Annotated in this window: 56 protein-coding genes (2 of these 56 cut by a window edge); 35 read left to right on the forward strand and 21 right to left on the reverse strand. The window is 69.6% G+C overall.

The genetic code is table 11. The features are described from left to right. Together AB0B61_RS14675 and AB0B61_RS14680 are read left to right on the forward strand one after the other, a co-directional pair. Positions 1-793, forward strand: the 3' end of a protein-coding gene (locus AB0B61_RS14675) for a hypothetical protein (RefSeq protein ID WP_358431855.1). 1,235 nt of this gene lie to the left of the window's left edge; only the last 793 of its 2,028 coding nucleotides appear in the window; its start codon lies beyond the left edge, outside the window; its stop codon occupies positions 791-793. Between the two features lie 322 nt (positions 794-1,115). Further along, on the forward strand, positions 1,116-1,376 hold the full coding sequence (locus AB0B61_RS14680; protein WP_214633495.1) for a WhiB family transcriptional regulator: 261 nt from the start codon (positions 1,116-1,118) through the stop codon (positions 1,374-1,376). Positions 1,377-1,461: 85 nt separating this feature from the next. On the opposite strand, the gene AB0B61_RS14685 is transcribed toward AB0B61_RS14680, so the two are convergent. The 3 genes from AB0B61_RS14685 to AB0B61_RS14695 form a co-directional block, all read right to left on the reverse strand. Beyond that, positions 1,462-2,682: a methyltransferase domain-containing protein gene (locus AB0B61_RS14685; RefSeq protein ID WP_358431856.1), complete on the reverse strand. Its 1,221-nt coding sequence runs from the start codon at positions 2,680-2,682 to the stop codon at positions 1,462-1,464. Further along, positions 2,682-2,828: a hypothetical protein gene (locus AB0B61_RS14690; protein ID WP_357949029.1), complete on the reverse strand. Its 147-nt coding sequence runs from the start codon at positions 2,826-2,828 to the stop codon at positions 2,682-2,684. The genes AB0B61_RS14685 and AB0B61_RS14690 overlap by 1 nt, the downstream gene beginning before the upstream one ends. Positions 2,829-2,938: 110 nt before the next feature. After that, entirely contained in the window at positions 2,939-3,331 is a 393-nt protein-coding gene (locus AB0B61_RS14695; RefSeq protein ID WP_357647905.1) for a metallopeptidase family protein, read from the reverse strand. 183 nt (positions 3,332-3,514) lie between these two features. On the opposite strand from AB0B61_RS14695, the gene AB0B61_RS14700 reads away from it, so the two are divergent. The 5 genes from AB0B61_RS14700 to AB0B61_RS14720 are packed head-to-tail and all read left to right on the forward strand — an operon-like array spanning position 3,515 to position 7,519. After that, the gene (locus AB0B61_RS14700) at positions 3,515-3,883 is read left to right on the forward strand and encodes a DUF3499 domain-containing protein (protein ID WP_214633499.1); all 369 of its coding nucleotides are present in this window, start codon (positions 3,515-3,517) and stop codon (positions 3,881-3,883) included. Between the two features lie 41 nt (positions 3,884-3,924). After that, on the forward strand, positions 3,925-5,274 hold the full coding sequence (locus AB0B61_RS14705) for a phosphomannomutase/phosphoglucomutase (RefSeq protein ID WP_358431857.1): 1,350 nt from the start codon (positions 3,925-3,927) through the stop codon (positions 5,272-5,274). Further along, the gene (locus tag AB0B61_RS14710) at positions 5,271-5,438 is read left to right on the forward strand and encodes a Trm112 family protein (RefSeq protein ID WP_214633501.1); all 168 of its coding nucleotides are present in this window, start codon (positions 5,271-5,273) and stop codon (positions 5,436-5,438) included. Before AB0B61_RS14705 ends, AB0B61_RS14710 begins: the two co-directional genes overlap by 4 nt. Then, the gene (locus AB0B61_RS14715; protein ID WP_358431858.1) at positions 5,435-6,541 is read left to right on the forward strand and encodes an SIS domain-containing protein; all 1,107 of its coding nucleotides are present in this window, start codon (positions 5,435-5,437) and stop codon (positions 6,539-6,541) included. The genes AB0B61_RS14710 and AB0B61_RS14715 overlap by 4 nt, the downstream gene beginning before the upstream one ends. Before the next feature lie 51 nt (positions 6,542-6,592). Then, positions 6,593-7,519 carry a cation diffusion facilitator family transporter gene (locus AB0B61_RS14720; RefSeq protein ID WP_358431859.1) on the forward strand — a complete coding sequence of 309 codons (927 nt, stop codon included), beginning with the start codon at positions 6,593-6,595 and terminating at the stop codon, positions 7,517-7,519. Positions 7,520-7,622: 103 nt separating this feature from the next. On the opposite strand, the gene AB0B61_RS14725 is transcribed toward AB0B61_RS14720, so the two are convergent. Beyond that, complete coding sequence (locus AB0B61_RS14725) at positions 7,623-9,350, reverse strand: phosphatidylglycerol lysyltransferase domain-containing protein (protein WP_358431860.1); 1,728 nt, start codon at positions 9,348-9,350, stop codon at positions 7,623-7,625. A gap of 193 nt (positions 9,351-9,543) precedes the next feature. On the opposite strand from AB0B61_RS14725, the gene AB0B61_RS14730 reads away from it, so the two are divergent. Beyond that, positions 9,544-10,632, forward strand: coding sequence for an alpha/beta hydrolase-fold protein (locus tag AB0B61_RS14730; protein WP_358431861.1), 1,089 nt, complete (start codon positions 9,544-9,546; stop codon positions 10,630-10,632). Between the two features lie 6 nt (positions 10,633-10,638). Here the strand turns inward: AB0B61_RS14730 and AB0B61_RS14735 are convergent, their stop codons facing one another. After that, positions 10,639-11,109 carry a GerMN domain-containing protein gene (locus AB0B61_RS14735; RefSeq protein ID WP_358431862.1) on the reverse strand — a complete coding sequence of 157 codons (471 nt, stop codon included), beginning with the start codon at positions 11,107-11,109 and terminating at the stop codon, positions 10,639-10,641. Continuing rightward, positions 11,106-11,465, reverse strand: coding sequence for a MerR family DNA-binding transcriptional regulator (locus AB0B61_RS14740; protein WP_358431863.1), 360 nt, complete (start codon positions 11,463-11,465; stop codon positions 11,106-11,108). The genes AB0B61_RS14735 and AB0B61_RS14740 overlap by 4 nt, the downstream gene beginning before the upstream one ends. 101 nt (positions 11,466-11,566) lie before the next feature. Here AB0B61_RS14740 and ahcY point away from each other — a divergent pair, with 101 nt between their 5' ends. Both ahcY and AB0B61_RS14750 read left to right on the forward strand, forming a co-directional pair. Continuing rightward, complete coding sequence (gene ahcY, locus AB0B61_RS14745) at positions 11,567-12,994, forward strand: adenosylhomocysteinase (RefSeq protein ID WP_358431864.1); 1,428 nt, start codon at positions 11,567-11,569, stop codon at positions 12,992-12,994. A 181-nt stretch (positions 12,995-13,175) separates the two neighbouring features. After that, a complete protein-coding gene (locus tag AB0B61_RS14750; protein ID WP_358431865.1) occupies positions 13,176-14,411 on the forward strand; it encodes an adenosylhomocysteinase in 1,236 nt (411 codons plus the stop codon). Positions 14,412-14,484: 73 nt separating this feature from the next. Here AB0B61_RS14750 and AB0B61_RS14755 read toward each other — a convergent pair whose 3' ends face one another. Then, positions 14,485-15,117, reverse strand: coding sequence for a DUF305 domain-containing protein (locus tag AB0B61_RS14755; protein ID WP_358431866.1), 633 nt, complete (start codon positions 15,115-15,117; stop codon positions 14,485-14,487). Positions 15,118-15,292: 175 nt separating this feature from the next. Here AB0B61_RS14755 and AB0B61_RS14760 point away from each other — a divergent pair, with 175 nt between their 5' ends. After that, positions 15,293-16,684, forward strand: coding sequence for a hypothetical protein (locus AB0B61_RS14760; protein ID WP_358431867.1), 1,392 nt, complete (start codon positions 15,293-15,295; stop codon positions 16,682-16,684). A gap of 85 nt (positions 16,685-16,769) precedes the next feature. Here AB0B61_RS14760 and AB0B61_RS14765 read toward each other — a convergent pair whose 3' ends face one another. Then, positions 16,770-17,894 carry an aminotransferase class V-fold PLP-dependent enzyme gene (locus AB0B61_RS14765; protein WP_358431869.1) on the reverse strand — a complete coding sequence of 375 codons (1,125 nt, stop codon included), beginning with the start codon at positions 17,892-17,894 and terminating at the stop codon, positions 16,770-16,772. A gap of 82 nt (positions 17,895-17,976) precedes the next feature. Here AB0B61_RS14765 and AB0B61_RS14770 point away from each other — a divergent pair, with 82 nt between their 5' ends. Both AB0B61_RS14770 and AB0B61_RS14775 read left to right on the forward strand, forming a co-directional pair. Further along, positions 17,977-18,513 carry an XRE family transcriptional regulator gene (locus AB0B61_RS14770; RefSeq protein ID WP_358431870.1) on the forward strand — a complete coding sequence of 179 codons (537 nt, stop codon included), beginning with the start codon at positions 17,977-17,979 and terminating at the stop codon, positions 18,511-18,513. A gap of 53 nt (positions 18,514-18,566) precedes the next feature. Next, entirely contained in the window at positions 18,567-19,928 is a 1,362-nt protein-coding gene (locus AB0B61_RS14775; RefSeq protein ID WP_358431872.1) for a hypothetical protein, read from the forward strand. A 5-nt stretch (positions 19,929-19,933) separates the two neighbouring features. On the opposite strand, the gene AB0B61_RS14780 is transcribed toward AB0B61_RS14775, so the two are convergent. Then, the gene (locus AB0B61_RS14780) at positions 19,934-20,932 is read right to left on the reverse strand and encodes an RDD family protein (RefSeq protein ID WP_358431873.1); all 999 of its coding nucleotides are present in this window, start codon (positions 20,930-20,932) and stop codon (positions 19,934-19,936) included. Between the two features lie 51 nt (positions 20,933-20,983). On the opposite strand from AB0B61_RS14780, the gene AB0B61_RS14785 reads away from it, so the two are divergent. Then, positions 20,984-21,976, forward strand: coding sequence for a stage II sporulation protein M (locus AB0B61_RS14785; RefSeq protein ID WP_358431875.1), 993 nt, complete (start codon positions 20,984-20,986; stop codon positions 21,974-21,976). Between the two features lie 54 nt (positions 21,977-22,030). Here the strand turns inward: AB0B61_RS14785 and AB0B61_RS14790 are convergent, their stop codons facing one another. The 5 genes from AB0B61_RS14790 to AB0B61_RS14810 are packed head-to-tail and all read right to left on the reverse strand — an operon-like array spanning position 22,031 to position 27,401. After that, positions 22,031-23,404, reverse strand: coding sequence for a DUF58 domain-containing protein (locus AB0B61_RS14790; protein WP_358431876.1), 1,374 nt, complete (start codon positions 23,402-23,404; stop codon positions 22,031-22,033). Beyond that, positions 23,404-24,381, reverse strand: a complete 978-nt coding sequence (locus AB0B61_RS14795) for a MoxR family ATPase (RefSeq protein WP_358431877.1) — start codon at positions 24,379-24,381, stop codon at positions 23,404-23,406. Before AB0B61_RS14795 ends, AB0B61_RS14790 begins: the two co-directional genes overlap by 1 nt. Continuing rightward, the gene (locus AB0B61_RS14800; RefSeq protein ID WP_358431878.1) at positions 24,371-25,558 is read right to left on the reverse strand and encodes a DUF4350 domain-containing protein; all 1,188 of its coding nucleotides are present in this window, start codon (positions 25,556-25,558) and stop codon (positions 24,371-24,373) included. Before AB0B61_RS14800 ends, AB0B61_RS14795 begins: the two co-directional genes overlap by 11 nt. Then, a complete protein-coding gene (locus tag AB0B61_RS14805; RefSeq protein ID WP_358431879.1) occupies positions 25,555-26,175 on the reverse strand; it encodes a DUF4129 domain-containing protein in 621 nt (206 codons plus the stop codon). Before AB0B61_RS14805 ends, AB0B61_RS14800 begins: the two co-directional genes overlap by 4 nt. Beyond that, positions 26,172-27,401 (reverse strand): glycerophosphoryl diester phosphodiesterase membrane domain-containing protein, encoded by a 1,230-nt coding sequence (locus AB0B61_RS14810; RefSeq protein WP_358431880.1) that lies wholly within the window; start codon positions 27,399-27,401, stop codon positions 26,172-26,174. The genes AB0B61_RS14805 and AB0B61_RS14810 overlap by 4 nt, the downstream gene beginning before the upstream one ends. 269 nt (positions 27,402-27,670) lie before the next feature. Here AB0B61_RS14810 and mtrA point away from each other — a divergent pair, with 269 nt between their 5' ends. The 6 genes from mtrA (at position 27,671) to AB0B61_RS14840 (ending at position 34,912) form a co-directional block, all read left to right on the forward strand. After that, a complete protein-coding gene (mtrA, locus tag AB0B61_RS14815; RefSeq protein WP_043620615.1) occupies positions 27,671-28,348 on the forward strand; it encodes an MtrAB system response regulator MtrA in 678 nt (225 codons plus the stop codon). An 18-nt stretch (positions 28,349-28,366) separates the two neighbouring features. Next, positions 28,367-30,115, forward strand: coding sequence for an MtrAB system histidine kinase MtrB (mtrB, locus tag AB0B61_RS14820; protein ID WP_358431881.1), 1,749 nt, complete (start codon positions 28,367-28,369; stop codon positions 30,113-30,115). Continuing rightward, complete coding sequence (locus AB0B61_RS14825) at positions 30,102-31,883, forward strand: LpqB family beta-propeller domain-containing protein (RefSeq protein WP_358431883.1); 1,782 nt, start codon at positions 30,102-30,104, stop codon at positions 31,881-31,883. The genes mtrB and AB0B61_RS14825 overlap by 14 nt, the downstream gene beginning before the upstream one ends. Positions 31,884-31,995: 112 nt before the next feature. Then, on the forward strand, positions 31,996-32,775 hold the full coding sequence (locus AB0B61_RS14830) for a ComF family protein (RefSeq protein ID WP_358431885.1): 780 nt from the start codon (positions 31,996-31,998) through the stop codon (positions 32,773-32,775). A 608-nt stretch (positions 32,776-33,383) separates the two neighbouring features. Then, on the forward strand, positions 33,384-34,043 hold the full coding sequence (raiA, locus tag AB0B61_RS14835) for a ribosome-associated translation inhibitor RaiA (RefSeq protein WP_357949102.1): 660 nt from the start codon (positions 33,384-33,386) through the stop codon (positions 34,041-34,043). A gap of 170 nt (positions 34,044-34,213) precedes the next feature. Next, positions 34,214-34,912, forward strand: a complete 699-nt coding sequence (locus tag AB0B61_RS14840; protein ID WP_357647853.1) for a response regulator transcription factor — start codon at positions 34,214-34,216, stop codon at positions 34,910-34,912. A 204-nt stretch (positions 34,913-35,116) separates the two neighbouring features. Here AB0B61_RS14840 and AB0B61_RS14845 read toward each other — a convergent pair whose 3' ends face one another. Together AB0B61_RS14845 and AB0B61_RS14850 are read right to left on the reverse strand one after the other, a co-directional pair. Further along, on the reverse strand, positions 35,117-36,298 hold the full coding sequence (locus tag AB0B61_RS14845) for a crosslink repair DNA glycosylase YcaQ family protein (RefSeq protein ID WP_358431886.1): 1,182 nt from the start codon (positions 36,296-36,298) through the stop codon (positions 35,117-35,119). 411 nt (positions 36,299-36,709) lie between these two features. Beyond that, positions 36,710-36,970, reverse strand: a complete 261-nt coding sequence (locus tag AB0B61_RS14850; RefSeq protein WP_358431887.1) for an HGxxPAAW family protein — start codon at positions 36,968-36,970, stop codon at positions 36,710-36,712. A gap of 223 nt (positions 36,971-37,193) precedes the next feature. Between AB0B61_RS14850 and secA the strand changes: the two genes are divergently transcribed. After that, positions 37,194-39,986: a preprotein translocase subunit SecA gene (gene secA, locus AB0B61_RS14855; protein ID WP_358431888.1), complete on the forward strand. Its 2,793-nt coding sequence runs from the start codon at positions 37,194-37,196 to the stop codon at positions 39,984-39,986. Positions 39,987-40,090: 104 nt separating this feature from the next. On the opposite strand, the gene AB0B61_RS14860 is transcribed toward secA, so the two are convergent. The 3 genes from AB0B61_RS14860 to AB0B61_RS14870 form a co-directional block, all read right to left on the reverse strand. Continuing rightward, positions 40,091-40,456 (reverse strand): Rv3235 family protein, encoded by a 366-nt coding sequence (locus AB0B61_RS14860; protein ID WP_358431889.1) that lies wholly within the window; start codon positions 40,454-40,456, stop codon positions 40,091-40,093. Positions 40,457-40,745: 289 nt separating this feature from the next. Then, positions 40,746-42,065 (reverse strand): PTS transporter subunit EIIC, encoded by a 1,320-nt coding sequence (locus AB0B61_RS14865; protein ID WP_358431890.1) that lies wholly within the window; start codon positions 42,063-42,065, stop codon positions 40,746-40,748. Positions 42,066-42,089: 24 nt separating this feature from the next. Continuing rightward, entirely contained in the window at positions 42,090-42,830 is a 741-nt protein-coding gene (locus tag AB0B61_RS14870; RefSeq protein ID WP_225295901.1) for a GntR family transcriptional regulator, read from the reverse strand. 113 nt (positions 42,831-42,943) lie between these two features. Between AB0B61_RS14870 and AB0B61_RS14875 the strand changes: the two genes are divergently transcribed. From AB0B61_RS14875 to nagZ, 6 genes are all read left to right on the forward strand, one after another. Continuing rightward, positions 42,944-43,981 carry an SIS domain-containing protein gene (locus AB0B61_RS14875; protein WP_358431891.1) on the forward strand — a complete coding sequence of 346 codons (1,038 nt, stop codon included), beginning with the start codon at positions 42,944-42,946 and terminating at the stop codon, positions 43,979-43,981. A gap of 8 nt (positions 43,982-43,989) precedes the next feature. Then, on the forward strand, positions 43,990-44,253 hold the full coding sequence (locus tag AB0B61_RS14880) for a PTS glucose/sucrose transporter subunit IIB (protein ID WP_263655705.1): 264 nt from the start codon (positions 43,990-43,992) through the stop codon (positions 44,251-44,253). Positions 44,254-44,264: 11 nt separating this feature from the next. Continuing rightward, complete coding sequence (locus AB0B61_RS14885; RefSeq protein ID WP_357647838.1) at positions 44,265-44,711, forward strand: PTS glucose transporter subunit IIA; 447 nt, start codon at positions 44,265-44,267, stop codon at positions 44,709-44,711. Between the two features lie 61 nt (positions 44,712-44,772). Continuing rightward, positions 44,773-45,033 (forward strand): HPr family phosphocarrier protein, encoded by a 261-nt coding sequence (locus AB0B61_RS14890; protein WP_358431892.1) that lies wholly within the window; start codon positions 44,773-44,775, stop codon positions 45,031-45,033. Further along, positions 45,030-46,742 (forward strand): phosphoenolpyruvate--protein phosphotransferase, encoded by a 1,713-nt coding sequence (gene ptsP, locus AB0B61_RS14895; protein ID WP_358431893.1) that lies wholly within the window; start codon positions 45,030-45,032, stop codon positions 46,740-46,742. The genes AB0B61_RS14890 and ptsP overlap by 4 nt, the downstream gene beginning before the upstream one ends. Before the next feature lie 96 nt (positions 46,743-46,838). Then, the gene (nagZ, locus tag AB0B61_RS14900; protein WP_358431894.1) at positions 46,839-48,128 is read left to right on the forward strand and encodes a beta-N-acetylhexosaminidase; all 1,290 of its coding nucleotides are present in this window, start codon (positions 46,839-46,841) and stop codon (positions 48,126-48,128) included. Here nagZ and AB0B61_RS14905 read toward each other — a convergent pair. Beyond that, complete coding sequence (locus AB0B61_RS14905) at positions 48,125-48,316, reverse strand: hypothetical protein (RefSeq protein ID WP_358431895.1); 192 nt, start codon at positions 48,314-48,316, stop codon at positions 48,125-48,127. The genes nagZ and AB0B61_RS14905 overlap by 4 nt on opposite strands. A 139-nt stretch (positions 48,317-48,455) precedes the next feature. On the opposite strand from AB0B61_RS14905, the gene AB0B61_RS14910 reads away from it, so the two are divergent. The 5 genes from AB0B61_RS14910 to AB0B61_RS14930 all read left to right on the forward strand — a co-directional run bounded on the left by AB0B61_RS14910 (position 48,456) and on the right by AB0B61_RS14930 (position 51,721). Then, positions 48,456-49,100 carry an HAD family phosphatase gene (locus AB0B61_RS14910; RefSeq protein ID WP_358431896.1) on the forward strand — a complete coding sequence of 215 codons (645 nt, stop codon included), beginning with the start codon at positions 48,456-48,458 and terminating at the stop codon, positions 49,098-49,100. A gap of 31 nt (positions 49,101-49,131) precedes the next feature. Continuing rightward, a complete protein-coding gene (locus AB0B61_RS14915; protein WP_358431897.1) occupies positions 49,132-49,644 on the forward strand; it encodes a hypothetical protein in 513 nt (170 codons plus the stop codon). Between the two features lie 98 nt (positions 49,645-49,742). Beyond that, positions 49,743-50,195: a DUF2690 domain-containing protein gene (locus tag AB0B61_RS14920; RefSeq protein WP_358431898.1), complete on the forward strand. Its 453-nt coding sequence runs from the start codon at positions 49,743-49,745 to the stop codon at positions 50,193-50,195. Positions 50,196-50,299: 104 nt separating this feature from the next. Beyond that, positions 50,300-50,926, forward strand: coding sequence for an HAD family hydrolase (locus tag AB0B61_RS14925; RefSeq protein WP_358431899.1), 627 nt, complete (start codon positions 50,300-50,302; stop codon positions 50,924-50,926). An 81-nt stretch (positions 50,927-51,007) separates the two neighbouring features. Continuing rightward, positions 51,008-51,721 (forward strand): haloacid dehalogenase-like hydrolase, encoded by a 714-nt coding sequence (locus AB0B61_RS14930; protein ID WP_358431900.1) that lies wholly within the window; start codon positions 51,008-51,010, stop codon positions 51,719-51,721. A 48-nt stretch (positions 51,722-51,769) separates the two neighbouring features. Here the strand turns inward: AB0B61_RS14930 and AB0B61_RS14935 are convergent, their stop codons facing one another. Then, positions 51,770-53,326, reverse strand: a complete 1,557-nt coding sequence (locus AB0B61_RS14935; RefSeq protein ID WP_358431901.1) for a penicillin-binding transpeptidase domain-containing protein — start codon at positions 53,324-53,326, stop codon at positions 51,770-51,772. Between the two features lie 114 nt (positions 53,327-53,440). Here AB0B61_RS14935 and AB0B61_RS14940 point away from each other — a divergent pair, with 114 nt between their 5' ends. The 3 genes in view from AB0B61_RS14940 to AB0B61_RS14950 are tightly spaced (at most 57 nt apart) and all read left to right on the forward strand, a layout consistent with a single transcriptional unit that may run on beyond the window. Next, on the forward strand, positions 53,441-54,358 hold the full coding sequence (locus AB0B61_RS14940; RefSeq protein WP_358431902.1) for a LysR family transcriptional regulator: 918 nt from the start codon (positions 53,441-53,443) through the stop codon (positions 54,356-54,358). Then, on the forward strand, positions 54,355-55,212 hold the full coding sequence (locus AB0B61_RS14945) for a serine hydrolase (RefSeq protein WP_358431903.1): 858 nt from the start codon (positions 54,355-54,357) through the stop codon (positions 55,210-55,212). Before AB0B61_RS14940 ends, AB0B61_RS14945 begins: the two co-directional genes overlap by 4 nt. 57 nt (positions 55,213-55,269) lie before the next feature. Further along, positions 55,270-56,143 carry the 5' portion of an acetoacetate--CoA ligase gene (locus tag AB0B61_RS14950; RefSeq protein ID WP_358431904.1) on the forward strand. The gene runs 1,088 nt beyond the window's last position, so the window shows 874 of its 1,962 coding nt (coding positions 1-874); its start codon is at positions 55,270-55,272; its stop codon lies off the right edge, out of view.

Below are 56,143 nucleotides of genomic sequence, written 5' to 3' on the forward strand. Positions count from 1 at the left end.
GGCGGCTTCGTACGTCCCCGCGGACAGCAAGCCCAACGCGTATGCCCCTGCGGACAGTCAGCCCAGCGCCTACGCCCCCACGGACAGCCAGGCGAACGCCTACCAGACGGTCGACAGCCAGCCGAACCCGTGGGCGCCCGCCGACCCGGCCCAACCCCCGGCGCAGAACCAGGCCCAGTCGCCCGCCCAGCCGCAGCCCCTGTTCGGCCAGCAGCCTTTCGGGCATAACGCCTTCGACCAGCCCCAGAGCCAGCCCCAACCCCAGGGCCAGCCCTTCACCGGCTTCTCGGGTCACGAGTACGCCACCCCAGCCGCCTACCAGGAGCCCGACCCGCCGGTGGACCCGCGTTCCCAGCAACTCCTGGACGCCTACCAGCAGGCCGAGACGTACCAGCACTCGGCGGCCGGCGCCCCCTCTGACCTGCGCGTTCCCGACTACGCGAGCCAGCAGCAGGCCAGGCCGTACGACGACCCCTTCGGCCACCCGCAGCACCAGCAGCCGGGCTACCCGACGCAGCCTCCCGCCCACCAGGCCCCTGCCCACCAGGTCCCTTACGAGCCTCCCCAGGCCCAGTACGAGCCCCAGCCGGGCCAGTACGAGCCGCAGCCCTACCAGCCGCACCACCAGTCGCAGCCCCCGGCGGCCGGCTGGGGCGATCACCCGGCGGAGTCCACCGTCCGGCTCGACCCGTCGATGTACCGCGGTGACGCGCTGGGCGGCGACGCGCCCCGGCAGGGAGACGACCCGATCGACCCCACGGCCATATACAGCCCCAACGAGCCACGTAGGTAAGAGACCGTTAAAGCACGGCTAGAGAGAAGGTGGGCCACGGGCGGGAGTCTCTCCCGCCCTGGTACGGTTCGGACCACTGCCAGACGTTGCAACACACCAGGCCAACGCCATGGATACAGGGCCAAGGCCGGGGTGCAAACATCACATGCCATGCACACCGGGGCGAGATCTGGTCTTTCCCCGGATACCGGCATGCCGCTTGACTCCACGTACGGCACACGCGTGTAATTACAACCATGTTGTTACGCCTTCCTGTGGGTGGGTAGTAAGGAAGGCGTTCCATGGGGGGCTCCATTGCGGGCGGGCGGCAGGGAGGTGTGCAGTGACCGATCTGGTCATCGCACAAGATGAGCTTGACGCTGAAGAACTCGGCTGGCAGGAGCGTGCGCTGTGCGCTCAGACGGATCCGGAGGCGTTCTTCCCGGAGAAGGGCGGCTCCACCCGAGAGGCCAAGAAGGTCTGCCGATCGTGCGAAGTACGTGCGGAGTGCCTTGAGTACGCACTCGAACACGATGAGCGGTTCGGCATCTGGGGTGGGCTGTCCGAGCGGGAGCGCAGAAGGATCAAGCGAGAGGCCGTTTAGCGATATAAGGGATATAGGAGAGAGAAGGGGTCGCACGGGCTGCCGTGTGACCCCTTTTTCGCCTGCGTGGTGGGCGGGTCGCCGCTCACCGAACGGCCGCTGGCACCCGCCCGAACCTGGACCCCGATCCCGAAGCCGACGGCCAGGTCATCCGTCGTGCTTCCCCGATGGGCGTGGCGTCCAGCCATATCTGCTGGCCGTCGGGAGTGACGGTCATGCCGAACCGGTCGCGGTCGGGCTTGCCCCAGCTCACCCAGCGGAAGTAGGCATCGGTGACCTCCTCCCACAGAGGCCGCCGGCCTACCTGGTAGACCTCGTACTCCTCTGTGTTGGGTCGCCACGCCACGGTCGCCCACGAGTACGCCTCGTCGGGGTCGGACACCCATATCCGGTACAGCTCTCCGTCTTCGTCCGGTTCCGCGCTGCCGCTCGAGGTCAGGCCCGTCAGCGACGAGATGGCGAGGTCCGCTCCGGACGGAGCGTAGGCGATCGTGCGGGGGTCCACGCGCGTGGTGAAGCGGTGTTTGTCCTCTGGGCCGCGCGCCGGGCGGTCCGCGACGGGACGCTGGGAGCGCATCATCATGTACGAGGCGAAGCCGAGGAAGCGGCCGTACGCGGTGCCGTCCGGGGCGACGACGAGCCGCAGGGCGTGGTTGTCGCCGAACCCGGGACAGTAGGGCAGCACGATCTCCCCGCCGGGGCGGCACTGCTCCACCCACGTGTACGGCACGGTCCGGATGCCGCAGGTGACGTGAACCCGATCGAACGGCGCCCGCTCCGGGCAGCCGGCCGCGCCGTCGCCGACGATCAGGTGCGGGTGCACGCCGGCCGCGCTCAGGTTCTTGGCGGCATGCTCCGCCACCACGGGGTCGACGTCGATCGAGGTCACGTTCTCCGCGCCGACGAGATGGGACAGCAGGGCGGCGGTCCAGCCGGTGCCCGTGCCGATCTCCAGCACCCGGCGGCCTGGCACGGTGTCCAGGATCTGGAGCAGGTCGGCGACGGTGCTCGGCGCCGAGGCCGAGGAGGAGTAGCCGCCCACCTTGGCCCTGATGTCGGTGGCCCCGTCGTCGAGCTGGGTGACGATGGAGTGGGGCGAGTAGACCGCGTCCCACCAGGCGTCCGGGTCGGCGTCGCGGTCGATGATGTACGCGCTGTCGGGGGTGGTCGGCACGGGGAGCGCGACCGAAGGAATGAACAGATGGCGGGGCACCGCGCGGATCGCCCCTTTGACGCGTGGCCCGATGTCGTCGAACTCGTCGAGGTGCTCGATCAGGCGTTCAACCCCCTGCGCCGTGTCGTTCACTACTTCTTTCCGTCCTTCGAGTCGGCGCTGTGGGCGCCGTTGGAGGTCTTGTTCTGGTCCTTGTTGGAGCTGGCTTCTCGGCTCGCGGCGGATTTCGGATCGAGGGCCTCGGCCTTCGGGCTGTCGGGCTTCTCGTGCCTGCCCACAGATGCTCTCCTTCGCATGGATCGGATGAACACGCACGGTAATCGTATGGCTACTCTCCGCAACTAGGCAAGGGTTGCCAAACCTTCGGCCGCCGCGCTGGCCCAGGTGGTCAGCGGCGGTCGTCGTAGCCCGGGTCGACGGTCTCGGGAGACAGGCCGAGGAGCGTGGCCACCTGCTCGACCACGGTGTCGTGCACCAGTGCCCCCAGCGTGTCGCGGTCGCGGGCGCGGGCCTCGAGCGGCCGCCGGTAGATGACGACGGCGGCCGGGTCCTGGCCGCGCGCGACGTCGGCGCGGCCGAACGGGATCGGCTCGGAGCCGAGCCGGGGCCCGTCGCCGAGCTCGCTCAGCGGCGGCACCTCCTCGACCGCGAACTCCACCGCCGCCAGCTGCTTGCCCCACTGCGGCCGGAGCCGGTCGACCGCGTCGAGCACGAGGTCGTCGAAGCGTTCGCTGCGTGATCTGGCGATCGGCACGTGAGAGGGCGCGAGGGGGCCGCGCATGCCGCGACCGTGCCGGTCACGCCGTCTGGGGCCACGCCGTTGGTTCACACGGCAAGTGTACGGGGAGGCGGCTTCGGGGCAGTTGGGGAGAAAGGCTGCGACAGGTGTCCGAATTGTGGCGACACGCTCGTTAAGAGCGCTCAGATAGTGGCGCCTCGCACTCTTACCAGATACGGTCCCTCCGTGAGCCCCGTCCGCCGCTGTTCCCGCACCGCTTGCAGCCAGCCTGCAGTCTTCACGCTCACGTACGTATACGCCGACTCGACCGCTGTTCTCGGCCCTCTGGCGACGTACGCCGAGCCACACTGTTACGACCTGTGCGCCGAACACGCCGAGCGGCTGACCGCTCCCCGCGGCTGGGAAGTGGTGCGGCTGCCCACGGACGGCACGTCGCCCAGCTCCGACGACCTCGAGGCGCTGGCCAACGCCGTCAGGGAGGCCGCCAGGCCGGCGCCGTCCGGCGGGGGCGAGCCGGTCGGCCAAGGGGTCGAGGTCGGGCGCAGGGGGCACCTGCGCGTCCTTCGGTCCGCCCAGCAACATCGCGACCGGTAGGCTCGTTCGTACACGTGACGACCTAGGGGCGGAGCTGGAGAGTGGGCGACCTCGCCAAGATCTTCAAGGCGTACGACGTTCGCGGCGTGGTGCCTGACGAGTTCGACGAGCCGACCGCCGAGGCCGTGGGGGCGGCCTTCGTCGAGGTGACCGGGGCACGGTCGGTCGTGGTCGCGCATGACATGCGGGAGTCCTCCGGGCCGCTGTCCGCCGCGTTCGTGCGCGGCGCGCGCTCGCGCGGCGCCGACGTGGTGCACGCCGGGCTGGGCTCCACCGATCTGCTCTACTACGCCAGCGGCAGCCTCGGGCTGCCCGGCGTGATGTTCACCGCCAGCCACAACCCGGCCCGCTACAACGGCATGAAGATGTGCCGCGCGGGCGCGGTGCCGATCGGCGGCGACAGCGGCCTCACCGAGATCCGCGACCGCGCGGCCGAGCTGCTCGGCGACACCGCCGAGCCGGTCGGTTCGCTGATCGAGAAGGACCTGCTCCAGGGCTACGCCGACCACCTGCGCAAGCTGGTCGACCTGTCGAGCATCCGGCCGCTGAAGGTGGTCGCCGACGCGGGCAACGGCATGGGCGGGCACACCGTTCCCGCCGTCTTCGAGGGCCTGCCGATCGAGCTGATCCCGCTCTACTTCGAGCTCGACGGCTCCTTCCCCAACCACGAGGCCAACCCGCTGGAGCCGGCCAACCTGCGCGATCTGCAGCGAGCCGTCCGCGAGACGGGCGCCGACCTCGGGCTGGCCTTCGACGGTGACGCCGACCGGTGCTGGGTGATCGACGAGCGCGGCGAGTCCGTCTCGCCCTCCGCCGTCACGGCGCTGGTGGCCGTACGCGAGCTGGGCAAATACCCGGGCGAGACGATCATCCACAACCTGATCACGTCGGCGGGGGTGCCGGAGATCGTCCGCGAGCACGGCGGCGAGCCGGTGCGCACCCGCGTCGGGCACTCCTTCATCAAGGCCGAGATGGCCCGCACGGGCGCGGTCTTCGGCGGCGAGCACTCCGCCCACTACTACTTCCGCGACTTCTGGTTCGCCGACTCCGGCATGCTCGCGGCGATGCACGTGCTGGCCGCGCTCGGCGAGCAGGACCGCCCGCTGTCGGAGCTGATCGGCGCCTATGCGCGCTACCACGCCTCGGGCGAGATCAACAGCACGGTCGCCGACCAGGACGCGGCCCTCCGGTCCGTACGAGGGGCGTTCGAGTCCCGGGGCACCGTCGACGAGCTCGACGGGCTCACCGTGACCGGCTCCGACTGGTGGTTCAACCTGCGCGCCTCCAACACCGAGCCGCTGCTGCGGCTCAACGCCGAGGCGGCGGACGAGAGCAAGATGACGGCGATACGGGACGAGGTCCTCGCCATGGTTAGAGGGGTGTCAGTGTGAAGATCGACGACTGGCTGCTGGAGATTCTGGCCTGCCCGGCGTGCAAGTCACCGCTGCGCGCGGAGAGCGAGACCGAGGAGCTGGTCTGCACGGGTTGTGGCCTGATCTACCCGGTCAGGGATGACATTCCCGTCCTGCTCGTCGACGAGGCCAGGAAGCCGTGACCTGGGAGCCCGAGCGGCTCGATGACCAGCACCATCTCACTGAGGGTGACCCGGGCGGCATGCTGGTGGCGGTGGCGGCCTCGGCCGCCCAGGTCCGCATCGCCTACCGCGCCGCGGTCGAGGCGGGCGTCGACCGGCTGACCTCTCGGGTACGCCCGCGCGCGGTCGTGGTCGTGGGCATGGGCGGCTCCGCCATCGCGGGCGACGTCCTGGCCGCGGTCTGCGGCAACGGCGCCCCGATGCCCATCGTGACCCTGCGCTCCCACCAGCTGCCCGGCTGGGTGGGCGCCACCGATCTGGTCATCGCGGTGTCGTGCTCGGGCCGCACCGAGGAGACGCTGTCCGCGGCCATGGAGGCCGTGCGGCGCGGCTGCTCGCTGCTCGCGGTCGGCAGCGCGGACTCACCCCTGGAGGCGATCGCCAGGCAGGCGTCCGCCGTCTACGTGGCGGTGCCCGCGACCGGGCAGGCCCGCGCCAACCTCTGGCTGCTGACGATCCCGCTGATCGTGTCCGCCGCCTCGCTGGGCCTGGTCAAGGCCGACGAGGAGCTCTACGAGCGGGTGGCCGGGACGCTGGAGGACATCGCGCACCGGTGCCGCCCGTCCAGCGAGTCCTTCGTCAACCCGGGCAAGACGCTGGCCATGGAGCTGGCCGAGAGCGTGCCGATGATCTGGGGCTCGTCCTCCGTCACCGCGGTCGCCGGCTACCGGCTGGCCTGCCAGCTCAACACCAACGCCAAATACCCGGCGATCTTCGGCGAGCTGCCCGAGGCCGGTCACAACCAGGTGGCCGCCTTCGACGGGCCGATGGCCGAGCGCGACATCTTCGCCGACGCCGCCAGCCACACGCTCAGGCTGGTGATGCTGCGCGACGTCGAGGAGGACCCGCGGGTGGCGCGGCGCCGCGAGGCGACCGTACGCCTGGCCGGCGACCGCGACGTGCCCGTCACCGAGCTGTCCGCCGAAGGCACGCATCCGCTGGAGCGGATCGCCTCGCTGATCGGCCTGGGCGACTACGCGACCACCTATCTGGCTCTCGGATATGGCGTCGATCCCACCCCTGTGCCGGCGATCACGGAGCTTAAGGCCAGAATTTCGCAATAGGATCCCTTTTCGGGCCTTTAACGACATGATCATAATGAGTGGAGTTCTCCGGTGAGCGCGAGTGGCGGTAGCAAAGCGATCATTGCGGCGTTGACCGCCAACCTGGCGATCGCCGTGTCGAAGTTCGTGGCCGCGTTCTTCACCGGGTCGTCCTCGATGCTCGCCGAAGGCATCCACTCCGTCGCCGACTCGGGCAACCAGCTGTTGTTGCTGCTCGGCGGCAAGCGGGCGCAGCGGGAGCGGGACAAGGCACATCCTTTCGGATATGGGCGCGAGCGCTATTTCTACGCGTTCGTGGTGGCCGTGGTGCTGTTCACGATCGGTGCGGCGTTCTCGCTCTATGAGGGCGTCACCAAGATCCTGCATCCGCACGACGTGGAGTCGCCGATCTGGGCGTTCGCGGTGCTGATCTTCGCGATCATCGCGGAGGGTTTCTCGTTCCGTACGGCGATCAGGGAGTCCAACCCGCTGCGTGGCAGCCAGTCGTGGGTCACGTTCATCCGCCGGTCCAAGTCGCCCGAGCTGCCGGTCATCCTGCTGGAGGACCTCGGCGCGCTGCTCGGCCTGATCTTCGCGCTGTTCGGCGTGGCGATGGCGGTCATCACGGGCGACGGCGTGTGGGACGGCGTCGGCACGCTGATGATCGGCCTGCTGCTGGCCGTGATCGCGGTCGTGCTGGCCATCGAGACCAAGTCGCTGCTGGTCGGTGAGGGGGCCTCCGCGGAGATGGAGGCTCAGATCCGGACCGCGCTGGAGGGCACGCCGGCGGTCGACCGGGTGATCCACATGCGCACGATGCACCTCGGGCCGGAGGAGCTGCTGGTGGCGGCCAAGATCGCGGTCTCGCACGACGACTCGGCCTCCGAGGTCGCCAGGGGGATCGACGAGGCCGAGCGGCGGATCCGTGAGGCCGTACCGATCGCCCGGGTCATCTACCTGGAGCCGGACCTCGACCGCTCGCACACGCCGACCGCCTGACGGGCCTGTCCCGCACTTTCTCACCCCGGCCGTCTGACGGGCCTGTCCCCGCGCTCTCCCGCCCTGAAGGTCGCCTGGCGCGTCCGGGCGCGCGCTTGCGCGGCTATGAGGTCAGTGGGGCCGTGTTGCGTCTGATGAGGCGGGTGGCGCGGCGCCAGCCGCGGCTGGGCAGACCGAGCGTGATGAACGCCTCGGCCTGCAACGCCGACACTCCGATCCGCGGCAGATCCCGGGCATTGGGGTAGACCACGAACCGCGGCTCCCAGATCGGCCGGAACTTGGCGTTGAACCGGTACAGCGACTCGATCTGGAACCAGTGCGACAGGAACACGAGCAGCCCGCGCCACGCCCGCAGCACCGGCCCGGCGCCGAGCCGCTCGCCCCTGGCCAGCACCGCCCGGAACATCGCGAAGTTCAGCGAGACCTGTTTGATCGCCATCTCGGGCGCGGCCTGGAGGGTCTTGACGATCAGCAGCTCGTTCAGTCCGGGCTCGGCGTCGCGGTCCCTGCGCATCAGGTCGAGCGAGATGCCGTGCGGCCCCCACGGCACGAAGTGCAGCACGGCCTTGACCTCGCCGTCCTTGTGCGCGGTGGCCACCACGCAGTCGGCGTCGGCGGGGTCGCCGAAGCGGCCGAGCGCCATGGAGAAGCCGCGTTCGGTGTCGGTGCCGCGCCAGGAGACGGCGGCCTGCTTGATCCGTTCCTTCTCGTCCCCGGTCAGGTCGGCGACCCGTCGGACGCGGCAGGTGTAGCCCCCGCGCTCGACCCTGTTGGCCATCTGGCGGACGTTGCGCATGGCCCGGCCCTCCAGCGTGAAGTCGGCGACCTCGACCACCGCCTCGTCGCCGAGCTCCAGCGCCGACATCCCGGTCCTGCGGGTCCACACCTCGCCGCCGACCTCGCCGCAGCCGATCACCGCAGGAACCCAGGCGTGCCGTCTGGCCTTGGCCATGAACCCGTCGATCGCCGCCGGCCACGCCTCGCGGTCGCCGATCGGGTCGCCGCTGGCCAGCATGACGCCCGAGACGACCCGATAGGCGATCGCGGCCTTGCCCGAGGGGGAGAAGAGCACGCTCTTGTCGCGGCGGAGCGCGAAGTAGCCGAGCGAGTCGCGCTGCCCGTGCCTGCCGAGCAGGTCGCGCAGCCGCCGCTCGTCGTCCTCGGTGAGCTCGGAGATCGGGCGTTCGGGGCGCAGCAGCAGGTAGAGGGAGGTGACCGCGGTCAGCGTGCCGAGCGCGATCAGCGAGAGGTAGACCAGGTCCGAGACGCGGTCGTCGGTGTAGGTGACCGGGCCCTCGACGCCCACCAGGCCGTACACCACGTGCTGGAACCGGTCCAGCACGCTCGGGTCGCCGACGATGACCCTCGGATGGGCGCTGACCAGCAGGTAGCCGAGGCCGAGGTCGAGGGCGCCGAGCCCGAGGAAGTTCCACAGCGCCCGCCAGCGGGTGCGGGGGTCGGACAGTGCGGCGAACTCATGCCTGTTCAGCAGCAGCACCACGCAGACGACCAGGCTGAGCACGGCCGTGACCAGGTGGCGCAGGTGGACGAGCTCTATGGCCGCGCTCACCGGCAGCAGCACCACCATCGCCCGCCACGCCCGCGCCTTCCTGCGGCGCAGCCCATGCGCCAGCATCACCAGCAGGATGCCGACGATCAGGGCCGTCGCCCGCGCGAGCGTGGTGACGATGCCGGGCAGCAGGTCGGACCACTGGCCCATCCTCGTGCGACCGAATCCCGGGGCCACGGCCCTGATGATGTCGAGCAGACCGATCATCAGTGAGGCGTAGCCGGTGACAGTCGGCACCCATGGGCGCGCGAGCCTCTTCACAGCTCCATATTAGATTCGAGGCTCTATAACGGCTGTGTTAGCTCGCCGGTGGTGATCAGGTGATTCCGGTCCGAGACCGGGCCAACCGGCGATCAGGCCGACGAGCCGAACCGGGGTCCGCGCCGACAGATGTGCCGCAGGGGCTTAACCCGATGCTTACGCCGCGCGGAGTATGCCTATCGTGGAGGGCGATATGGGACTGACCTCGGTGAAACTTCAATTCCTCGCGCTGGTGCTCGCGGCAGGAGCGCTGGTCGCGACCGTCTGGCTGTGGCCCCGCCTGAGCGGCCGCGGCTGGCCGGCCGTACTGGGCAGGGTGGGTGTGCTCGCGGGAGACCAGCTGTTAACGCTGGTGGCGCTCGCCCTGATCGGGAACTCGTACTTCGGCTTCTACGGCTCGTGGGACGACGTGCTCGGCACCGACACGGGATCGGCGCCCATCACGGTCGCGGGCGTCGGCGCGGGCATCAAGGTGCTGTCCCAGCGGGCCGTACGGGGTGGGCGGATCGAGCAGGTGATGATGCCGGGGCCGACCACTCACCTCAGCGAGGAGGCGTACATCTTCCTGCCCTCGGCCTACTTCACCGACAAGCAGGCGCGCTTCCCCGCGATCCTGTCGCTGACCGGCTACCCGGGCGACCCGCGCAACCTCATGACCCGGCTCGACCTGCCGGGGCGGATGGCGAGCGCGATCGCCAAGCACCAGGTCAAGCCGACGATCCTGGTGATGATGCGGCCGAGCGTGGTGCTGCCGCGCGACACCGAGTGCGTTGACGTGCCGAACGGGCCGCAGGTGCAGGCGTACTTCGCCACCGACGTGCGGCGGGACATGATCGCCTCCTACCGGGTGGGGAGCGGCCGGGACTACTGGGGCGTGCTGGGCGGCTCGACCGGCGGCTACTGCGCGCTGAAGCTCACCATGACCCATCCGGACGCGTTCTCGGCCGCCGTGTCGCTCTCGGGCTACTACAAGACGATCATCGACGGCACCACCGGTGACCTGTTCGGCGGGGACAAGGCGGTCGAACAGCGCAATGACCTCATGTGGCGGCTGTCCAGCCTGCCCGCGCCGCCGGTCACCGTGCTGGTCACCAGCAGCAAGAAGGGCGAGGCCGACTACGGGTCGACGCAGCGGTTCCTGGCCGCGGTGAAGCCGCCGATGCAGGCGTCGTCGCTGATCCTGCCCAGCGGCGGGCACAACTTCAACACCTGGAACAGGGAGCTGCCGCAGGCCCTACCGTGGCTCGCCCAGCAGCTCCACGCCCCCGCCAGCGCCGCGTAGCGGCCCCTACTCGTGGCCGGTGATGCAGGACGTGCCCGCGTCCGACTGGTCGAACAGGCAGCGGCCGTCCTTGTCCAGCGTGATCACTTTCTTGACCGACTTGAACTGCTTCAACGTGGTGGCGATCGTGTGCAGGGCGCGCGCGTCGCCGCCCACGCCGCTGCCCCACACCGTCCGGCAGAAGCGCAGCGTGGCCTTGCCGTCCTTGATCTTCAGCTTGAAGTCGGCGCCGCAGTCGGACGGCCCGCGGAGCCGTCCGGTCAGCTCGGAGCGCAGGCCCCTCCCGCGCTCCGCCTTGGTCGGGCCCGCGATCAGTTGCTCGATCGCGAACGTGGCGACGCCGCGATCGGGCGCCTTCCTGGTCACCGCGACCACCTTGCCGGGAATGCCGTCTCCCTTGGAGAAGTAGACCTTGACCTCGCCGGTCAGCTGCGCCGGGGAGAGGGCGAGCACGGTGGCCATCAGCAGTTCCATCATGACCGTTTGGACGCTTGTCCGGGAGCGGAGGTTCGCAGGAGCCGCAACGCCTTCTCCTGCTCGAAGTCCAGGGCACGGCGCGGCGCCTGGATGCGCCCGATCCGCACGCCGAGATCGCGTACGGCGCCCGCCACGGCGGGCTCGCTGAGCACGCGCAACGCGAACGCCAATTCGGCGGGCGAGATGTCGAACCGCTTCTCCAGCTCGATCCCCTGAGCCACGGCCGCGAGCTCGTCCGCTCCGAACCGCCGATGCGCACCCTGCTCCCGGACGGGCGGCAGAAGGCCCAGAGCCTCCCGGTATCGGAGCATTCGCGGGGACATGCCGAGCCGCCTGGCCGCTTCAGTGATGCGCATCCTTACATTCTTACGTCAGCTTTCGGGTGGTAGAGATGCGACCTTGCTCGGACGGCACCTAAACTCGTCGCGACAACTCCGTGATGCGAGGGGAAAACCCGATGGACTTCAAGGTCGCCGACCTTTCACTTGCCGACTTCGGCCGCAAGGAGATCCGGCTCGCCGAGCATGAGATGCCCGGCCTCATGGCCATCCGCCGTGAGTACGCAAGTGCGCGACCCCTGTCCGGCGCGCGGATCATGGGCTCCCTGCACATGACGATCCAGACCGCCGTCCTCATCGAGACGCTGGTCGCGCTCGGCGCCGAGGTCCGCTGGGTCAGCTGCAACATCTTCTCCACCCAGGACCACGCCGCCGCCGCGGTCGTCGTCGGCCCCACGGGCACCGTCGAGGACCCCAAGGGCGTCCCGGTCTTCGCCTGGAAGGGCGAGACGCTGGAGGAGTACTGGTGGTGCACCGAGCAGGCGCTCACCTGGCCCGGCGGGGTAACCCCCAACATGATCCTCGACGACGGCGGCGACGCCACGCTCCTCGTCCACAAGGGCGCCGAGTATGAGAAGGCCGGGGCCGTCCCGTCCGCCACGGACGACGACCCGGAGGAGTGGCACGTCATCATCGACCTGCTGCAGCGCACGGTCGGCGACGACAAGCGGTGGACCGCGATCGCCGAGAGCATCAAGGGCGTGACCGAGGAGACCACGACCGGCGTGCACCGTCTCTACGAGATGCACAAGACCGGCTCGCTGCTGTTCCCGGCGATCAACGTCAACGACTCGGTGACCAAGTCCAAGTTCGACAACAAGTACGGCTGCCGCCACTCGGTGATCGACGGCCTCAACCGCGCCACCGACGTGCTGATCGGCGGCAAGGTGGCCGTGGTCTGCGGCTACGGCGACGTGGGCAAGGGCTGCGCCGACGCGCTGCGCGGCCAGGGCGCCCGCGTCATCGTGACCGAGATCGACCCGATCTGCGCGCTCCAGGCGGCCATGGACGGCTTCCAGGTCACCACGCTGGACGAGGTCGTCGGCCAGGCCGACATCTTCATCACCACGACCGGCAACTTCGACATCATCACCGCCGCGCACATGGCGAAGATGAAGCACCAGGCGATCGTCTCCAACATCGGTCACTTCGACAACGAGATCGACATGGCCGGCCTGGCCAAGCTGCCCGGCGTCGAGAAGCGCAACATCAAGCCGCAGGTGGACGAGTGGGTGTTCGCCGACGGCCACTCGATCATCGTCCTGGCCGAGGGCCGGCTGATGAACCTGGGCTGCGCCACCGGGCACCCGAGCTTCGTCATGTCCAACTCGTTCACCAACCAGGTGATCGCGCAGATCGAGCTGTTCGCGAAGACGGACGAATACCCGATCGGCGTCTACGTGCTGCCCAAGCACCTGGACGAGAAGGTCGCCCGCCTGCACCTGGACGCCCTGGGCGTGAAGCTCACCGAGCTGACCAAGGTCCAGGCCGAGTACATCGGCGTCCCGATCGAGGGCCCGTACAAGTCCGACCACTACCGGTACTGATTTCTTCCAAGCCCGACCACTGTCGGTGCTGATTTCTTTCTTTACGGCAGAGCACGGTGAGCGCCAACCCCGCACGGGGTTGGCGTCTGTCCAGGGGAACGCTCCTCCGGTGATGCGGGGCTGGGCGCCGTTACGTGCGTCTTCTTGACCGTCTTCTTCGGGGAAGTGTGGGGTGTTGGGCGTGGATCTTTCTGAGAGTGGAGAGCGGCACATCAGTTGGGCCGCTCGGTCCATGCCGGTGCTGACGGCCGTGGGGGAGCGGTTCGCCGCCTCGCGGCCGCTCGATGGCCTGAAGATCGCTGCCTGCCTGCACGTCACCGCCGAGACCGCGGTGCTCATGGGGGCGTTGAAGGCCGGCGGGGCTGAGATCGCTCTTGCCGCCTCCAACCCCCTGTCCACGCAGGATGACGTCGCCCAGGCGTTGCGGGGCTATGGGATCGCCGTTCACGCGCGGGCCGGGGTGGATCGGGCCACCTACTACCGGCACATCCACCAGGCGCTTGATCTGGCTCCTGATCTTGTGCTGGATGACGGGTGTGATCTGGTCAACATCCTGCACACCGAGCGGACCGATCTCCTGGACGGGGTCTCCGGAGGTTGCGAGGAGACCACGACCGGGATCATCCGGTTGCGGCAGATGGCCGCCGAGAGCGCGTTGCGGTTTCCGGTCGTGGCCGTGAACGACACCCGGACCAAGCGGATGTTCGACAACCGGTATGGCACCGGGCAGTCCACGCTCGACGGGATCATGCGGGCCACCAACACGATGCTGGCGGGGCGGACCGTCGTGGTGGCCGGGTTCGGCTACTGCGGCCGGGGGGTCGCCGAGCGGGCCAAGGGGCTGGGGGCGCGGGTGCTCGTCACCGAGATCGACGCCGTCAAGGCGCTGGACGCCACCCTTCAGGGATACGAGGTGCGGCCCATGGCGGAGGCCGCCGCGGTGGGGGATCTGTTCATCACCGTCACCGGGAACCGGGACGTCATCCGGGGTGAGCATCTGGCCGCGATGAAGGACGGCGCCATCCTCGCCAACGCCGGGCACTTCGACATCGAGATCGACGTGCGGGCCCTGGACGAGCTGGCCGAGGAGGTCCACCACGGGGTCCGGCCCAACACCGACGAGTACGTGCTGGCGGACGGGCGGCGGCTGCTGTTGCTGGCCGAAGGGCGGCTGGTCAATCTGACGGCGGCCGAGGGGCATCCGGCGGCCGTGATGGACATGTCGTTCTCGGCCCAGGCCCTGGCGGTCGCCTGGCTGGCCGAGGGGCGGGCGCGGCTGTTGCCGGGTGTCTACGACGTGCCCGAGGAGATCGACCACGAGGTGGCCAGGCTCAAGCTGGCCGCCGCCGGGATCGGGATCGACACGCTCACGGGTGAGCAGGAGGAATACCTGCATTCCTGGCGGGTCGGTTCCTAGACCGCATTTCTGGCGGGTCGGCTTCTGGAGGACATTCCGGGGCGCTTCTAGAGCGCCTTCCTGGCGGGTCGGCTTAGAGCAGTTGTCCCATTCGCCGGATCTCCGCCGCCTGGCTCACTGAGATGTCCTCGGCGATCTCCTGGACGCGCAGGTGCGAGCCCTGGGTGATGACCTCGGTCGACATGGTGATCGCGCCCTGGTGGTGGGCGGTCATCAGCTGGACGAACAGCTGGTCGAACGCCGACCCTTTGGCGGCCTTGAGGCTCTCCATCTGCTCCGGCGTGGCCATGCCCGGCATGCCCTCGTGGGCGGCGTGGTGGTCGGGCACCTGCTGGCCCTGGGCCTTCAGCCAGTCCGTCATCATGGCGATCTCCGGGCCCTGCACCTGGTTGATCCGCGACGCCAGGCGCTTCACCCCGTCGTTCGACGCCCGCGAGGCGGCCAGCAGGGCCATGTCGAGGGCCTGGCGGTGGTGGATGATCATGTTCTGCATGTAGCGGACGTCGGCCGCGTTGGCCTTCTGGGGCGGTACGGCGGTGGCGGCCTCGCTCGGGCTCAGCGTCCTGGCCTCCTCGCCGGGCCGTCCGGGAGCGATGACGGGAGCCGTCGCGCCGGAGGTCGGGGCGGGTGGGGCCGCGGAGGTGCCCCCCGAGCAGCCGGTGACGAGCAGGATGGCGCAGGTGCCGACGGTGAGTGCGTTGCGCACCTGACCTCCTTGACGGCGGGGAGTCGCGACGTCGCACTATAGACGCCTTCTCGACTTCGAGGAAATAGGGCAAGTCAGCAAATTTCTTGACACAGTGCTCGCTAGGCGAGGGCTGACAATCTGGGTCAGAATTTTGTCATTTATGTGTGCCTTATGACCCGGAAGGAGCCCGAGGGTGCTGACCCTTCGCAGGACCCTGGTCGCGGCCGGAGCCGCCGTGGCGTTAGGACTGACCGCGCTGCCGGCCTTGGCCGCCGACATCCCGCCGGCCGACACCGTGGTGACCAGCCCGAACGTGACCCACGTGCTGAACATCCCCAAACCGGCGCCGATCGCCGCCACCATCAACACCGACATCGCCTTCCAGGGTGACTACGCCTACGTGGGCAACTACGGCGGCTTCTCGATCTACGACATCCGGAACCCGAAGAAGGCCACGCCGGTCAGTTCGGTCGTGTGTCCCGGAAGCCAGATGGATGTCACCGTCTACGGCAATCTGCTCTTCACCGCCGTCGACTCCTCGCGCAGCGACGACTCCTGCAACAGCACGGCCCTGTCGGCGGACCACAAGGAGGCCTGGGAGGGCATCCGGATCTTCGACATCAGCGACAAGACCGCGCCCAAGTACATCAAGTCCGTCGAGACCAACTGCGGCTCGCACACGCTGACGCTGGTGCCCGGCAAGGGCTGGGACAAGAAGAAGAACGTCTACATCTACGTGCAGTCGTACAACCCGAACGCGACCTTCCCCGACTGCCTGCCGCCGCACGACAAGATCTCGATCGTCAAGGTGCCGCTGAGGAACCCGACCGCGGCGGCCGTCGCATCCACCCCGGTCGTCTTCCCCGACGGCGGCAACGAGACCCAGCCGGGGCTGCTCATCCCGACCAGCGGCTGCCACGACATCACCGTGTACGCGGAGAAGGACATCGCGGCGGGCGCCTGCATGGGTGACGGCGTGCTGTTCGACATCTCCGACCGGCTGAACCCGAAGGTCACGGCCAGGACCACCGACCCGAACTTCGCCTTCTGGCACTCGGCGACGTTCAGCAACGACGCCAAGAAGGTCGTCTTCACCGACGAGCTCGGCGGCGGCGGCGCGGCCACCTGCAACGAGGCCACCGGACCGAACCGCGGCGCCGACGCGATCTATGACATCTCGCACGGCCGGCTCGTCTTCAAGAGCTACTTCAAGATCCCGCGCTACCAGGCCGACAGCGAGAACTGCGTGGCCCACAACGGCTCGCTGATCCCGGTCAAGGGCAAGGACATCATGGTCCAGGCGTGGTACATGGGCGGGGTCTCGATCTGGGACTTCACCAACTCGGCCGCGCCGAAGGAGATCGGCTACTTCGAGCGTGGCCCGCGCGCCGACAACAGTGGCGGCGGCGTGTGGTCGGCGTACTACTACAACGGTTACATCTACGCGGCCGACTTCAACGAGGGCCTGGATGTCATCAAGATCAATGACCGGCTGACCGACGGTGCCGCCCGGGTACACGCCGACCAGCTGAACGTCCAGACCCAGCAGTCCTACCGCGAGTGGGGCTGGGGCCACGACGACTGATCCAGCCACCCGGCACTGATCCCGCCACCTGGTACGGCGGAGCCCGCCCGGCTCCGCCGTACTCCGGAAGTTCTGAGTGGAGGTTTCAGGACTTCCGGCAGAGGCTGATGGCGTCCGCGACGGCCGCCACGTCGGACCGGTCGTTGTAGTAGTGGAACGACATGCGCAGCAGGTCGCCGCGCGGCGCGGTCACGATGCGCCGCGCGCCCAGCCGGGCGGCCAGCCCTGGAGGGTCGTCGTCCGCTATCGCCACCTGCGGCCCGCGCGCGCCGGCCGGGCTCGCCACCCGCTCGCCCGCCGCCGCCAGCCGCTCGGCCAGCTCCTCGACGAGCGCCGACACATGATCCTTTACGGCCCGCGGGTCCACCCGCTCGATGAGATCGAACCCGGCGTTGGCCGCGTAGGCCGACGGCACGGGCGGCGTGCCGGTCTCGAAGCGCCGCGCGCCGCCGGGGAAGTCCAGCAGCCGGGTGTCGAAGGCGAACGGGTTCACCCGGCCGAACCAGCCCGTGAGCTCCGGGTCGCGCTGATGCTCCAGGCCCTCGCGTACATAGAGGAACGCGATGCCGGGCAGGCCGAGCAGGTACTTCAGTGAGCCCGAGGTCAGGTAGTCGCAGCCGAGCTCGCGTACGTCGATCGGGGTGACCCCGGCGGCCTGGTAGGCGTCCACGAACACCCGTGCCCCCTGCTCGTGCGCCAGCCGTATGACGTCCTCGGCGGGCAGGCGGGCACCGTTGCGGTAGGTGATCAGCGGGACCGACACCAGGTTGACGCGCTCGTCCACCACCCGCTCGTACGCTTCGGCCTCGACGGATTCGCCCATGTCCGCGGCCACCCGTACCTGGGCGCCGCGTCCGCCCTGGGCCAGCCAGACGTGCGCGATCGACGGGAACTCCAGGTCGTTGGTGACGATGCCGGGGCGGCTCGACCAGTCGAGCGACGAGGCGACCTGGAAGGCGGCCTCCGACGCGCACGAGAGCACCGCGATCTCGCCGGGGGAGGCCCCGATGAGCCGGGCGAACCGCTCGCGGGCCCACTCGACCTCGGCCATCCACACGTCCCAGGGCGCGCCCTTGTTCCGCAGCGAGTAGCCGATCTCCTGCAGCGAGTACGCCAGCCGGGCGGACAGCGCGCCCTGGCTGCATGTCGCCAGATGCACGGTGTCGGCCAGCGACGGAAACTCCGCTCGGAATTGGGCAGCGTTCAACATATGTAACATTCCGGGCCGCCTATCAGCTGCTTTCCTTGAATTCAATAAACCTTCAATCACGCTACATCGATAGGATCGCCGGATGATTGGCACCAGAATTCGCGAGCTCCGGTCCGAACGCAATCTCACCGTGGCTCAGCTCGCGACTGCCTCGGGGGTGCCGAGCGCGTTGCTCAGTCAGGTCGAGCGCAATCGGGACGACCCCAGCCTGGAGACCCTGCGGAAGATCGCCAAGGCGTTGGAGCTGCCGCTGTTCAGCCTGTTCCAGGAGTCGGATCCGGCCCTCGTGGCGGTGATCCGCGCCGAGGCCCGGGTGCGGGTCAAGTCGCCGTCCGACGGGATCACCTACACGCGCGTGTCGCCGGGTCGCGGACGGCTGGAGGTCCTGGAGGGGCACCTGCTGCCCGGCGGCTCGTCGGCCGGCGAGCCGTGGTCGCATCCGTCGGAGGAGTGCGTGCTGGTGCTGCGGGGGCGGCTCGTCGTCGAGGTTTCGGGCTTCACCCATGAACTGGAGAAGGGCGACAGCTGCTATTTCGACTCCTCGCTGCCGCACCGCTATCTGAACACGGGCGCCGAACCCACCGACTTCATCATTGCCGCGACGCCCCCAAGTTACTGATTTTTCCTGCCATAGTGATGCGGCTAGTGCCAACCCAACTCAGGAGGTCCTTCGTGGTGTCCAGATTCGGCCGCGCCTTGATTGTGGCGGGAGCGGCGTCGCTGGTGCTGCCGGTGCTACCGGCCCACGCGTCGGACGACGTCAAGGCCAGCGCGAACGTCAAGCTCGTCGCCAACCTCCCGAAACAGGGGCCGTTCAAGGACGGGGACGCCTACGACACCGACCTGGCCTTCCAGGGTGACTACGCCTTCCAGGGCAACTACCACGGCTTCACGATCTACGACATCAAGAACCCGGCCAAGCCGGCGGTCGTCAGCCGCGTCACCTGCCCCGCCGCCCAGAACGACGTCTCGGTCCAGGGCGACCTGCTCTTCCTGTCGGTGGACGAGTCGCTGACCAGTGACTCCTGCAAGGCCGACGCCGAGACGCCCAGCGTGAAGTCGGCGTGGGAGGGCATCCGGATCTTCGACATCAGCGACAAGAAGCGGCCCAAGTACATCAAGTCCATCGAGACCGCCTGCGGCTCGCACACGCACACGCTCGTGCCTGACAAGACGCGGCCGGGCAAGAAGAGCACGGCCGTCTACCTGTACATCTCGTCGTACGGGCCCGCCAAGTCCTATCCCGACTGCAAGCCGCCGCACGACCGGATCTCGATCGTCAAGGTGCCGCTCGGCAAGCCCACCGCCGCCAAGGTCGTCGCGCGCCCGGTGCTCTTCCCCGAGGGCGGCAACGAGAAGCAGGAGGACCTGCTCGCCCCCACCAGCGGTTGCCACGACATCACCGTGTTCCCGGCGAAGGACCTGGCCGCGGGCGCCTGCATGGGCGACGGCGTGCTCATGGACATCTCCGACAGGGAGCATCCCAAGGTCACGGCCAGGGTCACCGACGAGAACTTCGCGTTCTGGCACTCGGCGACGTTCAACAACACCGGCACCAAGGTCGTCTTCACCGACGAGCTGGGCGGGGGCGTCATGGCCGCCTGCAACGCGGCGACCGGTCCCCTGCGGGGCGCGGACGCGATCTATGACATCACGGACGGCCAGCTCGCGTTCAAGAGCTACTACAAGATCCCGCGCAACCAGAGTGGGGCCGAGAACTGCGTGGCGCACAACGGCTCGCTGATCCCGGTCGCGGGCCGCGACATCATGGTCCAGGCGTGGTACCAGGGCGGCGTGTCGATCTGGGACTTCACCGACTCGTCGGCGCCCGCGGAGATCGGCTACTTCGACCGCGGCCCGCTCAAGCCCCAGAACCTCGGCGGCTCCTGGTCGGCCTACTACTACAACGGCCACATCTACAGCAGTGACATCCAGAAGGGCCTGGACGTGCTGACCATCACCGACCAGCGGACCGACCCGGCCGCCACGAAGCGGCTGAAGGTCCTCAACACCCAGACCCAGTACGCCTACTGATCCGGTTACTGGGGCGGCGCGAACCCACCCGGAGTCGCCTGCGGCGGCGACTCCGGGGCGCTCGGCGCCTGCGGCTGGTAAGGCTGTCCGGCCTGAGGTTGGTACGGCTGGGCGGCCTGAGGCTGGTACGGCTGGGCGGGCGGCGCCGTCGGCGGATAGGGCGCTTGGTACCCCGGCTGAGGCGCCTGGTAGGCCGCCGGTCGCGCGAAGGGCCCAGGTTGGGAGAAAGGTCCAGGTTGCGCCGGGGGCGCCATGCCGTTGCGCTGGGCCAGCCGTACCTGGTCGCGTCTGCGGCGCTCGGCCAGGACGGCGCTCAGGTACGCGTGCGGCGGCACCCCGGACGGCGCGGCGGGCGAGACGAACGCCGCCACCTGCGCCGCGATGCGCATCCCCACCTCGTGCTGGATCTGCGGCGACAGGTCGTGCCAGCGGGAGACGTACTGCCGGGCGGCCGTCGCCACCTCCTCGGGCAGCTGGGAGAGCTCCAGCGTGGCGGCCCAGGCGGCCAGCGGCGGCGGCATCATGATCAGGTGCCCGTCGGACCGCGGCCCGCGCTCCGAGATCACGATCGTGCCCGCGAAGATGTCGCCCAGCCGCTTGCCCCGCTGGGAGACCAGCGAGGAGATCAACGCCGGCGCCCCGGAGAACATCCAGAACTCCACCATCCCGGCCAGCCCGCGGAACAGCGCCTGCCTGAACCGTTCGGGGCTCCCGTCGTCGCTGACCACCCGCAGCCCGAGCGCCAGCTTGCCCAGGCTCCGCCCCCTGCTCACCGTCTCGAAGATGACCGGGTAGCCCACGATCACCAGCACGAGCAGCACGATCGACACGGCCGCGAACAGCGCCGTGTCGGTGACCAGGAAGAACGCTTGCAATGCTACGTACGTGGCGATCAGGACGGTCATCTGGACCGCCATGTCGATGATGAGCGCCAGGGCGCGGGACGGCATCTGGGCCACCCGTACCTCGACGACGACGGCGTCACCGGTCACAACCTCTGACATACGTGGAGCCTAACGGCATTGTCCCAATGGATGACCGGCCACAATGGTCGGGTGGACATCGATGCGTTCGTCACCGCACACCACCCGGTATGGGACAGATTGGAGCACTTGGTCAAACACCGCTCCTCCCTGACCGGCCCTGAGGTCGACGAGCTGGTCGACCTCTACCAGCGGGTGTCCACACATCTGTCGATCGTCCGCTCGTCCTCCGCCGACGCGATGCTGACCGGCCGCCTGTCCGCGCTGGTGGCCAGGGCGCGGTCGGCGGTGACGGGCGCGCACACGCCCGCCTGGCGGGAGTTTGTCAGGTTCGTCACCGTGTCGTTCCCCGTGGTGGCCTACCGGGCCCGGTGGTGGTGGCTGGCCACGTCGCTGGCGTTCATCGCCGTCTCGTGGGTGCTGGGCGCGTGGGTGGCGAGCAATCCCCAGGTGCAGACCTCGATCGCCTCGCCCGACGAGATCACCCAGCTCGTCGAGCACGACTTCGCCGACTACTACTCGGAGAACCCGGCCGCCTCCTTCGCCGGACACGTGTGGATCAACAACGCGTGGGTCTCGGCGCAGGTCATCATCTACGCGATCTTCCTGGGCCTGCCGATTCCCGTGCTGCTCTGGTCGAACGCGGCCAACCTCGGCGTCTCCGCCGGGCTGATGGCCTCCCGCGACAAGCTGGACATCTTCTTCGGGCTGATCACCCCGCACGGCCTGCTTGAGCTGACCGCGGTCTTCCTGGCGGCGGCCGTCGGCATGCGGCTGGGCTGGACGGTCATCGACCCCGGGCCGCGCAAGCGGGTCGAGGCGCTGGCGGAGCAGGGCCGGGCGGTGGTCAGCGTGGCGCTCGGGCTGGTCGGGGTGCTGTTCGTGTCGGGACTCATCGAGGCGTTCGTCACGCCGTCCGGGCTGCCGACCCCGGTGCGGGTGGGCATCGGGGTGCTCGCCGAAGGGGCCTTCCTCGCGTACGTGATCGTCTTCGGCAGGCGGGCGCTGCGCCAGAACGAGACCGGCGACCTCGAACGCGCCCCGGACGTCGCACCCAGCGCCTGACCCCGCCGAGCGCCCGACAGCACCGAGCGCGCCTGACCCCGGCCCACAGGCTGTCTACAGGCGGCCGGCGGCCTTCAGCGCCAGGTACGCGTCCGCCAGGGCCGGGGCGATGTCCTCCGGGGGCGCGTCCACCACCTCGACGCCGTGGCGGCGCAGCCGGGCGGTGATGCGCCGCCGCCCCAGCTGCGTGTGCTCGGCCGCCGCCGCGTCGTACACCTGCTCGGCCGTGTCCTTCTGGGCCGCCATCGCCGCCACGCGCGGATCGGAGACGCCCGCGACCAGCACCAGGTGGCGCGCGGACAGCTGCGGCAGCACCGGCATCAGCCCTTCTTCGAGCGCGGCCGAGTTGAGGTCGGTGAGCAGCACGACCAGGCAGCGCCGCTTGGCCCGGGACAGGACCGCCGCGACCATGCCCTGCGAGTCGGCCTCGATCAGCTCCGCCTCGATCGGCGCCATCGCGTTGACCAGCGACGACAGCAGCTCGGTGCGCGAGGCCCCGGCCACCCAGGCGCGTACGGCCCGGTCGTAGGCGAGGAAGTCCACCTGGTCGCCCGCCTTGGCGGCGAGCGCGGCCAGCAGCAGGGCGGCGTCCATCGACCAGTCGAGCCGGGGCCAGCCCGGCACCGGCCGGGGATCCGGCTTGACCAGCAGCCCACCGGCGCCGGCTTGAGCCCCGGCCATCGGCGTCGGGGCGTCGCCCACCCGGCCGGCGGAGGTGCGGCCGGTGTCGAGCACGATCAGCACCCGCCGGTCGCGTTCCGGACGCCAGGTGCGGACGACCACGTCGTGGCGGCGCGCGGTGGCCCGCCAGTCGATCGAGCGCACGTCGTCGCCCACCACGTACTCGCGCAGCGAGTCGAACTCGGTGCCCTGCCCGCGCACCAGGGCCGGGTGCTGGCCGTCGAGCTCGCGGAGCCTGGCCAGCCGGGAGGGCAGGTGCTTGCGGGACAGGAACGGCGGCAGCACGCGTACCGACCACGGCGCCTGGTGGGTGCCCTGGCGGGCGGCCAAACCGAGCGGCCCGAGTGAGCGCACGGTGAGCGCCACGGACTCGCGGTCGCCGCGCCTGGTCGGGGTGAGCGTCACGACGAGCTTGCGGCGCTCTCCGGCGGGCACGTCGAGCCGCTGGGACCGTGGTGACGCGCCCGCGGAGGGCGGCCAGGCGTCCCGCAGCAGGCCGCGTACCCGCCTGCCGCCCGGGTTCTCCACCACCAGCTCGACCGTCGCCTGGCCGCCGAGCCGGACCAGCCGGTCGCCCGAGCGGTGGAAGCGGAGCGGGCGGACCGCGCCCGCGAACACCAGGTCCACGATGATCGCGGCGGCCAGCAGCAAGCAGACGCCCGCCACGGCGGGTCCCGGGTCGGGCGCCAGCAGCACGACCACGATGCCGATCGCCGCCACCAGCCCGGCGCGTCCCGTCAGAGCCATCAGCGCGGGACCGGGACCGAGGCCAGGATGCCGTCGAGCAGGCCGTCGGAGGTCGCGCCCTCCAGCTCGGCCTCGGGCCGAAGCTGGATCCGGTGCCGCAGCGCGGGCCTGGCCAGCGCCTTGACGTCGTCGGGCGTGACGTAGGCGCGGCCCGACAGCCACGCCCAGGCCCGCGAGGCGGCCAGGAGCGCGGTCGCGCCACGCGGCGAGACGCCGAGCTGGAGCGACGGGGAGTTCCTGGTGGCCCTGGCCACGTCCACGATGTAGCCGAGCACCTCGGGCGCCACGTGTACCTTCGAGACCGCCTCGCGGCCCGCTTCTAGGTCCTGGGCGGTGGCGACGGGCTTGATCTCGGACAGGTCGCGCGGGTCGAAGCCGCGCGCGTGCCGTTCGAGGACCATGATCTCCTGGTCGCGCGGCGGCAGCGGCACGGTCAGTTTGAGCTGGAACCGGTCGAGCTGCGCCTCCGGCAGCTGGTAGGTGCCCTCGTACTCGATCGGGTTCTGCGTCGCGCACACCACGAACGGGTCGGGCAGCTTGCGGGCGTCGCCCTCCACGCTGACCTGCCGCTCCTCCATCGCCTCCAGGAGCGCGGCCTGGGTCTTCGGCGGGGTGCGGTTGATCTCGTCGGCCAGCAGCAGGTTGGTGAACACCGGCCCCTCGCGGAACTCGAACCGCGCCGTCTTCGCGTCGTAGACCAGCGAGCCGGTCACGTCGCCCGGCATCAGGTCGGGCGTGAACTGCACCCGCTTGAAGTCCAGCGACAGCGCGGCGGACAGCGTACGGACCATGAGCGTCTTGGCCACACCCGGCACGCCTTCGAGCAGCACGTGCCCCCGGCACAGCAACGCGATGACCAGCCCGGTCACCACGGCGTCCTGGCCCACCACGGCCTTGGACACCTCGGCGCGCAGCGCGCTGAGCGCGTCCCTGGCCGCGTCACCGCTGGGCACGTGGGCGGTCTCCTCAATGTTCACTGACGGTCCTCTCGATGACGTCCAAGTAGCGTGCCAGGCCGACGAGCCCGGCGTCGTCGGCGGGGGGCGGCCCGTACAACGCGGCGCCGACCTCATGCGGGTCCTGGCCGGTCCGTACGGCGATGGCGGCCACCAGCTCGTGCCGCCCCGAGCCGGAGCCGAGGCCGAGGCGGGGCGTGAGCCGGTCGATCGTGCCGGCCCTGAGTGAGTCGGCCGCCCTGCCCCTGGCCCGCCTGGCCCGGTAGAGGCGCCCGCGCCCCTCGACCGTCTCCGCGGCCCGCACCACGACGGGCAGCCGCTCGGTCACGACCGGCCCCAGCCGCCGGCCCCGCCAAAACGCCACCAGCGCCACCGTGATGACCGACATCAGCACGGCCCAGGGGATGCCCGCGGGCATCAGGTCGTAGATCGACTGACCGTCCTCGCCCGGCAGCTCGCCCACCGGCGGCTTCTCCGGCGCCACCAGCCAGGTCACGGACTTGGCCGAGCCCAGCAGGTTGAGGGCGAGCGCGGCGTTGCCGTCCTCGGCCAGGCGCTGGTTGGTCATGAACTCGCCGCTGCCCAGGACCGTGGTGGTGCCGCCCGCGTTGGGGTAGCTGACCAGCGTCGATCCGTCGCCCGCCGGGTAGCAGCCGATGGCGCCCGACGGTCCGGTGAACGCGCTGCCGCCGATGAACGCGCTGCCAGCGGCCTTGGCGGCGGGCAGTGAGCACTCCGGTTCGCGGGAGCGCTCACGGGCGCCGCCCCGCTCCGGCCGTACGCCGGGGGCCAGCTCGTCGAGGTCGAAGTCGTTGCCGACGATCACCCGGTCGCCCTGGATCGCGGCCAGCTCGCGGGTGTTGGCGTAGGTCGTGTCGGTGATCAGCAGCAGCCGGTCGCCCGGCGCGGCGCCGTTCGCCTTCGCGGCGGCCGCCCCCGACGAGTCGACCCGGTCGACGGTGACACCGCGGTCGCGCAGCAGTTCGGCCAGCGCCATCGAGCCCGACAGCGAGGAGTCGGCGGGATCCAGATGGCGGGCCGGCCGGGAGTCCGGTTTGAGCAGCACGCTCAGGACCGCGGCGAGCACGATGAGCGCGCCGAGCAGGACGATCATCCGGCTCGCCCGCCAGGTCGAGCGGACGGTCGGAGCGGTGGAGTAGGACGCGCCGCTCTCCTGGGGGCGCATGTCGAGGCTCATGAGGTTCTCCCGGCCAGCGGGACCGGCCTGGCCTGGCGGAGCCGCTCGTCGAGCTCGCTCATGGCGGTGTACGCCTCCCGGGTGCCCGGCACGTCGCCGTAGGTCACGTCGTCGAACGAGCGGGCGGCGGTCGTCAGTTCCGCGGCGAAGGCGGGCAGCGCCCGGCCCGCCTCGGCGGCCAGTTCGTCGGCCGTGCGTCCGGGCAACCCGTCGACCAGGGCCCGCTCCTCCAGGTCGCGGGCGATGGCGCGCAGCCGCTCCTGGATCGCCTCGGTCCAGTCGCCCTGGGCGGCCAGCCGTTCGGCCGCCTGGCGGTGCTCGGCGGCGGTCATCCTCCGCTCGCCGAACAGGCCGTCCGCCGCCGTCGCGTTCGCGCGCGAGGTCTTGCGCAGCTGCCACACGACCAGCGCGACCACTCCGCCGATGATCAGGACGATCACGACGGCGGAGATGATGCCGCCGGTCGTGCCGCCGCCCGTGGCCGCGTCCATGAGATCGCCGACGAACTGCGTGAAGCGCCGGTACGCCTGGTCCAGCAGTGATTCCTTCTCGTATCCGGGCTTGAGGAGCTCATCCGCGGCCCTGCGCGCGGCCTCCCCCCTGTCGATCGGCGTCACGGCCTGGCGGAGTTGGACGGGTGCCAGAGCTCGTCGGCCGAGGCGTGCACCCAGCCCTGGCGCTGCTGCTCGATCGCCGCCGTCTGCAGCACCAGGTCGAACGCCTCGCTGCGCATCCGCCGGTCGGCGTAGAGGAGACCCGAGACGCCCGCTTCGAAGGGATAGGTGATCATCGCGCCGAGCGTGCCGCCGATGGTGATCAGCACCGTGGACAGTACGGTGGCGCCCGCCGAGCTGCCGAGCAGGCCGAAGAGCGTCCCGGCGATGGTGAAGGGCACCTCCAGGATGCCCGCGACGAGCCCGACCAGCAGCGAGGTGAGCAGCAGGATGCCGAGCACCCGCCAGAAGTCGCCGGTCACGAGGTTCCAGGAACGCCGCAGGGCGTCGACGGGACCTCTTCCCTCCAGCACCACGGCCGGGGCCGCGAGCGCGAAGCGGGTCCGGAAGTACAGCACGTAGGCGATGTACAGGATGAGCAGCAGCCCGGTGATCACGAGCACGCCGCCGGCCGTGGCGGGCGAGTCGTCGCCCGCGCCGGTCGCGATGACCGCGACGATGATCAGCGCGATGACGACCAGCGGGACCAGCATGATGACGGCCATCAGCCCCACCACGCCGAACAGCGCCGGGACGCGGCCCTTGGTCAGCTGCCACGCCTCGCCGGCGGTGATCTTGCCGCCGAACACGGCGCGGCCGAGTATCCGCATCAATACGCCGGTCAGCAGCGTCACCACGACGAAGCTGACGGCGTAGGAGACGATCGCGCCGCCGTACTGGGCGATGAATCCGCCGTACAGGCCGGTCACGTCCGCCTGCTCCGCCGCGGACGGATCGTTCAGCACCCCGCGCATGGTGTCGAAGGCGAACACCTGCCCGATCGCGATCGGGACGGCCCCGAGCAGGGCGGCGACCGCCGAGAGGCCCAGCACGGCCTTGGGGTTCGACCGGATCAGTTTGATCGTTCCGTCGAGGATGTCGCCCAGCCCCAGCGGCCGTAGCGGTATGATCCCCGGGCGCAGTGCGGGCGGGTGCGGCATGTAGCCGTAGCCGGGCGGCGGCTGCTGATAGGGCGGTTGCGGACCGTAGCCGGGTGGCGGCTGTTGCGGCTGTTGCTGCTCGAAGCCGGGGGCGGTCCACGGCGAGGTCTGCGGGGCGCCGTAGGGAGGGGGCTGTTCTGGAGCCCAGCCTGGTGGCGTCTCGGGCGAGGGACCGTGACCGTCTGACATATCCCAATCCTGGCATGGTGGGCGGGGCATTGGTGTCGTGCGTACGATTCGCCGGCTCAACTTGCCCGCATTCCAGGGCGTTCCGGCTCAAGGATCTCATCGAAGGATGGCCGAAAGTCGGTCCGTTACCGCAGACTGAGATTGCGGTCGCGGATGCAAGTCTAAAACTCGTCTTTTGCGGGTCTCATGTCCCATGCATGGGCCAACTAAGGGTAACCTTCAGCGATCGTGCGGGTATGTCCCAGAATGCGTAGAACGAATGAGGGGCCATGAAAGGTCGCGTGCTGGTCGTCGATGACGACGCCGCTCTCGCCGAGATGCTGGGCATCGTGTTGCGCGGCGAAGGCTTCGAGCCATCCTTTGTCTCAGACGGGGACAAAGCCCTCGACGCTTTCCGGGACACGCGCCCGGACCTGGTGTTGCTCGACCTGATGCTGCCGGGGGCCGACGGCATCGACGTGGCGCGCAGGATCAGGGCGGAGTCGGGGGTGCCCATCGTCATGCTCACCGCCAAGAGCGACACGATCGACGTCGTGCTCGGTCTGGAGTCGGGGGCCGACGACTACATCGTCAAGCCGTTCAAGCCGAAGGAGCTCGTGGCCAGGGTGCGGGCGCGGCTGCGCCGTACCGATGAGCCCACTCCCGAGATCCTGCAGATCGGCGACATCACCATCGACGTGGCCGGCCACTCGGTCAAGCGCGGCGAGGAGACCATCAACCTGACGCCGCTGGAGTTCGACCTGCTCGTCGCGCTGGCCCGCAAGCCGCGCCAGGTCTTCACCCGCGAGGTCCTGCTGGAGCAGGTCTGGGGCTACCGGCACGCGGCCGACACGCGCCTGGTCAACGTGCACGTTCAGCGGCTCCGGGCGAAGATCGAGAAGGACCCCGAGCACCCCGAGATCGTGGTCACGGTCCGCGGCGTGGGCTACAAAGCCGGGCCGGCCTGACCGGCGCCCAATCCTGCCATGCCCCCGACTAGCCAGAAACGACTCCGTCGCCGTACTCTCCGCCAGATTCTCGGCGGGGTCCGGCGGCGGACGCGGCGTGCGGCGGGCAGGGCACGGAGCGTATGGAGGCGCTCGCTCCAGCTCCAGGTGGTCACCAGCACCCTGGTGATCTCCGTGACCGTGGTGGTCGTGCTCGGCGTCTTCCTGTCCGACCAGATCAACCGGTCGGTCATCGAGAGCCGCCAGCAGTCCTCGGCCACCGAGGCGCTCGCCGACCGCGTGCAGATCGCCGACGCGCTGACCCAGAAGCCCGATGACCAGGCCAAGTCGACCTCCGACGCGAGCGGCAACGCGCCCGCCGACCCGCTCGACGACGTGATGGACACGATCACCGGCTCCGGCGAGAACGGCTCCAAGAAGCGCTACGAGGTGCTGGTCCTCAACACCTCCAACCCCGGCAGGTCGCGCGCCTCGGGCAAGGTCGCGCCAGAGGACGTGCCGCAGGCACTGCAGCAGGTCCTGCGGCGTGACGAGCGCAAGTACGAATTCGACAAGCCGCAGCGCTTCACCGGGCCCATCATGTTCACCGGTGAGAGCCAGCCCACGCCCACGCTGGTCATCGGCGGCGTGGTCAACCTCCTCGACGGCGAGAACTACGAGGTCTACCACTTCTTCCCGATCAACGAGGAAGAGCGGATGCTGTCCAACGTCCGGCTCGCCATCGCCGTGGTGGGCCTGGGGCTCGTGGTGCTGCTGGCCGCCATCGCCTACCTGGTCGCCCGGCAGGTGGTCAGCCCGGTCCGGCTGGCCCGCGAGGCGGCCGAGCGCCTGGCGGCGGGCAAGCTCGACGAGCGGCTCAAGGTACGCGGTGAGGACGACCTGGCCCGCCTGGCCACCTCGTTCAACGAGATGGCCGTCAACCTGGCGCTGAAGATCCACCAGCTGGAGGAGCTGTCCCAGGTCCAGCGGCAGTTCGTGTCCGACGTCTCCCACGAGCTGCGTACCCCGCTGACCACCGTGCGGATGGCCGCCGACCTGCTCTACGACGCCCGCGAGGACTTCGACCCGATGGCCGCCCGCTCGGCCGAGCTCATGCAGGCCCAGCTGGAGCGGTTCGAGTCGATGCTGGCCGACCTGCTGGAGATCAGCCGCTACGACGCCGGCGCCGCCACGCTCGACCTCGACCCGGTCGACGTGCGCGACGTGGTGCTGCGCGCGATCGGCGACTCCGAGGCGCTGGCCGAGCGCCACTCCACCCGCTTCGAGCTGCGGCTGCCCAACGAGCCGTGCATGGCGGAGATCGACAACCGGCGGGTCGAGCGCATCCTGCGCAACCTGCTGTTCAACGCCATCGAGCACGGCGAGGGCAGGGACGTCGTGGTGACGGTGGGGGCCGACAGGGACGCGGTGGCGGTCGCCGTACGAGATCACGGAATCGGCCTGAAGTCGGGCGAGGACACCATGGTGTTCGACCGGTTCTGGCGCGCCGACCCGTCACGGGCGCGCACCATCGGGGGCACCGGGCTCGGCCTGGCCATCTCGCGTGAGGACGCCTCCCTGCACGGCGGGTGGCTGCAGGCGTGGGGGCAGCAGGGGGAGGGCTCGCAGTTCCGGCTGACGCTGCCCCGGGCCGCCGGGACCGACCTGAAGGGGTCGCCGCTGTCGCTGGTGCCTCCGGAGATCGAGATGCGGCGTACGTGGCGCGGGCAGATGACGCCGGTGCTGCTGCCGGCGTCGGCGGACGGGGCTGGTTATGACGAGGACTAGTGCTCCGATCCGTCGGCTCGGCGTTGTTGTCGCCGTCGTCGCGGCTCTCCTCTGGAGCTCGGCCTGCGCGGTGATCCCCGTGGGCGGCCCGTTCCCGGTCGGCGAGGCCGGCGACGGCGACCCGATGAGCAAGCCGTTCCAGCGTATGGTCGCCATCCCCCCGCAGGTCGGCTGGTCGCCGGTGCAGGTGGTGACGGGCCTTCAGGCCGCCATGGCCGCCTACGCCGACGATCCGGACATCCTGGCGAAGTACCTGACGCCCGAGGCGCGGCAGGCGTGGAAGCCCGGCGGTCCGGTGACGGTGCTCGACAACCTGGTGAAATACGACGTGGAGGGGAAGATCGGCGACAAGGAGATCACCGTCGCCCTCTCCGGCACCCAGGTCGCCCGCATCGAGAACGACGACACCTACGTGCCCACCTCCGTGGGGGTCGACAGGAAGTTCACGCTGGTCAAGGACCAGCAGGGCGACTATCGGGTCAAGTCGCTGGTCAGCGGCCTCCTGCTCACCGAGGCGGACGTCACCCGCGCGTACCGGCCGACGAACCTCTACTACCTGAACGGCACGCCCGGCAGCGGCGGCGCCAACTCGGACATGCTCGTCGTCGACCGGGTCCGGCTGCGGCTCAAGCCCACCGAGAGCTTCGCCAAGACGATCATCGAACGCCTGCTCAAGGGGCCGAGCAAAGCGCTGCAGGGCGCCGTGGAGAACGTCTTCCCGCACGGCACGCGGGTCGAGTCCGTACGCGCCGGCGACGACGGCGTGGTGATCAACCTCAGCGGTCCCATCGACTCGGGCGACATCTTCACCAGGGGACTCCAGGCCCAGCTCAGATGGAGCCTGACCAGCAACAACGTGGCCAACGGCCGCTACATCGAGGTGCAACTGGACGGCGAGCCGTTCTACTCCTCGGAGCCGCTGACCATCCCGCCCAACATCAGCGACCCCTGGCTGGGCGCCTCCTCGAACGCCGCCTACTACACCAGCAAGGGCGCCGTCTACGCGATGGCCACCGAGGGGCCCGGCCGGCCCGTGGCCGGACCCGCCGGGCAGGCGAACACCCTGTACTCCGGCTTCGCCGTGGCCGTCGGCGGCTTCTCCGTCGGCCAGGGCGCCGACCTCATCGCCGCCAAGTCGAGCGCGGGCGGCATCTGGGTGACCACAGCCGCGGCGGACGGCCGCTGGCAGCAGTGGATCCAGGGGGCGAGCGCCGATCTCACGCCGCCTTCCTGGCATCGGGATGGCACCCTATGGACGTACGACCGCCGGAACGGCGCTGTGCTGCGGTGCAATCCGGGCGCTGGGCGCGGGCCTGAACGGGTCGCCGCACCGAGCCTCGACGGGTTCGACGTCACGCGGTTGCGGATCGCCAGGGACGGGGTGCGGGTGGCGGTCACGGTCGGCAAGCACGAGATCCGCGTTGGCGCCATCACGGGAAGCGGCGCCGCCGTCATGCTCGGAAATTTCCAGACATTGAGCACGGTCGACAACGAGGAGATCCGGGACCTGGCCTGGCGTGACGGTGAGCACCTGGTGGTGCTGTCGCAGAGCGAGGCCGGGGCAGTGGTCAAGGAGATCAACGTGGGCGACGGCACGGTCACCAAGCTGCCGTCGGACACGCGACTGCGGACGCTGGCCGCGCAGGGGGAGCGGATCCTGGCGGGGACCAAGCAGAAGAACGAGATCCTGGAGTCCAACCTGGACAAGCAGAACTGGACCTCCAAGATGGCCACCAACGCCGACACCCCGCTCTTCCCCCTGGGCTGACCGGACGGCGACCCGCCTGCAGCCGGGGGTCGTTCTTGGGCTGATGGGGCGGCGACCCGCTCGCGCCCGTGCGGGGGTCGTTCGTGGGCCGAAACTGTCGGGGTCGGCGGGCATGCTGATCCCCGTGTTCGCCGCTCTCGCCGACCTCGCTGACCTGGCGCTTCCGCAGCGCTGCCTGGGGTGCGCCACCAGGGGCCCGCGCCTGTGCGAGGCCTGTCTGACTCCCGTCCCGGCTCGCCGCATGCCGAGACCCGCCCCCGACGGCCTCCCCGAGTGCTGGTCGGCCGCCGACTACACGGGGGCCGTGCGGGAGGCGATCGTCGCCTACAAGGAGCGCGGCCAGACCACGTTGGCCCGTCCCCTGGCGACGGCCCTGGCCTTCACCGCCTGCCACGCCCTGGCATACAGCACCGGCCACGCCCTCGCATTCACCGCCGACCATGCTTTGGTCTACCGGCCCGCCACATCCACGGCCGCCACGCTCACACCCATGGCCGTGGCCGTCGTCCCTGTGCCCAGCGCCTCCCGAGCTCTCCGGTCGAGGGGTCACGATCCGGTCGGCAGGCTGGCCGCGCTGGCCGTACGGCAGCTGGCGGCGTTGGGTCACCGGGCGGTGCTGTGGCCCGCGCTCGGACATGCGCGCCAGGTTGGCGACCAGGCGGGGCTGAGCGCCACGCAGCGGGCCGCCAACCTCGCCGCCTCACTTCGGGTCACTCCCGCCGCGAAGGCCCGCCCAGCGGCCTCTGTGCTGCTCGTGGACGACATCGTGACCACGGGCTCCACACTGGCCGAAGCCACCAGGACACTCCGGGTGCAGGGCATAGACGTCCTGCTGGCCGTGACCGTCGCCGCGACACGCCGAAGATCTTGCAATCCATTACGGTCACACTGAGTAAAGAGAGATCATTCTTCCGCTCCCACCTGGGCGCCACAAGTCACTACCCGCTGGGCAGCGGTGGGGCAGCTCAGCCCTCCGCAAGGGAAGGGGATATGTGGCCGGGCGTATGCAAAAAGGGGCATCCGTCACGTGAGTCACATCGGAGGAAAATCACAGAAAGTGATCGTTTGACCGATCCCTAGGCTGACATTCGTCTCCGATGCGGATAGCGTTCTGACATGGCACCCGTTCGGGTCCGTGGTTGCGCAGAGCCGGGAGTCCCGGCTCTGCTAGCCGATGCCAGCCGCAGGCAAAACGGTCCACGTAAGGCGACTCTTTGTCGACCGATCACGGTGCGGCTTAGGGGTAAGTCCTGCCTTCCCGGGGGTCCAGATGTCCCCCGTCAGGAGAGAAGGGCAGTAGTGGCATCAGAGCCGCGAAATCCTCAGCAGGCGGATGTGGGGTCGAAGACCAGGTCGGCCGGACGGGTGCCACCCGAGATCCCGGTGACGGAACGTCGGAAGAGGGTAACGGTGACAGCAGAGAGGCAGACGGAAGACCCCGCCCGGCAAGCACGTCGTCGGGCGCTCTTTCTCAGTCGTTAGACGAAGGGGGGCTGTTGCATGGACATCATCGTCAAGGGCCGGCACACAGGAGTGAGTGATCGGTTCCGAGACCAGGTGGAGACCAAGCTGGCCAGGATCGAGCGTCTGGACAACAAGCTCATTCGAGTTGATGTGGAGGTGTCGAAGGAGCGCAATCCGCGCATCGCCAGCCAGCGAGAGCGCGTCGAGCTGACCATTCACTCTCGAGGACCCGCCATTCGTGCGGAGGCTTCCGCCGACGATCGATTCGCCGCCCTGGACATGGCGCTGGACAAACTGGAGGGTCGCCTCAGGCGGCTGTCCGACCGGCGCAAGGTGCACCACGGCAACCACGCCCCGCCCTCCGTCGCGGAGATCACCGCGACGCTTCCCGAAGCCGCCGACCTGGCGCCACCGCGCAAGGCCGAGGTCGTACCGGAGTTCGACGAAGAAGAAGAGCTCCCCGACGACAAGCAGTATGACGACATCGTCCCCATCGAGATGGACGGTGACGGGCCGCTCATCGTACGAGAGAAGCACCACAAAGCGGAACCCATGACCATCGACCAGGCTCTCCTCGAGATGGAGCTGGTCGGCCACGACTTCTATCTGTTCCGTGACAAGGAGAGTGGCCAGCCGTGTGTCGTTTATAACCGGCGCGGCTACAACTATGGCGTACTTCGGCTCGTAGAGCCGTGACGCAGCGCTAAAAGATCTTCTCGACCACCCTAGGACCGCGTGAGACATGCCATCATTGGCGGTCCAACGGCTCTGGCCCCCCGACGAGGAGGAGACGTGAGCGAGCTCAGTCAGGTCATGAGCGAGCGAAGCGCGGAGATGGCGGTCTCCAGGCTGATCGAGGAGGCCTGGTGACGGAGTCCGGCGAGGCGCGCCCGTCAGGAGGCGAGCCGATCCGCGTCCTGATCGTGGACGATCACGAGCTGATCAGGCGGAGCCTGGCTCTGGCGCTGGCCGCCGAGCCAGACATCGAGGTGGTCGGTGAGGCGAGCGACGGACATGAGGCGGTCGAACTGGCCGACCGCCTCATGCCCGACGTGGTGCTCATGGACGTACGCATGCCGCGGCGCGACGGCATCGAGGCGGCGAAGGGCATCAAAGCCTCGGTGCCGAGCACCCGCATCATCATGCTGACGGTCAGCGACGAGGAAGAAGACCTCTTCGAGGCCATCAAGGCGGGCGCGACCGGCTATCTGCTCAAGGACGTGCAGATCAACGACGTCCCCGCCGCCGTGCGCGGAGTTCACGAAGGCCAGTCGCTCATCAATCCGGCCATGGCCGCCAAACTCATCAACGAGTTCGCGAACATGAGCAAGAAGGAGAGCGAACGCCCGCCCCAACTCCCCGTGCCGCGGCTGACCGAGCGGGAGATGGAGGTGCTGCGCCTGGTGGCCAAGGGGATGAACAACCGCGAGATCGCCAAGCAGCTCTTCATCTCTGAGAACACGGTCAAGAACCACGTCCGCAACATCCTCGACAAGCTGCAGCTCCACTCGCGCATGGAGGCTGTGGTCTACGCGGTACGCGAGCGCATGCTGGAGATCACCTGACATCGCCCTCGGGCGGGCGCGGCGGCCACGGCTCGCCCGCCCCTTCGGCGGGCGTGCCGAGTGCCGACCGTCAGCGCCTGCAGTGAGCGTGGCGTCGCTGACCGTCTGTTCCCTGCGGTGGGCACTGAGGCTCGACCTGGTGTCCGGTCCGGGGTCCTATCTGGGGTCTGGCCTGAGGCTCGACCTGGTGTCGGGCCCGGGGTCCTATCTGGGGTCCGCCTCCAGGTGGGCGATGAGGGCGGGGTCGGCGCGTTCGACTCGTACGGCGTCGCAGCCCACCCACTCGGCGGCCGACCACAGCGCGTCGCTCAGGGCGTCGGCCCACTTGGCGCCGGTGAGGCCAGGCTCCAGGCTGAGCTGCCTGGCCACCAGCGTGGTGCCGTCGCGGGCCGGGTCCACTCGGCCGATCAGCCGGCCACCGGCCAGCACCGGCATCGTGAAGTAGCCGTGCACCCGCTTGTGCTTGGGCACATAGAGCTCGAGCTGGTAGTTGAAGCCGAAGATCCGCTCGGTCCGGCCGCGATGCCAGATGAGCGAGTCGAACGGCGACACCAGCGTCGTGCGGTGCCGCCCGCGCGGCGCCGACTCCAGGGCCGCCGGATCGGCCCACGCGTTGGTCTGTCCCCTGGCCGAGGGCCAGCCCGTCACGCGTACGGGCACCAGCCCGGTGGCCCCGCTGAGCAGCACCTCGTCGAGTATCGCGGCGAACCTCCCCTTGAGCCGCAGGAAGTCGATCAGGTCGCCCCGGGTCGCCACACCCAGCGAGGCACCGGCGATGGCCGCCAGCCGTACGATGCACTCCTCGTCGGAGAGGTCCTCGGCCAGGAGGTCGGCGGGGACCACTCGCTCGGACAGGTCATAGACCCGGCGCCAGCCGACGCGGCGGCTGCAGACGACCTCGCCGATGTCCAGCAGCCATTCCAGGCCGATCTTCGAGTCGGACCAGTCCCACCAGGGGCCGCCGTTCTTGGCGCCGCCGACGTCGGAGGTGGTGAGCGGGCCCGAGGTGCGTACCTGCTCCAGCAGCTTGTCTACGTGGTCGGGCACCTCGTGCCAGCGGTAGCGACGATTGCGGTAGGCGCGCCGCCTGAAGGAGTAGAGGGGCCAGTGCTCGATCGGCAGGATGCAGGCGGCGTGGCACCAGTATTCGAAGCTCTGGGCGGGATTGTGCCAGTAGGCCCGTTCGACCTTGGGCCTGCCGACCGCGCCCAGGCGCGCGTAGGCGACGAGCTCGTGGGAGCGGGCCAGGACCGAGATCGTGTCGAGCTGGATCGCGCCGAGCCTGCGGAGCATGCCGTGCACGCCACCCCGCCGGGCGTCCGCGCCGAGCAGTCCCTGGGCGCGCAGGATCAGCCGCCGCGCCTCGTCGGCCGTCAGATCCGTCATATCAGCACATTGGTACGGCGATGCATGCCGCGATGCTAGCGGCGGGCACCGACAGAAAGGCCACGAGGCGCATACAGGAGTAGTGGTCCGCCTTAGGGCGTGTGCATGAGTGCTGGCCCACCACGAGGCGCGCACGGAGCCCAGGGTCTGCCGCAGGACGCGCGCATGAGCGGGGACCGACGCGGGACCAGCGCATAAGTGGGGGTCCCATGGCGTGGCGCACGTAGACGGCGGTCCTGCGGCGGGACGCGTACGTGAGCGAGGTCCCGCGACCGCGTGGTGCACGGAAGCGGGGGTCCGCCGCGTGGCGTGTGCGCGTGCGGCGGCCTTCCGCGTCTGCGTCGGAGGCTCAGGCGGCCTGGAGGGGCGGGGATGCCGGAGGTTCGGGCGGCCCCGAGGTTCGCCGGAGGGTCAGCGGTGGTCTTCCGCGTGCAGTCCCGCCCTGGGCGCGTCGATCACGACGTCGGTGAAGATGTCGAAGACGAGGGCGAGGATTCCGCCCACGACGAACACCCCGCCGCCGATCCAGATGAGCGTCCAGTTGGCGGCGGTCATCCCGTAGCCGGCGACGACGGTGCCGAGCAGCATCACGGTCACCGCTAGCCATGAGGACGCGCGGCCGCCATGGTTACCGAGATTCTCCGTGTGCTCTGACTTGCGCCCCTCAACCATCACAAATCCTTCCCTTTGCCGGATATACCGCTAACGGTGCGAACCAACGGCTTACCGGCATACGCTCTGCCTAGCCCCATTCTCCCAGACATGCCCGACGCTCTCGTCGTCGCGGTGGCTGTGTCTGGTTGCTGAACCGCCTACGATGGCAACGGGGAAGTTTGTCTCAGCCTCTCCTCCTGGCGGCGCCGCCGGGGTAGACCTGCGAGGAGCTTTACATAAAGTGGCAGCCATTCTCGACAAGATCCTACGTGCCGGCGAAGGCAAGACCCTGCGCAAGCTCAAGCGGATCGCCGATCAGGTCAACTCCATCGAGGACGACTTCACGAGCCTGTCCGACGCGGAGTTGCGCGCGCTGACGGACGAATTCAAGCAGCGGCTCGCGGACGGCGAAACCCTCGACGATCTGCTTCCCGAAGCGTTCGCGACCGTGCGCGAGGCGGCCCGCCGCGTGCTCGGTCAGCGTCACTTCGACGTGCAGATCATGGGCGGCGCGAGCCTTCACATGGGCAACATCTCGGAGATGAAGACCGGCGAGGGCAAGACCCTCACCTGTACTCTCCCCGCCTACCTCAACGCGCTCGCCGGCAACGGCGTCCATGTCATCACGGTCAACGACTACCTGGTCAAGGTCGGCGCCGAGAACATGGGCCGTGTCTACCGCTTCCTCGGTCTCGAGGTCGGCATGATCCTGGCCGGGCAGGTCCCGGAAGAGCGGCGCAAGCAGTACGACGCGGACATCACCTACGGCACCAACAACGAGTTCGGCTTCGACTACCTGCGCGACAACATGGCGTGGTCGCTGGACGAGTGCGTGCAGCGCGGCCACCACTTCGCGATCGTCGACGAGGTCGACTCCATCCTCATCGACGAGGCGCGGACCCCGCTGATCATCTCCGGTCCGGGAGAGCAGTCGGGTAAGTGGTACACCGAGTTCGCCAAGATCGTGCCGCGGCTGCGCAAGGGCGTCGAGGCCAAGTCGCCCGACGAGGAGAGCACCGGCGACTACATCGTCGACGAGAAGAAGCGCACGGTCGGCGTTCTGGAGTCCGGTGTCGCCAAGGTCGAGGACTGGCTGGGCATCGACAACCTCTACAAGGCCGAGCACACCCACCTGGTCGGCTTCCTGAACAACGCTCTGAAGGCCAAGGAGCTGTTCAAGAAGGACAAGGACTACATCGTCGCCGAGGGTGAGGTGCTCATCGTCGACGAGTTCACCGGCCGCATCCTGCACGGCCGCCGCTACAACGAGGGCATGCACCAGGCCATCGAGGCCAAAGAGGGCGTGAAGATCAAGGACGAGAACCAGACTCTCGCCACGGTCACCCTGCAGAACTACTTCCGCCTCTACAAGAAGCTGTCCGGCATGACCGGCACCGCCGTCACCGAGGCGAACGAGTTCCACCAGACGTACAAGCTCGGCGTGGTCCCGATCCCGACGAACCGTCCGATGATCCGCAAGGACCAGGCCGACGTCGTCTACAAGACCGAGGACGCCAAGTTCGCCGCGGTCGTCGAGGACATCAAGGAGCGCTACGACGTCGGCCAGCCGGTGCTGGTCGGCACCACCTCGGTCGAGAAGTCCGAGCGGCTGTCCAAGGCGCTCAAGCGCCGCGGCGTGCAGCACGAGGTGCTCAACGCGAAGAACCACGCGCGTGAGGCCGCGATCGTCGCCGAGGCGGGCCGCAAGGGCGCCGTCACCGTCGCCACCAACATGGCCGGTCGAGGCACCGACATCATGCTCGGCGGCAACTCCGAGTTCCGGGCCGACCTTGAGCTGCGCCAGCGCGGCCTCGACCCGCTCGAAACGCCCGAAGAGTACGAGAAGGCGTGGCCCGAGGCGCTCGAGAAGGCCAAGGCGGCCGTCAAGGCCGAGCACGACGAGGTCACCGTGCTCGGCGGCCTCTACGTTCTCGGCACCGAGCGGCACGAGTCGCGCCGCATCGACAACCAGCTCCGTGGCCGCTCCGGCCGCCAGGGCGACCCCGGCGAGTCGCGCTTCTACCTCTCGCTCGGTGACGACCTGATGCGTCTGTTCAACTCGGCAAGGGTCGAGATGATCATGACCAGGCTCAACATCCCGGACGAGCAGCCGATCGAGTCCGGCATCGTCTCCAAGGCCATCGCCTCCGCCCAGCACCAGGTCGAGCAGCAGAACTTCGAGATCCGCAAGGAAGTTCTCAAGTACGACGAGGTCATGAACCGGCAGCGCAAGGTGATCTACGCCGAGCGCCACCGCGTGCTGGAGGGCGCCGACCTGCACGAGCAGGTGCAGGGCTTCATCGGCGAGGTGATCGAGGGCTACGTCGCGGGCGCCACGGCCGAGGGCTTCGCCGAGGAGTGGGACCTCGACAAGCTGTGGAAGGCGTTCGGCGAGCTCTACCCCGTCACGGTCACCATCGACAACGTGGTCGAGGAGGCAGGCAGCCGGGAGGAGCTCAGCGCCGAGCTCATCAGCGCGAAGGTGAAGAAGGACGCGCTGGAGGCCTACGCCAGGCGTGAGGAGGAGCTCGGCGCCGAGGCCACCCGCGAGTTCGAGCGCCGCGTCATCCTGTCGGTCCTCGACCGCAAGTGGCGCGAGCACCTCTACGAGATGGACTACCTGCGCGAGGGCATCGGCATGCGGGCCTACGCGCAGAAGGACCCGCAGATCGAATACCAGCGCGAGGGCTTCGAGATGTTCGCCGCGATGCTCGAGGGCATCAAGGAGGACTCGGTCGGCTTCCTGTTCAACATCGAGGTCGAGGTTCAGGAGAACCCGATCGTCGAGGAAGAGGACGCGATGATGGCGGAGACCCGCTCGATCATCGCGCGCGGCCTGCGCGGGCCCGAGCGGCCCGCCGAGCTCGAATACTCCGCGCCGGGTGAGGCGGGCGAGGTCGAGCACACCCGGGTCCGCAGCACCTCGGCCGAGCGCGCCGCCTACGGCAACGTCGAGCGCAACGCGCCCTGCCCGTGTGGCTCGGGCAAGAAGTACAAGCGCTGCCACGGCGACCCCAAGAACGCCCAGGCATAACGCACCGGTCCGGTTCTGGAAGGCGGCCCTCGCCTGTCGGCGGGGGCCGCCTTCCTGCTTCCTGATGGACGGCTTGCCTCTGGCGGGCGTTCGGCGTGTGGGCGTCAGGCGGTTTCGAAGTCCGTGCACAGCCATTGCACGCCGCGCCTCTCAAGCCGGACGGCGAGTACGTGGCTGCGTTCGCCGCAGTGGACGAGGAGGCACATCTCGACCGCCCCGTCCTTGGGCTCCTTCACGTGCGGGCTCCCCACGAACGGCGGTCGTCTCGTCTCGATCATCCGCCCCGCCTTGACGAGCTCGCGGTAGGCCCGGTCGGTGAGCCGGTCGGCGACGCTCTCGGGCGGCCGCCGCCCCGAGAGCACCTCGGCCAATGCCTGCCCGAGCAGCCGCAGCTTGCGCTCGTCAGGACCGACTCCTGGGGGTCCCCACACGAGCGGGTCGGAAACGGCGGCGTGCGGAAGGGATGACATGGGGCCTCCGATGTCATAGGGGGAGAGGGACAGTACAAGGAGTTTCCGGCCCGGTCCCCGAATACATCGCCCGCCAACTTTCCCGCTCCGCCCACCGATTCGAGGTGATTAGCGAGGAAGATCACCGGAAGTTGGAGTGGTGCTGAACGGGGCGGTTCGGATTTCGGTCCCATGCCAGCTACCAATGGGCCGTCCCCAACGAATTCGGCCAGCCTCCATGGGTGAAGTGGCTGATGTCGATTCGGGTGTCGCGGTCCGTAACCCTCTGCGGCCATGGCCAAGAGGGCGGTTATGACGGCGGCTCGCCGGAATCCACGTCGGGCTCAGGCTCTCGGCCGGGGGTCATGATGTTCAGTTTGCGGATGAGGAAGCTGAACACCACGTAATAGACCACCCCATAGATCACCCCGAGCAAAAGGATGCCCGGCAGGTTGTGGGTGTTCGACTTGCTGGCGTTGAGCAGCATGTCCAGCAGCCCCGCCGAGAAGCCGAAGCCGAGCTGCCCGCCGATGAGTGTGGTGAGCGCCATCGCCAGCCCGGTCAGCACAGCGTGTACGGCCAGCAGCACCGGCGCCACGAAGATGAACGCGAACTCGATCGGCTCGGTGATCCCGGTGACGAACGAGGCCAGCCCGGCCGACAGCATGATGCCGCCCACCGCCGCCCGCCGGTGCGGGGGCGCGGCCCGCCACATGGCCAGCGCGGCGGCCGGCAGCGCGAACATCATGATCGGGAAGAACCCGGCCATGAACTGGCCGGAGTGCGGGGCACCGCCGAAGTAGCAGTTCCAGTCACCGCCGAGGACCTGGCCGCCGACCTCGCACTGCGGCACCACGTACCAGACGATCGAGTTGACGAAGTGGTGCAGGCCCAGCGGGATCAGCAGCCGGTTGATCAGGCCGTAGATGCCGGTGCCCAGCGGCCCGAGCGTGGTCAGGGCCTCGCCCGCGTGGCCGATCCACTCGCCGAGTATCGGCCACACCCAGCCGATGAGCACGCCGAGGAGCAGCGCCACGATCGAGGTGATGATCGGTACGAACCGGCGCCCGCCGAAGAAGGCCAGCCAGGACGGCAGCTTGATCCGGTGGAAGCGCTGCCACAGCATGGCGGTGACCAGCCCGATCATGATGCCGCCGAGCACCTGGGTGGGGTTCTGCATGCCGTAGTTGATGATCTCCTTGATGCCCTGGGGCTGGACCGCCCTGATCAGGACGGTGTCCCGGATCGCCGAGCCGAAGAACATCACCTTGGTCACGCGGTCGAACACCAGGTAGCCGACCACCGCGGCGAGCGCGGTCGAGCCGTCGGACTTGCGGGCGAACCCGATCGCCACCCCCACCGCGAACAGCAGCGGCAGGTTCTCGAACAGCGCCGCACCGGCGGCGGCCAGCACCTCGGCGACCTGGTTCATCCAGCCGAAGCCGGCCACGTCGGCCAGGCCGCCCGGCTCGGCGCCGTTGGAGCCGAGCATGTCGGGCTGGCCGAAGCGGAGCAGCAGCGCGGCCGCGGGCAGGGCGGCGATGGGCAGCATGAGCGAGCGGCCCAGGCGCTGGAGCACGTTCATCACGCGTGAGAACGGCGAAGGCCTGGCGGCGGTGGTCTCGTTCACCGGGCGTTCCTCCGGGTCGGGCCCTCAGCCCCGTCTGGTGGGCATTTCCAGAATGGTGCGCAGCTGGTAGCGGTCCGCGCGATAGGTGGACACGCCCAGCTCCGCGCAGATGCCGCCGGAGAAGGATCTGCGCTGCAACAGTAGTACGGCCCCGCCCCGGGGGAGCTTGAGCAGGTCGGCGTCGCTCGGATCGGCGATGCCCCCGTCGATGGTCAGCTCGCCGGCGTCCATGACCAGCCCGTAGCGGCTCTCCAGCAGCTCGTAGAGGGACCTGCCCGACAGGTCGTGCTCGGCCAGGTCGGGCGCGAGCTTGACCGGGATGTGCGCGCGCTCGATGGACAGCGGTTCGCCGTCGGCGGTGCGCAGCCGCTCGATGAAGTGCACTTCCTCGCCCGGCTGGATGCCCAGCTCCTTGGCCAGGTGGGCGCTGGCGCGCACGACCCGCCGGTCGAGGTCGCGCGAGCCCGGCTCCATGCCGCGCGCCCGCATGTCGTCGCTGAACGACGTGAGCTGCAGCGCCAGCTCGATCTTGGGTCTGGCCACGAACGTGCCCTTGCCCGGCACCCGGTGCAGGCGGCCCTCGGACACCAGGTGGTCGACCGCCTGCCGGACTGTCATCCTGGAAAGGCCGAAGCGCTGGCACAGCTCGCGCTCCGACGGGATGGCGGCGCCGATGCTCAGCTCGTCGCTGTCGATCAGGTCCAGCAGGATCTCGCGCAGCTGGAAGTACTTGGGCACCGGGCTGTCCGGATCGATGTGCGCCACGGATCCTCCCCTCGATCTGACCTGGGCGATGGGCTATGGTTCGTACTGGTCTAGTCCGGACTAGACCACATGTCGCAAAACAGGGTCAAGTCTGCCCGGTAACGATTTGAGGGATGATGACCACCAAGATGCGCAGCGAGATCGCCGAGCAGCCTGAGGCGCTGCGGGCCACGCTCGACTCCCTGCTTCCCAGGGTCGACGAGGTGAGAGCACTGGGCGAGCGAACCCGACAGCTCCTGTTCATCGCGCGTGGCACCTCCGACAATGCCGCAGTCTACGGCCGCTATCTGGTCGAAGCCCACGCTGGGCGGCTGGCCGCGCTCGCCGCCCCGTCCGTCGCGACGACGTACAAGCGCAAGCTGGACCTCGACGGCGTGCTGGCCGTCGCCATCTCGCAGTCGGGCCGGACCGAGGAGATCGTCGAGACGCTGACCTGGGCCAAGGACTGTGGCGCCAGCACGGTCGGAGTGACCAACGGCGGCCCGGACAGCCCGCTCGCCCAGGCCGCCGACCTGGCGCTGTGCACGCTGGCGGGCGAGGAGAAGGCGGTCCCCGCCACGAAGACCTACACCACCCAGCTCGCCGCGCTGGCCGTGCTCGCGCTCGGCCTCGGCGCCGACGTGGACGCGGCCGACCTGCAGCGGGTCCCGGACGCGGTCGAGAAGCTGATCGCCGAGCCGGGCGACCTCGACGCGGTCGTCGAGGGCCTGGCCGACAAGCAGGGCGCCGTGGTCTCCGCGCGCGGGCTGGCCTTCTCCACCGCGCTGGAGACCGCGCTCAAGCTCAAGGAGGCGTGCTACCTGCACGCCATGGGCCTGTCGTACGCCGACCTGCTGCACGGGCCGATCGCCGTGGTCGACGCCGACACCCCCGCCCTGCTGGTCGCCGCCGAGAACAGCCCGACGCTGTCCGGTACGGTCGCGCTCGCCGAGCGGGTCGTCGCCGCGGGCGCCGCGGCCTTCACCATCGGCGGCGGCCCGGCTCTGGCCCACGCGGGTACGGCGGCGCTCAACGGCCCCGACCTGCCCGAGTGGGTCGCGCCCATGGGCCTCATCGTGCCGGGGCAGTTGCTCACCGAGGCGCTGGCCCGGAGGCTGGGCATCGACCCCGACGCGCCGCGCGGGCTCAACAAGGTGACCCAGACCGACTGACGTTTAGCCTGGTCGTAACGTTACGAGGAGGACGGATGGCGGCTGATGCCAGCGCGATCATCGCGGGGCTCGGCGGTGCGGGCAACATCATCGACATAGAACCGTGCATCACCCGGTTGCGTACGGAGGTGCGTGACGTCTCCAAAGTCGACCAGGCCGCGCTCAAGGCGGCGGGCGCGCACGGCGTCATGGCCGCGGGCAACGTGGTGCAGGTCGTCGTCGGGCCCGAGGCTGACACGATCGCCAGCGACATCGAGGACATCATCGGCTAGAGGGCGAGACCATGACGACTGTTCTCGCCCCGGTCGAGGGGGTGGCCGTGGGGTTGTCGGCGGTGCCCGACCCGGTGTTCTCCGCGGGCATGGTGGGGCCGGGAACGGCGATCGATCCGGCGCGGGAACCCGGCAAGGCCGTAGCCCCAATAACTGGAAAAATCATGAAATTGCATCCGCATGCCTATGTCATCGTCGGGGATGACGGCAAAGGCGTGCTGGTGCACCTGGGCATCGACACGGTCCAGCTGAAGGGGAAGGGCTTCGAGTTGCTCGCGGCCGAGGGCGACAGAGTCCGTGCGGGCCAGCCCGTGGTGGCCTGGGACCCGGCCGCGATCGAGGCCGGTGGCCGCTCGCCGGTCTGCCCGGTGGTCGCGCTCGACGCGCCCGCCGGTTCGGTGACGGCCATGACCGGCGGGCCCGTACACGCCGGCGACGAGCTCTTCCTGTGGGACTGAAAGAGCAATGGGGCAAGTGCCGGGGCCGGATGGTCCGGACCGGTTGGACAAGGAGGAGTACATGGCCGAGCGCAAGGTCACCGTGGCGGCGGAAGTGGGCCTGCACGCCCGGCCGGCGGCGACATTCGTGCAGACCGCCCTCAAGGCCCCGATGGACATCACCGTGAGCAAGGGGGTGACCGGCCAGCCCGTGAACGGCAAGAGCATCCTGCAGATCCTGGGGCTGGACGTCCGGCAGGGTGAGGACATCGTGATCAAGGCCGAGGGCGAGGGCGCCGACGAGGTGCTCGACGCGCTGGCGGCGATAGCCGGGACAGCATGAACCTGCGGGGGGCCGGGGTCAGTCCGGGGGTCGGGACCGGGCCCGCCTACGTGCTGACCGGGGCCGTCCCCGAACCCCCCGCCGACTCCACGTACGAGGGCCCGCCGGAGCCGGAGCGCGAACGCGCGGTGGCGGCGCTCGGACAGGTCGCGGGGGAGCTGGAGGCCCGGGGCAACCGGGCCGGCGGCGAGGCCAAGGAGATCCTCAAGGCCCAGGCGCTGATCGCCGAGGATCCCGGGCTGGTGGTCGGGGTCAAGGCCCTGATCGACCAGCGGGTCGCGGCTCCCCGGGCGGTTTACCAAGCTTTCGCGAAATATCGGGACATGCTGGTGAGAGCGGGCGGGTACCTCGGCGAGCGGGTCGCCGACCTGGACGACATCAGGGACCGCGTGATCGCCCGCCTCACGGGCCACCCCTTGCCGGCCCCGCCCCCCGTCGCGGGCACGGGTGAGCCGTATGTGCTGATCGCCGTCGACCTGGCGCCCGCCGACACCGCGTTGCTGTCGAAGGAGGCCGTGGCCGCGTTCGTGACCGAGGCCGGCGGGCCGACCAGCCACACCGCGATCCTGTCCAGGGCGATGGGCGTGCCCGCCGTCGTGGCCTGCCCGGGCGCGACGGAGATCCCGGCCGGCACCCGGGTGCTGGTCGACGGCAACACCGGGGAAGTACGGCTGGAGCCCACCGAGTCCGACATCGCCCAGCACGTCAGCGCGCACGAAGCCAGGCGGCGCCGCATGACGACCGGCGGCCCCGGCCGGACCCGGGACGACTTCCGGGTGCAACTGCTGGCCAACATCGGCGGCCCGGACGATCTCGACGAGGCGCTGGCGGCCGGGGCCGAGGGCGTGGGGCTGTACCGGACCGAGTTCCTGTACCTCGGGCGGACCGAGGCGCCGTCCGTGGCGGAGCAGGAGGCGGCCTACCGGGCGGCGCTGGCCGCGTTTCCGGGCGGAAAGGTGGTGGTGCGGACGCTGGACGCCGGTGCCGACAAACCACTGGCGTTCCTGCCGTCCGCCGCGCCCGAGGCGAACCCGGCGCTGGGCGAGCGTGGCCTGCGGCTGTTCGAGAGGTTCCCCGAGGTGATGGCCGCCCAGCTGGAAGCGCTGTCCGTGGCGGCGGCGGTGAACCGGTCGGGTGCGGTGCGGGTCAGCGCGGCGGCGGCCGAGCTTCAGGTGATGGCGCCGATGGTCGCTACGGCCCAGGAGGCCCACTGGTTCACTGACGCCTGCCACGCCAAGGGGCTCCCGCAGGCGGGCGTGATGATCGAGATCCCGGCGGCGGCGCTGCGGGCGGAGAGCCTGGTCACCGTGGTCGACTTCGTGTCGATCGGGACCAACGACCTGGCGCAGTACGCCTTCGCCGCCGACCGCCACTCCGCCGCGCTGGGCGCGCTGCAGGATCCGTGGCAGCCGGCGCTGCTCGACCTGATCGCCATGACCGCGACGGCCGCCTCCGACAACGGCAAACCGTGCGGCGTCTGCGGGGAGTCGGCCGCCGATCCGGCCATGGCCTGCGTGCTCGTGGGGCTCGGGGTGACCACCTTGTCCATGGGGGCCGCCGCGCTGCCCGCCGTACGGACCGGGCTGGGGGCGCACACACTCGACCAGTGCCAGCTCGCCGCGCAGGCCGCGCGGGGAGCGGCTACGGCGGCGCACGCCCGCGCGGCGGCCCGCTCCCACCTGCCGGGCCTCGTCGAGCTGGGGCTCTGACCGGACCGGAGGCTGGGGCTCTGACCGGACCGGAGGAGGACGGCATTTGTCAGCTGTGTGGCTCAGGGGTCCCAGAGCATGGATACCTTTGAGAGCATGTTTCGACGGACAGGCACGGCCGGGCTCCTCGTGATGGCTCTCGCGGCATGCGCCGGGGGTGGTGGCGGCGCGGCGGGTGCGGCTCCGGCGACGCGGCCGGAGGTGGCGCCTCCGTCCACGGTTCAGCAGAGCTCGTCGTCGGGCAGCGAGGGCGGCGGTTTGTCGCGGGTCCTGTCGAAGATGAGCGTGGAGGAGAAGGTCGGCCAGCTGTTCATGCCCGTCCTGTACGGCACGGGCCCCGGCAGCGTGTCGGGCGAGAACCAGGCGAGGTACGGCGCGCAGACCCCGGCCAAGGTGGTCGCCAAATACCACCTCGGCGGCGTGATCCTCTTCCCGGCGAACATCCAGAGTGTCGGCCAGGTCGTCGACCTGACCAACGGGCTGCAGCAGGCGTCGAAGGGCGTGCCGCTCCTGATCGGCACCGACCAGGAGAACGGCCTGGTGTCCAGGATGGGCGCGCTGATGACCGACTTCCCCGGCGCCTCGGTCATAGGCTCGACCAAGGACACCGCGAACGCGCGAGCCGTGGCCAGGGCCACCGGCGAGGAGCTGCGCGCGGTCGGCGTCAACCTGGACTTCGCCCCGGTCGCCGACGTGAACATCGACCCGAGGAACCCGGTCATCGGCAAGCGCGCCTTCGGTAACCAGCCCGCCGAGGTGGCCAAGATGGTGGCCGCGTCGGTCAAGGGTTTCAACGACGCCAAGGTCGCCGCCACCGCCAAGCACTTCCCCGGTCATGGCGACACCAACATCGACAGCCACACCGGGCTGCCGGTGATCAAGCACACGAAGGAGCAGTGGGAGCGGATCGACGCGCCGCCGTTCAAGGCCGCGATCGCCGCCGGTGTCGACGCCGTGATGAGCGCGCACATCGTCTTCCCCAAGCTCGACCCGTCACGTGATCCCGCGACGCTGTCCAAGCCCATCCTGACCGGGCTGCTCCGGAACAAGCTCGGCTTCCAGGGCGTGATCTCCACGGACGCGCTCAACATGGACGGGGTGCGCAAGAAGTACAGCGACGCCGAGATCCCCGTACGGGCCATCCAGGCGGGTGCCGACCTGCTGCTCATGCCGAACAACCTGCCCGTGGCCTACAACGCGGTGCTGGCGGCGGTGAAGTCGGGCAAGATCTCGCAGGAGCGGCTCGACCAGTCGGTGACACGGCTGCTCAAGCTCAAGCAGGCCCGCGGACTGCTGCCCAAGGCGCCCGTGGCGTCGGCCGCGCAGGCGGCCAAGGTGCTCCGCAGCGCGGAGCACCGCAAGGTGGCCGCCCGCGCCGCGCGTTAGTGCGAGCCCTTCAGCCCGCTCGCGATGAACATCGCGGCGAGCAGGGCGAACAGGAACGAGGAGAGCAGGGCGAGCAGTGTGGGCTTGGTCAGCCACTCCGGCCCGCCGGGGAGTATCGGGTCGAAGTCGAACAGCTCCGTACCAGGAGCTTTGAACTCATCCGAGGTGATCAGGATCGTCGTCCGCACGGCGGTCCCTCCATGGGGTCAGCTCAATGGAACCTCACCATAGCCAGGGAATTTGGCCGTCTTTTATCTGGGGTTTGTGTGGGTCTGCGGGTGATGTGCGACGCTCAACTACCCTAGAACGGGATTCCAAGGAGGAGCCTTGATCACAGGGGTACTGATCGACTGGGGTGGCGTGCTCACCACCAGTCTCTCCGTCTCCATCGGCAAGTGGATCGAGGTGGATCGCATCGACGACCGCCACTACCGAGCCGTCATGCGCGAGCTGATCGACCAGGCCTACGGTGGCGAGCAGGAGAGCGTCGTGAACGCGCTGGAGCGCGGGGAGATCGACGGCGCCGCGTTCGAGCGCGACCTGGCCGCCCGGCTGCTGACCGTCGACGGGGTGTCGCCGGCCGCCGAGGGGCTGCTGGAGCGGATGTTCGCCGGCTTCGAGCGGGTCGACGCGATGTACGACATGCTGCGCGAGGTCAAGAGCAACGGCGTCAAGACGTGCCTGCTGTCCAACTCGTGGTCCAACGTCTATCCCCGGGACGGCTGGGACGAGCTCTTCGACGCGGTCGTCATCTCCGGAGAGGTCGGCATGCGCAAGCCCGAGCCGCGCATCTTCGAGCACGCGCTCGGCCGGGTCGGGTTGCCCGGCGAGTCATGCGTGTTCATCGACGACATCGAGATCAACATCCTGGCCGCTCGGGGCCTCGGCATGGCGGGCATCCACCACCGCGACGCCGATTCGACCATCGCGGAACTCGAGACTCTGCTCCAACTTCCGTTGCGACGGGCATGATAGAGCCCTTGCACGCTGTGAAAGGTTCGTGATGCGCGTCTATTTGCCGTGCACGCTCTCCGCGCTGGCCCGAGCGGTCGAGGCGGGCGAGCTAGGCCCGGCCCCGCTGACCGGCTACGCGGTGACCCCCGCGCTGACCGAGTGGTACGCCTCGGGTGACACCGAGGAGCTCGAATACGTGGCTCTCACCGAGGCCGCCCGCACTTCGCTGCGCCTGCTGGCCGCCGACCGCGCCGACGGCGTCGAGGCGTCCTCCCGGCGGGTGGTCGTCGTCGCCGAGGTGCCCGACGGCACGCTCTCCATCGGCTCCGACCTGGAAGAACGGGCCCGAGTACGCGTGACGGGGCCGGTTCCGATGGGCAAGGTCGCCGCGGTCCACGTCGACGACCTCGGCGCGATCCCGGACATCCAGGCCGCAGTCGCCGCCCTCCCCGCCGCCGACGGAGGCGACGACGACGCGCGCTTCACCGTGGACGGCGCCGAGGCGCACGAGCTCATGTGGTTCGCCACGCAGGAGATCCCCGATCTGCTGCAGACACGTTAGGTACACGTTAAATAGCTCACAGTACCTTGACCATTTCTTGAAGCTTCTCGCTAGGGTCCTCACGGATCCCCATCCCGAACTCAAGGAGTCGGTTCCGAATGAAGTTTCGAGTGACGGCCATCGCGGTCGGCGCGGTGGCGGCGGCCCTCCTCACGATCGCACCGGCGAGCGCGCAGGCGGCCGGCAGGCAGTACTACGACCACAAGGACCCCTACAAGACCGGCTGTGGCAACGCGGCCAAGGTGGTGCGGACCGGCTCGCTGAGCAACCGCGTCGATGGCAAGGTCGGCACCATCCAGCTCTGGTGGTCGGGCAAGTGCAAGACCAACTGGGTCGAGATCAAGACGGCCTCGTCGGCGCACGGCGTCATCAGCGTCTACACCGACAAGGGGTACGACCGGTTCTCCTTCAAGCAGGGCAACGGCGGCCGTCACTGGGGCAACATGATGTACGGCAACAACATGTGCGCCTGGGGCGGTGCCAGCGTCGTGTTCGGCAGCGGCCGAGGCGGCCAGAACGGCTCCGGCAGCACCACCAAGGCATGCGGGTAGCGGGTCTGACCCGCGGTCACGGGTGAGGCCGCGGCCGACCAGCCGCGGCCTCACCGTCCAGCCTTAACCGGGATGTCACACCCCCCGGTTAAACTGATCGCGACATGACAAAGCACATCATCTGGGACTGGAACGGCACGCTGTTCCACGACATCGACGCCGTGGTCGGGGCCACCAACGAGGTCTTCCGGTCGTACGAGCTGCCTCCGCTGACCGCTGACGACTTCCGCGCGGTCTACACCCGGCCCATCTGGGTCGCCTACGAGCGGCTGCTCGGCCGCCCGCTCAACGAGGGCGAGTGGGAGCTGCTCGACAACGGCTTCCATGAGCACTACTTCCGCCTCAGCGTCGCCTGCGGGCTGGCCGCCGACGCCGAGCTGTCGCTCACCAGCTGGACGGGCACCCAGTCGCTCTGCTCGATGGCCCCGCACACCCACCTGGTGCCGCTGATCGAGTCCTTCGGCATCACCCGGCACTTCACCAGGGTCGACGGCCTGGTGGGGCTGACCGGCGGCGAGAAGGCCGCGCACCTGACCGCGCACATCGAGGCCATCGACGTCGAGGCCCGCGAGATCCTGGTGATCGGCGACAGCGTCGACGACGGGCTCGCCGCGCAGCACGTGGGCGCCAGGGCCGTCCTCTACACCGGTGGGATGACCACGCGCGGCGAGCTGGAGGCCACCGGGCTGCCGGTCGTCGACACCCTCGCACAAGCGCTCACCTATGCCTGAATCCCTCAGCAGGCAGCCCTGGACGGGCAGATAGCCGTACCCTGGCTGGATCCCCCACAGGAGGTCGCCATCAAACGCCTTGTGCTCTGGAACATCGACCTCACCTTGGTCGACGTCGCGATCGTGACCAGGGACGCCTACGCAGAGGCGTTCCGCGCCGTGACGGGGCGGCCGCTGCTCAAGCTGGCACCGGCGCGCGGCCGGCCCGATTCCGAGATCGTCTTCGAGACCCTCGCGGTCAACGGCATCGTCACCGAGGACGACACCCTGCCACGATTCCTGTCCGCGCTGGCGATGGCCTTCGCCGACCGGCGCAAGCGGCTGGCCACCGAGGGCCGCGTGATGGCGGGGGCCAAGGAGGCGCTCAAGGCCGTCGCCGGACTCGACGGCGTGGTCCAGTCGGTGCTCACCGGCACGATCAAGAGCAACGCCGTGCACAAGCTCAAGGCGTTCGGGCTGGACAAGCACGTCGACTTCGAGCTCGGCGGCTACGGCGAGGAGGTCTACCCCAAGGCGACGCTGCTCCAGGTCGCCCAAGGGCGGGCCAAGGCGCGCTTCGGCGAGCCGTTCACCTCGGCCAACACCGTGGTGATCGGTGACTCGACGCGTGACGTGCAGGCCGCCAAGATCGGCGGGGCGGCGATGATCGGGGTGGCCTCGGGCCGGTCGATGGCGAGCGAGTTGCGCGAGGCCGGAGCCGACCTCGTGCTGCCCGACCTGTCCAACGCCTCGGAGGTGGTGGCCGCGGTCGCGGGCCTCACCACGCCGGTCGACCGCAGACCGGTCAGCCCCTGACCACCAGTCCGCACATCAGCCGGTCCGCACACCAGCTCAGGGCGCACATCAGCTCAGGGCGCTGAGGAAGCGGGCCGCGATCGGGGCCGCCACCGCGGAGCCCGCGCCGCCGCCCTCCACGATCACCGCGAACGCCAGGTCCCCCCGGTAGCCGATGAACCAGGAGTGCGCGGGCGGCTCCTTGCCCGAGCCGTACTCCGCCGTCCCGGTCTTGCCGGCCGTACCGGAGGGGAAGCTCACCGCGTGCGCGGTTCCGTCCGTGACGACGGCGGGCATGAGCTCGCGCAGGGCCCGCACCACGCCGTCCTCCAGGGGGCGCGGCTTGAGAGTGCGGTCCGGCACCAGGTCCTGGGCGACCAGCCGGGGCGGGCGCCAGGAGCCGTCGGCGATGGCGGCGGCCACCGAGGCCATGTTGAGCGGGCTGGCCAGCACCCTGCCCTGCCCGATCGAGGCGGAGGCCAGGTCGGTGTCGTCCTTCGGCGCCGGGAACTCGGCCTTCACCGCCGGCACGCCCGGCGTGATCGCGGAGCCGAAGCCGAACGCGCCGGCCACCTCGGCCAGCCGGCCGTCCCCGAGCTCGGCCACCCCCATGGCGCCGAACGTGGTGTTGCACGAGTGGGCGAAGGCGTCGCGGAAGGAGAGTCTGCCGTAGTCGTGGAAGCCCGCGTTGTGGAAGGGGAAGCCGCCGATGTTCTGCTCGGCCGGGCATTCGACCTGCTCGTCCGCCGCTGCCCCGTCCGCGACCAGCGCGGAGGCCGTCACGACCTTGAACGTCGAGCCGGGCGGGTACTTGCCGAGCAGCGCCCGGTTGAACCCGCCCGGCTTGTTGACCACCGACAGGATCTCGCCGGTCGATGGCCGGACGGCGACCAGCGAGGCCGGCTTACGCACGCCGTCGAGCGCGGCGGCGCCCGCCCGGTGCACCTTGAGGTCGATCGTGGTGTGGAACGGCGTCCGCTCCGCCGGCTTGGCCATGGTCTGGAGGAACCGCTCGCCCTGGTAGAGGTCGATCCTGCGGGACTGCCCGTCGGCGAGCCGGTCCGGGTAGGTCTGCTTGAGCCCTTCGACGAGTTGCAGCACCGAGCCGGGCGCGTCCGGGGTGTCGACGCGGCTGCCATCGGCCGCCAGCACCGGGACCGTCGCGGCCTTCTCCGTGACCAGCCGCAGGGACCTGCCCTGCTTGAGCGAGGGGTTGATGGCGGCGGGGGTCCAGTCGACCTTCCACTCGCCGCCGCGTTCGACGAGCTTGAGCTTGCCGTCGTACGTCCAGCTCTTCGGGCCGGTGAGCCCGGCGTGGAAGGCGATCACACCGTCCGAGCCGCCCGCGTCGCGCTTGAAGGTCGCGCCGGTGAGCTTGAGGTCGGTACGGAAGCGCTGGTGCCAGCGCTCGAAGTCGGCGGGCGGGTCGGCGACGAGTTCCCGCATCCGCGCATAATTCTGGACGGACCAGGCGGACAGGTACGAATCAGCCGTCTCCTCCGGGGTGCCCTGCGTGCGCAGCAGCCAGATCGTGCCGGCCGCCGCCACGGCGGGGACCAGTGCGGCGGCGGTGACCCACGGCCAGCGGCGTTTTCGCCTGGGCGGCGATTCTGGCTGAAGATTCATGAAGATTGTCCCCCTTTGTGACCCCATGCGGCCGAGCACACCAGAGGCCGCCGCGTGGTGTCCAATACCGATATAAGCGCTTCATACATATAAATGCGGATATAGTTGCTGGTCATGGACCTTGTCCGGCATCTGCGCTACTTCACCGTGGTGGCGGAGGAACTCCACTTCGGCAATGCCGCGATTCGGCTCGGCATGGCCCAGCCGCCGCTCAGCCAGCGGATCAAGCGCCTGGAGGAGGAGCTCGGCGTGCGGCTCTTCGACCGCTCCGCCCGCCAGGTCCGGCTGACCGAGGCGGGCCGCCTGCTGGTCGGCGAGGCCCGCGAGATCGTGGCCAGGGCCGACCGGCTGCGCGAGCTCGTCCGCCATGGTGAGGGCCGGGCGCTCAAGCTCGGGGTCCCGCCCGACCTGGCCGCCGCGGTGATCGCCGCCCTGGTCGAGGGCTTCCGCGCGAGCAATCCGGACGTACGGCTCACACCGGCGGAGATCTGGACGGCCGATCAGGTGGCCGCGCTGACCGAAGGCGCCATCGACGTCGGCATCGTGCGCCACCCGATCAACGCGCCGGGGCTGCGGTTCGGGCAGGTGCTGGTGCAGCCGCAGGGCGTGTTGCTGGCCGAGGGGGATCCCCTGGCCGCGGCCGGGGAGGTGCACCTGGCCGACCTGGCGGGCCGCGAGCTGCTGATGCCGCCCAGGGAGGGGGAGCCGGGGCTGCACGCCGCGACGCTGGCGGAGTGCCGCCGCCACGGCTACGTGCCCGCCCAGGTGCATCAGGGCGCCGGGCTCGGCCTGGTGCTCGCCGGGGCGGCGGTGGCGTTCGGGGCCAGGGTGGACCACCCTGGGATCGCCTGGCTCCCGCTGCTAGGCTCGCCGATCAGTTCCCGGGTCTCCACGGCCTGGCGAGTGGAGACGGACGCGGTCGCCGGCTTCTCGGCGGTGGCCGTACGAACGCTGAAAGAGAGCGCCGGGATGACGGACGAGGCCGCGGCGCCCGTGCGGCACATCAGCCGCAGACCCGGGATGCTGGCATGAACGAGCCGGATCTGGCCGCGCTGTTCGGCGCGGCGGGCGTGACCGGGTGGCTGCACGCGACCGACCTGCGCTCGGGCCGGGAGATCGGGCTCGGCTCCGACGTGCCGCTGCCGACCGCCTCGATGTTCAAGGTGCCGCTGATGGTGGAGTTCTGCCGTCAGGCCGACGCCGGGCTGCTCGATCCGGCGAGCCGGGTGACCGTGGGGGCCGCCGACCGGGTGACCGGGCCCACCGGCCTGTGCGCGATGCTCGACGACGTCACGATCTCCCTGCGCGACCTGGGCCACCTGATGATCACGTTGAGCGACAACACCGCCGCCGACGCGCTGCTGGCCAGGGTCGGGCGGGACGAGACCAACGCGATGCTCGACGGGTTCGGGCTGCGCGAGACGCGGGTGCGGCAGAGCTGCCGGGACATCTACGAGAGCATGGCCGAGGACGCCGGGCACAGCTGGCCGTACCTCGATCCGGAGGACGTCGCGCGGCTGCGGGTGCTCGACCCCTCGCGCGCCAACAGCGCCACGCCGCGCGAGACGGCCGCGCTGTTCGGGCTGATCTGGCGCGATCAGGCGGCGTCGGCGGAATCGTGCGCCTGGATGCGCAACGTCCTGAACCTACAGGTCTGGCCGCACCGGCTGGCCTCCGGCTTCCCGTACGACGACGTGGAGGTCAGCGGAAAGACCGGGACGCTCCCGACACTCCGCAACGAGGCGGGCGTGATCGAATACCCCGACGGCGGCCAGTACGCGGTGGCGGTGTTCACCCGCTCGCTCAGCACCGCGCTCAACCAGCCGCGCGCCGACGCGGTGATCGGCACGGCCGCGCGTATGGCGGTGGACCACCTACGTCGGTAGCAAGTTATGTGGCGGTTCGGGTATGACTTTCCCCCAACCGGCCGACAGGATGGACACATGGTTGCTGAAGGCACACTTCTCTGGGAACCGACCGAAGACGTCATCGCGCGCGCCAGGCTGACGCACTACCTGGAGTGGCTGGGCCGGGCCGGGTCGGACTATGAGGAGGTGTGGCGCTGGTCGGTCGACAGTCCGGCGGAGTTCTGGACGTCGATCTGGGACTACTTCGAGGTCATCGGCGAACGTGGTGACGGGCCCGTCATGACGGGAACGATGCCGGGCACCGATTGGTTCACCGGGAGCGCTCTCAACTACGCCGAGAACGCGCTGCGCGAACGTGACGGCACCGCCCTCGTCTTCGTCTCGGAGGACGGCGCCCGCCAGGAGCTGACCTACGCCGAGCTGCGCGAGGAGGTCGCCCGGGTCCGGGCGGGCCTGGTACGCCTCGGCGTCGAGCGCGGCGACCGGGTGGCCGGTTACCTGCCCAACATCCCGCAGGCCCTGATCGCCTTCCTGGCCACCGCGTCCCTCGGCGCGATCTGGTCGGCCGGCTCCCCGGACTTCGGCGTGCCGAGCATCGTCGACCGGTTCAAGCAGATCGAGCCCAAGGTGCTGATCGCGGTCGACGGCTACCACTACAACGGCAAGAGCTACGACCGGTCGGCGGCCGTCAACGAGATCGCCGCCGAGCTGCCCACGCTCCGCGCGACCGTCTGGATCCCGTACCTTTCCGCGGCCGAGGAGGGGCAGCCGCCGCAGCGGGCCGAACCGGGCGCCGCGCACACCGACTCCGTGCCGCACGGCGAGGTGATCGGCTGGGAAGGGCTGCGCGCGGAGGAGGGGCCGCTGGAGTTCGAGCGGGTGCCGTTCGGCCACCCGCTGTGGATCCTCTACTCCAGCGGTACGACCGGACTGCCCAAGCCCATCGTGC

The organism is Nonomuraea sp. NPDC049158 (genome assembly GCF_040648335.1).
Lineage (GTDB): Bacteria > Actinomycetota > Actinomycetes > Streptosporangiales > Streptosporangiaceae > Nonomuraea.

What these genes read in the sequence shown, in the direction of transcription:
- mtrB (WP_358431881.1), top strand. Translation starts at nt 28,367, where the DNA reads ATGCCCCCGACTAGCCAGAAACGACTCCGTCGCCGTACTCTCCGCCAG.
- AB0B61_RS14885 (WP_357647838.1), top strand. Translation starts at nt 44,265, where the DNA reads ATGACGACTGTTCTCGCCCCGGTCGAGGGGGTGGCCGTGGGGTTGTCG.
- AB0B61_RS14730 (WP_358431861.1), top strand. Translation starts at nt 9,544, where the DNA reads ATGGGACTGACCTCGGTGAAACTTCAATTCCTCGCGCTGGTGCTCGCG.
- AB0B61_RS14830 (WP_358431885.1), top strand. Translation starts at nt 31,996, where the DNA reads ATGCTGATCCCCGTGTTCGCCGCTCTCGCCGACCTCGCTGACCTGGCG.
- AB0B61_RS14740 (WP_358431863.1), bottom strand. Translation starts at nt 11,465, where the DNA reads ATGCGCATCACTGAAGCGGCCAGGCGGCTCGGCATGTCCCCGCGAATG.
- AB0B61_RS14945 (WP_358431903.1), top strand. Translation starts at nt 54,355, where the DNA reads ATGAACGAGCCGGATCTGGCCGCGCTGTTCGGCGCGGCGGGCGTGACC.
- AB0B61_RS14765 (WP_358431869.1), bottom strand. Translation starts at nt 17,894, where the DNA reads ATGTTGAACGCTGCCCAATTCCGAGCGGAGTTTCCGTCGCTGGCCGAC.
- ptsP (WP_358431893.1), top strand. Translation starts at nt 45,030, where the DNA reads ATGAACCTGCGGGGGGCCGGGGTCAGTCCGGGGGTCGGGACCGGGCCC.
- AB0B61_RS14695 (WP_357647905.1), bottom strand. Translation starts at nt 3,331, where the DNA reads ATGCGCGGCCCCCTCGCGCCCTCTCACGTGCCGATCGCCAGATCACGC.
- AB0B61_RS14860 (WP_358431889.1), bottom strand. Translation starts at nt 40,456, where the DNA reads ATGTCATCCCTTCCGCACGCCGCCGTTTCCGACCCGCTCGTGTGGGGA.
- AB0B61_RS14940 (WP_358431902.1), top strand. Translation starts at nt 53,441, where the DNA reads ATGGACCTTGTCCGGCATCTGCGCTACTTCACCGTGGTGGCGGAGGAA.
- AB0B61_RS14735 (WP_358431862.1), bottom strand. Translation starts at nt 11,109, where the DNA reads ATGATGGAACTGCTGATGGCCACCGTGCTCGCCCTCTCCCCGGCGCAG.
- AB0B61_RS14915 (WP_358431897.1), top strand. Translation starts at nt 49,132, where the DNA reads ATGCGCGTCTATTTGCCGTGCACGCTCTCCGCGCTGGCCCGAGCGGTC.
- AB0B61_RS14850 (WP_358431887.1), bottom strand. Translation starts at nt 36,970, where the DNA reads ATGGTTGAGGGGCGCAAGTCAGAGCACACGGAGAATCTCGGTAACCAT.
- AB0B61_RS14935 (WP_358431901.1), bottom strand. Translation starts at nt 53,326, where the DNA reads ATGAATCTTCAGCCAGAATCGCCGCCCAGGCGAAAACGCCGCTGGCCG.
- AB0B61_RS14810 (WP_358431880.1), bottom strand. Translation starts at nt 27,401, where the DNA reads ATGTCAGACGGTCACGGTCCCTCGCCCGAGACGCCACCAGGCTGGGCT.
- AB0B61_RS14920 (WP_358431898.1), top strand. Translation starts at nt 49,743, where the DNA reads ATGAAGTTTCGAGTGACGGCCATCGCGGTCGGCGCGGTGGCGGCGGCC.
- AB0B61_RS14770 (WP_358431870.1), top strand. Translation starts at nt 17,977, where the DNA reads ATGATTGGCACCAGAATTCGCGAGCTCCGGTCCGAACGCAATCTCACC.
- AB0B61_RS14780 (WP_358431873.1), bottom strand. Translation starts at nt 20,932, where the DNA reads ATGTCAGAGGTTGTGACCGGTGACGCCGTCGTCGTCGAGGTACGGGTG.
- AB0B61_RS14890 (WP_358431892.1), top strand. Translation starts at nt 44,773, where the DNA reads ATGGCCGAGCGCAAGGTCACCGTGGCGGCGGAAGTGGGCCTGCACGCC.
- mtrA (WP_043620615.1), top strand. Translation starts at nt 27,671, where the DNA reads ATGAAAGGTCGCGTGCTGGTCGTCGATGACGACGCCGCTCTCGCCGAG.
- AB0B61_RS14875 (WP_358431891.1), top strand. Translation starts at nt 42,944, where the DNA reads ATGATGACCACCAAGATGCGCAGCGAGATCGCCGAGCAGCCTGAGGCG.
- ahcY (WP_358431864.1), top strand. Translation starts at nt 11,567, where the DNA reads ATGGACTTCAAGGTCGCCGACCTTTCACTTGCCGACTTCGGCCGCAAG.
- raiA (WP_357949102.1), top strand. Translation starts at nt 33,384, where the DNA reads ATGGACATCATCGTCAAGGGCCGGCACACAGGAGTGAGTGATCGGTTC.
- AB0B61_RS14790 (WP_358431876.1), bottom strand. Translation starts at nt 23,404, where the DNA reads ATGGCTCTGACGGGACGCGCCGGGCTGGTGGCGGCGATCGGCATCGTG.
- nagZ (WP_358431894.1), top strand. Translation starts at nt 46,839, where the DNA reads ATGTTTCGACGGACAGGCACGGCCGGGCTCCTCGTGATGGCTCTCGCG.
- AB0B61_RS14800 (WP_358431878.1), bottom strand. Translation starts at nt 25,558, where the DNA reads ATGAGCCTCGACATGCGCCCCCAGGAGAGCGGCGCGTCCTACTCCACC.
- AB0B61_RS14845 (WP_358431886.1), bottom strand. Translation starts at nt 36,298, where the DNA reads ATGACGGATCTGACGGCCGACGAGGCGCGGCGGCTGATCCTGCGCGCC.
- AB0B61_RS14925 (WP_358431899.1), top strand. Translation starts at nt 50,300, where the DNA reads ATGACAAAGCACATCATCTGGGACTGGAACGGCACGCTGTTCCACGAC.
- AB0B61_RS14825 (WP_358431883.1), top strand. Translation starts at nt 30,102, where the DNA reads ATGACGAGGACTAGTGCTCCGATCCGTCGGCTCGGCGTTGTTGTCGCC.